The following is a 56,446-nucleotide window of genomic DNA, read 5'->3' as shown; positions in this document are numbered from 1 at the left end:
TCCGATCACCTGCACATACTCGAATTTTTCCGCTTGCTTCCATGGGGGCGTCCACAGAAGCGGGAAAGCAAGGGGCCATCGCGTGCCGGGGGCATCGTATCGGCGGCGCGGCCTCGAAACGGCATCTATCGCTGCGGATAGGCGAGCGGCGGACGCCAATCCCTCATATCGGCCGTATCGCTGACCTTCCACGGCGTGCCGCGGCTGGTCAGGAACAGCCGCTCCATCTCGGGCCGCGTGAAGGGCCGTGACCCAAGCCTGCCGAACACCGCGATCTGGCCGCCGGTCTCGTCGACCGCACGGTCGCGGTCGAGGCCCTTGGAGAGGGCGAGGGCGGGGGAGGGGGTCTTCGCCCAGGCAATCAGTTCAGGCATCGGCGCGGGCGAGAAGCCGTAGAAATTGGGCTGGCTCGCCGGCGAGGTGAGCTGGAGGACCTTCAGCCCGTTCCGCCCGTCGGCGACATAGGCGAACAGCGATGCGTTGGTGCTGCCGACGATCACGTCCTGCGCGTCGTTGAGCTGCCCGTCGAAATCGACCTTCTTGTAGATCGCCGGCCGGGTCGGGTTGGTGACGTTGGCGATCACCAGCCCGTCGGCGCCCGCCGCGATATAGGCATAGGTGCGTGCCAGATAGATACGCCGCGCGTCGGCCAGCGCGATCGTGCCCGAGGGGACCGGCACCGGATCGAGCAGCCTGGTGACATCGAACAGCTTCACGCCCTCGGCATCGGTCACCCAGAGATAGCGGAACTGGAGTGCGCTGGCCCGGGCATCCTTCAAGGGGCGGACGGCGGCGAGGCGGGGATGAAGCGGATCGGCGAGATCGACCACGACCAGCCCCCTATCAGCGGTGATGTATGCGACCGACCCCGCCAGCGCGATGTGCCGCGCGCCCTTGAGCACGCCGCCCTCGTTCCACGTCACCGCGCGCGTCAGGAAGTTGTTGCGGAACTCACCGTCGGCCATCGTCTCGACATTGACGAGGATCAGCCCCTCGACCGCATCGGTGACGGCGGCATAGCTGTAGATCGGCAGGAAGGGCTGCTCCTGGTTCATCGCCCGCATCGCGGCGGTGTTGCGCAGCGGGTTGATCGGCTGGTCGGTCGGCAATGCCATGCAGGTCGCATTGGGCGAGGCGACATGCGCATTCTGGCCGAGCTTCGAGAAGGGCGCAGAGACGATCTTCTCGGAGAAACCCTTGTTGGCGATCGAGGCGACATCATAGACGCGGAAACCGCCGCGTCCCTCCGCGACGTACATATATTCGCCGCGCAGCTGCAGGCAGCCGACCTTGTCGGTCGTGCCCTGGACGACGTTGCGGAACTCCTCCCTCGGATGGGTCTCGCCGGAGAGGCGCTTGTCGAAGGTCTTGCCGCGGATCCAGTTCTTCAGCTCGCGCTTGTTCTGCTCGACATGCATCCGCCAGTAATCGGGATAGGCGTAGCGCTGGAGATAGGAGCCGATCACTGCCTGGGGCTCGTCCCACTCAGTCACGCGCACCGCCTCGAAGCCGTGGTCGAGGCCGGTCCAGGCATTGAGCCCGACAAAGTTCACATAGTTTGTGCCGAGCAGCATCAGCTGCGCCATGATCGCGTTGTTGTCGTCCTTCGCCGAGAGATGGCAGTCAGTGCAGGTCTTGGTTTCGGTCGTGCGCACCGTGTGCGGGAAATGCGGGGCGAACGCCTGGCTCGAAAAGCCGATCGCGCTGATCGGCGGCTGCTGGATATAGATCCGCTCGCGGTTGACGTTGGTCGAGGAGAGCACCAGCGCCGAGCTGCTGCGCACCGGCGTGATCACATTGCCCTTGGTCGTCATCCCCCGGCCGAGCTGGAACATGTCGTCGCGCGCGACCTGCGGGTTGTAGGTCGCGAAGTTGCGCGTCTCCTCACCCTTGAAATGGTGCGTGCTGCTCTTCCAATTGGCCTCGATCGGCAAATGGCAGCCGCCGCAGCTCGTCGTCCAGCTCAGATGGCAGGTATAGCAGGTCATCGTGTCTTCGCCGTGGGCACGGTCGCTGGCCGGCACGCCGGGGCCGAAGGAGAAGCTGCCGTCCTCGGCGCCTGACCGGCTCATCAGCTTTGCCCGCGCCGCCTTTACGTTGAACACGGGGCTGGCCGGGTCGACGCTGTCCTTGACGAGGTGGATCTCCCAGCTGAGATTGGGGTCGACGATCGAACGCTGGATCAGCTTCCTGGGCCCGAGCGGCTTGCCGATCCATTCGAAGCGGCGCTGACCGTCGGGGTTGCGCAGGATCTCCAGATCATTGCCCTGCGGCCGCGCCGCGGGACCCGAGGTGCGCAGGGTCGGATAGGCATCGACCGTGCCGTGGCAATCCTTGCAGCCGATCTCGACTGCATTGGCGACCTCGCCATAGATCAGGCCATTGCCATGGCTGTCCTGCGCGAAATGGCAGTCGGCGCACTGCATGCCTTTCTCGGCATGGATGTCCATGAGATGGACTGCCTTGCCCGGGTTCACGCCCGGCGGCACGAACTTGCCCTCGCCGGCCTTGCGCCATTTCTGGGGATCGTCGGGCCAGACGATCTTGCCCTCGGCGTCCAGCAGATTGCCCTCGCGGTCGCGCTTGAAGACCCCGCGGAAATTCCAGCCATGGCCGTGATAATCGGCGAACTGGGTGTCCCTCAGGCCCGGGTTGAGATCATAGACGTTGCGCAGGAAATCCGGATCGCTCCAGTTGCCGCGCGGCGCGGCGCCTTCCGGATTATGCTCGTTCGCGGCGCGGACTTCGGCGGCGGTCGGGTATTTCTGCTGCTTCGGCCACATCGACGGCGCGTCGGCCTCATAATCCCACATCGTGTAGCCGAGATACGAGTTCAGGAAGATGTTTGGCTGGTGCATGTGGCAGCTCATGCACTGCGCCGTCGGGATCGCCCGGGTGAAGGCGTGGTGGAGCGGGTGGCCGCTATCGGGCTGGACGAGGCCGCCATGCGGGCTGGTCTTGGCGGCGATGGTCGGATCGACCGTGACGCTCTGGCCGTCCCGGCCGAACTGCGCATAGATCAGGCTGTGCCGTGGTTCGCGGTCATTGGCGTAGATCACATGGCAGCCGGTACAGCCCGATCCGCGATAGTCGCCGGGCTGGTCGTTGGTGCCCATGAACCACATCAGCGGATCGTTGAGCCGGGTCTTGTGGATGTTGAGGATCGGGATCGCGACCCGCAGGCCGGTGCCGGGGCCGCGGTTCGACTGCTTGAGATCGGGCCTGCCGGGCTCTTCGAGCTTCTGGATCGACCCGCTCGGGTTGGGCAGGCCGACCTCGGCGAATTGCGTGCTGATAATCCGCCCGCCGCGCTCGAACACGCGGAAGATGTCGGCCGGCGGCGTCACCTGCCAGGTCGGCAGCGGATAGAGCGCCGCAAGCGCGCCCCGCTTCTCCTGCTCTTTCGTCACTGTCCCCGGCGGCGAGCCCGGCGACACGATCTTCGCGGCCTCGCCCTTGGCCGTATAGGCCTCGCCGAAGACATAGCTTTTATACGGGACGATGCCGTTATTGTACGCGGCACCGCCGAACAGCATCGCGCCCGAGGCCATGATCGATCGCTCGGCCGCCTCGATGATCTCGATATGGCAGGCGCCGCACGAATGGCGCACCACGCGATAATCGCCCGGGTTGACGAAGCGGATATAATCCGGCGCCTCGTCATTGAGCAGCGTGTAGCTTTGCTTCGGGTTGGCCGAGTCCGGATAGTGCCAGCGATGCGGATAGCGCGGCAGCACATGCGCCCGCTCGCGCGCGGCGACATAAGCGGGATCGGCGTAGCCGAGCGCGGGATTGCCGCGCACTGTCGCGTCGCCGCCATGGCAGTCGACGCAGCCGAGTTGCACCGCCGGGCTGGCATGCATCGAGGGCTCGTCGGTGCGGGTGTGGCAGGAATAGCATCCGTCCGATTTGGCCGCGACCTGCTCGGCGGTCTGGCTCATCGGCGCGGCGAGCATCGGCGCATAGTGACGCGCGACCGGCTTTTCCGCGTCGCTCGCCCGCAATATCGCCGCCGGCACCAGAAGGGCGAGGGCGATCGGCAGCAGCAGGGCGGCGAAGCGGCGCATCAGTAGCTGACGATCACATTGGCGAGGATCGAATAATAATGCCGGTCCTGTGATTTGTTGGCAAACAGATCCCGGAAACCATTGCCAGGCAACAACATTGCTCCCGACAGCCGCACCACGATATTCTGCGTCGCCTTGGGCCGCCAGATCGCTGCGGCGGACAGGTCCCAGCCGATATTCTTCGGGATGCTGCCCTCGTTGCGGAGTGTCTCGAGCACGGTTGTGTCGGCGAACCAGAGATGGTTGGCGTTGACTGACACGCGCTTGGTTGGCGTGACGTCGAAATCCCCGCCGACGCCGATCAGTGCGGTGCCGGGGTTGTTGAAGTTGGACTGGCCCTCATCCTTGGAGGAGCGCAGGTCGTTGAGAATGCCGTTGCGCCCGCTGATCGCGATCGCCCGTCCGCCGCCGGCAAAGGGGATCGACTGGCGGATCCAGTAGCTTGTGTCGGCGCCGGCGAAGATCGGGTTTTCGAGGATTGCGTCGAACCCGGTCTCGACATCGTCGTACGGATGCTTGTCGCCGCTCGCGTACAGGCCCGAGAGGCGGAAGCGCATCCAGTCATGATCATAGCTGAGCTCAGCGGCCCCGAAATATGCCCTGATCTGCGCCGGGCGGCTGGTGAAGAAGCTGTTCCGGTCCTGCCCCAGCGCGCCGTAAAGCGAGGCGGTCAGGTTGAGCCGCCCGATATGCCCGTCTGCATTATAGCCGAGATAGACGACGTCATAGTCGCGCCCGCGCAGGTCGCCGAGCAACGCCGGGCGGACCGGGAAGCCGTTATCGTCGATCTGGATACGGTGGCTCTCGCGGTTGCGGTTATAGACCGCGGTGAGCTGGCTGGTGAAGCCGGGGATCAGGAAATCCTGGCGATAGGCATTGGCCACGAAGACGAGATCGTCGCGCGGCCGCTGGGTGACGTCATTCAGTCCCGAATTGGTGTCCTTCTCGAGCCGCCAGAACGCCGCGAGGTTGAACTGGAAGCGATTGTCGTCGCGGTTGCCGAAGAAGCGGATGCCGAGCTGCTGGTCGTTGAACAGGAAGCCGCGGAAATCGCTCTGGAAGGGCTGGATGCCGATGCGGATCGATTCAAAGTCATAGCGGTCGGAGCTATTGCGCAGATGATAATCGACAAAGGCTTCCTGCACGCCGAGGAAATGGTCGGCACGGTGGCTTGGATCGCTGGGTTTGACTGAGAGAACGCGCTTTTCGGGTACGTTGACGTAGCTGACATTGAGCGCGAGGCTCAGCTTGTACTCGATCTCGGGCGGCTTGAACGCAGTCGAGCCCTTGAACAGCGAGGCGCTGGCGATGAAGGTCTGCGAGAAGACATAGCTCGCATCCTTGCCGAACACGTCGAGGCTCTGCGGCCGCTCGGTGGTCTGCACGCCCACGGGGATGGGGAAGGTACGCGGCTCGAACACCGTATCGCTGACCGCGCTCGCCGCGAAGAACCAGTCGTCGCCATGGATCGGCAGCCAGGGGACCTTGGCACGGTTGATGGGGCGGTCACCCTTCAGCGTGTTCTGGTGATAGGGGTCGAGCCACTTCTCCTTCACCAGCCCGAGCGACTCGATCAGCCGCCAGCGATCGGGAACGGGTATCTGATCGGTCGGGAAGGCCTCGGGCGGCGGCGGCCGGACCGCGCCGATATTGTTCTGGGTGACCGGTTCGGGAAGCTCGTGACTGAAGCCGGGACGGCGGCGGCCTTCGATATTCTCGACCGGGGTTTGCTCTTCCTTGCGCGGCGGCTCCGGTTTGGCGGGGGCCTGGGATTGGGGCAGGGGGGCAGGCGACGTGGTCGCGACCTGGCCGACCGCGCTCGCCAGCAGGAACAGGGGAGAGAGAAGGGGGCTCACGACCCCGAACCCCCAGCGTCACCCCGGACTTGTTCCGGGGTCCATCGTGCCGGAGACGCAACGCCTGAGGTGCTTGCGGCGCGATGGATGCCAGAACAAGTCCGGCATGACCAGCTTGATGGGTGGACCACAGCCCTAAAGCCCCGCACACACATTCTGGTCGCTCGTATCGAGGAACGGCGCGAACGGGCAGTTGATGAAGCGCAGCCGCACCTGCTTATCGCCGAGATCGACGACGATCTGGTCCGCGCGCATCGCGAGCGGGGCATTGCCCACCCCGCCGATGCGGACCCCGCCATTGTTCAGGCCGAGGAAGCTGATCATGTCGTCCTGGTCGATGCCGTCGCCCGAGACACCGATCCCGCCGACCAGCACAGCGCCGCGATAGACCGGGACCGAGCCCGGGAAGATCTGGATGCCGTTCTGCAACCGGTTCTGCCCCGCCGCGGCATCAGGGATGAAGGTGCAGCGCGGCGGCGTGTCGGTGCCGCTTGCCCCGGTGACGAAGGCGAGATGCTGGCCGAGATTGGAGAGGACAAGCGCCGATTGCAGCCCGGTCGAGAAGGGATTGAACTGAGCGATCGGCCTCGAAAAGGGCCCGTTGGGGCGGCCGACCTCGCCATCGGGGAAATAGGGCCGCGAGAGATTGCCCCCCGAGCGATCGGCAAAGGCGAAGGCACCCGTCAGCGCCGTCGGATCATGCAGGAAGGTGCGGGCGGCGGGCACGAAGCTGCGGACATCGGCGCTGGGGTCGCCGGTGAGCTGGGCGGCTGCGTGGCTGCTCGAGAAGAAAGCGGCGGTGCGCGCCTTTTGCAGCGAGACGTCAGTGCCGAAGATCGGTGCGTCGGGCGAGCGCACGATGCCCAGCACGGCGCCGCGCGTATCGACCATCGAGATGCTGACCTGCGCCCGGCTGTCGAGCGGCTGGCGGATCTGCGCCCGGGCGCGGCTCATTACCCGGAAGGCCTCTTCGAGGATCGCAGTGACCTCGGCGGCGGTGAGGGGCTGGGTGATGTCGGCGCCGTCAGTGCCGGCGCGGATCGGGAAGCGGTCGGTGCCCGATCCGTTGGTCAGGACAAAGGCATCACGGTTGGAGAATTCGGCAGCTGTCGAGGGGCGGATGCCCGAGGCTTCGCTGCCATAAGCAGTGCCGGCGAGGATTGCCGCCGGGCTGAAATAGCCGCGCACCGTGACGAGGCTGCCCAGCGCCGGATCAGTCGCCGCATAGCTTGGCGTGCCGGTGGCGAGCAGTCCCGCATAGGTCGCATCCGAATAGCGAAGCTGGGTGCCGTCGACATAGATATGGTCGGCGCGGATAGCGGTCGAGGCTTCGAACCCGACGGTGCCGGCCAGCGCGATCGCTTCCTCGGGATCATTGTCGGTGTCGAGGACATTGGGATCGAAGCCATAGACGCCGTCCGCCATCACCCCGATGCCGCCGACCACGACGCCATTCTTGTAGAGTGGAAAGCCGCCCGGATCGGCGGCAAGGCCCAGCGGCGAGCGTTTCGGGCCGATCAGCGCGGTCGCCCCGCTGCCGACATAGCGCGACGAGAGGTCGGAACAGGGGAGCTGGCTGAACTGCACCCCGAACAACGGCCCGCTTTCGAGCCCGGCGGTCGACGGGGCCGGCGGGAAATGCGGCTGGACGATCATGCTCGCGGTGCGGGTCGAGAAGGCGTTGCCGCCGCTGGAGAGGTAAGCGCCCGTCACCGCCTTGGCGATGGCTCCTGCCTCGGCCGGGATGGTGAGGTTCTGCGCATCGATATTGACGCCATTGGGGGCGGGTGACGTCGTGGCGGTCGCCGCGGCGCCGTTCATCCGGAACACCGCCAGCACATTGCCGACCCGGTCGACCACCGCGATCACCGCCGGGAGATGCCGGGCGGTCGCCTCGGCGGCGGCGCGGGCGATGACGGTCTGGACATCGGCGACGCTGAGCGCCTCGGCTGCAGGGACTGAATAGAGCGTCGTCGGGGCCGGGGCGGGCGCCGGGGTAGGGGCAGGCGTGCTGCCGCCCGAGCTGCCTCCGCCGCTACAGGCCGAGAGAATCAGTGCGCTCCCCGCGAGCAGGCCGGTGATGCGACGGCGCGTGCTCATTGCCCCCTCCTCATCTAAGCGCTCTGATGCTGCGCACCGCGTCGCCGAGCGAAGCCCGGAAATCGGCGGGACGATAGCCGTTCGGCTCCTTCACCGCGGCGTAGGCACGGTTGATATCGGCGCGGATGCCGGCGGCGGCGCCGACCGTGATCCGCTTTTCCTTCACGAGCGCGTTGAGCAAGGTGTCGATCGCCATCACGCCCTGCACCGAGCCCTCATAGTCAGTGAAGCGCGGCGCGAGTGTCGGGCCGGCGATGCTGTCGACCATCGCAAAGGCAGTGTCGCCATTGCCATCGGTCGCCGAGAGAGCCGAGGCCAGCGCCGTCGCAGTCGAAGCAAGACGTCCGCCCGCGGCGACGGCGGCGCCCCGATCCCGCGCCAGCGCAGCGTGAAAGGCGCGGCTGTCGCTGTCGAGCCGCCCGGCCATGCCGGGCGCTGCCACCCGCGCGGCGGCGGCGAGCAGGATCATGTTCTCGTCGTTGAAGGGCGGCATCCCCGCCGGAATCGGCCGGCCGGGATTGCTCTCCCAGGTCCGGGTACGGTCCTCGGCGTCGTAGATGCGGCGATGGCAGCTATGGCAATCGAAGAAGGTGAATTCGGGGAAGGCGCCTTCGGTGCCCTTCGGCGTGGCGTAGAGCGTGAGGGCGCGGTTGACGGCCATTGCCTGGCCGACCGCCCACATCCGTACGCTGTCGGTGCGGCCCTTGCGCTGGATGTAATCGGCATCTTCGTCATGATGCTGTTGCAGCGTCGAGAACAGGTCGAGCTCGAAGGAGATGCGCGGATGGCCGGCGGCCATCATGCGGTGGGTGACGAACTGGCCGGGCTTGTTGCTGCCGAAATGGCAATCGAGGCAGACAGCGGCGCGTGTCGCGGGGCGATCGAGTGGCGTCATGCCGCGCGCCACATTGGCGGCATGGCTGGCGCCGACGGTGTAGTGCGAGGAAATCCAGCCCGAGGCAGGGCCGTGGCAAGCCTCGCAGCCGACGCCGTCGCGAGCGAGGAAGCGGACACCGGTCCGGCCGTCGGTCGGCGTGGTGTGGCAGCCAAGACAGGCGGGCGCGCTGGTCGGGTCGCCCAGGCCAAGAGTCGCCGTGATCTGCTTCGCGCGGGCGTAGGAAAGGACGGTGAAGGCGCGGCTGTGCGCGCCGCCGGGCGTGGAGGGCTCCTGCCAGCGCATCAGCTCGTCCTGGCGGACAACGGCGCCATCAGCCTCCATCCGGCCGTGGCAGGTCGTGCCGGCGCAGCTCGCGACGCCTTCGAACCCACCCGGCGCGCGCGGCGCCGGGTCAGCCCGGAGCGCCGCGGGGCCGGCGAGCAGGGTGACGGCGAGCAGCGACAGTGCGGCCATGCCCGCAGCAATCGTGCGGGCCGTGGATCCTTCGCTTTGGCCCCCAGCTGCCATGCAGCCTAATCCCCTTTTCGGTAGCCGGATTGTGCCCGAAACGTTCCTGTTCGAATAGTATCAAAGCTGTCCGCGTATAGGACAGAAGCGCAGCCTACCGCCTGCGGATCACGAGATTGCGAATCTCCGTCATGTCCTCCATCGCAAAGCGAATTCCTTCGCGGCCGAGGCCTGAATCCTTGACGCCGCCATAGGGCATATTGTCGACCCGATAGCTCGGCACATCGTTGATCACCACGCCGCCGACCTCGAGCCTGTCCCAGGCGTCGAACATCTTGAACAGATCGCGGGTGAAGATGCCGGCCTGAAGGCCAAACTTGCTGTCATTCACTTCCTCGAGGGCAGCATTGAAGTCACTGAACTTGCTCAGCAATGCGACTGGGCCGAATGCCTCTTCGCGATACACCGCCGAGGAGCGGTCGACCTGGTCGAGCAGGGTTGCCTCGAGCATCGCGCCGTCGCGCTTGCCGCCGCAAAGCAGGGTCGCGCCGCCGGAGACCGCCTGCTGGATCCAGCCATCCAGCCGCCGTGCCTCTCCTTCGGAGATCATCGGGCCGATGAAGGTGTTACGATCCTTCGGGTCGCCGGCAACCAGGGTCTTCGTCCGCGCGACGAGCATGTCGCGGAAGCGGTCATAAACGGATTCATGGATGATGATGCGCTGCACGCCGATGCAGCTCTGGCCTGACTGGTAGAAGGCGCCGAAGATGATCCGCTCAAGCGCATCGTCGAGATCGGCGTCATGGTCGACGATCACCGCTGCATTGCCGCCGAGCTCGAGCACGACCTTCTTCTTGCCGGCCTTTGCCTTCAGGTCCCAGCCGACGCCGGGCGAGCCGGTGAAGCTCAGCAGCTTGAGCCGGTCATCCTCGGTGAACAGGTCAGCGCCCTCGCGGTGGGCGGGGAGGATCGAGAAAGCGCCCTCGGGCAGGTCGGTCTCTGCCAGCACCTCGCCGATGATGATCGCGCCGAGCGGCGTGCGGCTGGCGGGCTTCATCACGAACGGGCAGCCCACCGCGAGCGCGGGCGCGATCTTGTGGGCGGCGAGATTGAGCGGGAAGTTGAAGGGCGAGATGAACGAGCAGGGGCCGATCGGCACCCGCTTCCAGATGCCCTGATAGCCCTTCGCACGCGGCGCGATGTCGAGCGGCTGGACTTCGCCGGTCATCCGCACCGATTCCTCGGCGGCGATGCGGAAGGTGTCGATGAGGCGCCCGACCTCGCCCTCGCTGTCCTTGATCGGCTTGCCGGCCTCGACGCAGAGCGCATAGGCGAGCTCGTCGAACCGTGCCTTGAAGCGATCGACACAGTGCTGGAGCACTGCCTGGCGCTCATAGCTCGCCATCCGTGCCATCGGCTCGGCGGCACGCACCGCCCCGGCGATGCCTTTGTCGATCGTCGCCGCATCGGCCTGGGCGACGCGGAAGGCGATTGCCCCGGTGAACTTGTCGGTGACTTCCAAATCTGTGTTAGGTTGCTCCGCCTTGTTATTGAGATACAGCGGGTAAATGTCTTTCAGCAGGGTCATTGCAAATCCCGTTCGGGCTGGTCGTTTCCAGCCCCTTTCTTTCGACAGAAGCGCTTGCTCGGCAAGTCAGGTCAGGCCTGGAGTTGGGCGCTCAATTCCCTGATCTCATGGTTCAGGATGCGGTCGTTGTCGCTATAATCGACCGGGCAATCGATCAGATGGACGCCCGGCGATTCAAGCGTGTGCTTCAGCAATTCGGGCAGATGCGCGGCGCTCTCCACCCGGTGGCCGAAGGCGCCGTAGCTTTCCGCATATTTGACGAAGTCCGGGTTGCCGTAGGTCAGCCCGAAATCCTTGAAGCCCATATTGGCCTGCTTCCAGCGGATCATGCCGTAGCTGCCGTCATTGAGGATCAGCACGGTGAGGTTGAGCTTGAGGCGGACCGCTGTCTCCATCTCCTGGCTGTTCATCATGAAGCCGCCATCGCCGCAGATCGCCATTACCTTGCGGCCGGGATAGACCATCGCAGACGCCATCGCCGAAGGGAGGCCCGCACCCATCGTCGCCAGCGCATTGTCGAGCAGCACGGTGTTCTGCTGGCGCGCGGGATAGTTGCGGGCGAACCAGATCTTGTAGACGCCATTGTCGAGCGCGATGATGCCGTCGCTCGGCATCGCCGCCCGGACCTCGCGGACGAGGTTCGGCGGGAAGATCGGGAAGCGCTGGTCGCCATCGAGCGAAGCAGTGTGGGCAACCTCGGCCGCGCGGGCCGCGTGCATCGCGTCGAACGACCAGCCGGCCGAGGGGACGATATCCTCCTTCATCTGCCAGATGGCGTTGGCGATATCGCCGATCACCTCGATCTGGGGGAAATAGACCGGATCGACCTCGGCCGAGCGGCTCGACACATGGATGACGTCGTCGCCGCCGGGCCGCATGAAGAAGGGCGGCTTCTCGATGACGTCATGGCCGACATTGACGATCAGGTCGGCCGCCTCGATCGCGCGGTGGACGAAGTCGCCGGCGGAGAGCGCGGCGCAGCCGAGGAATTTCGGATGCTTCTCGTCGATCACGCCCTTGCCGAGCTGAGTCGTGACGAAGGGAATGCCCGTCTTTTCAACGAACTGTAGCAGCATCCTGCCGGTTAGTTTGCGGTTCGCGCCGGCGCCGATCACCAGCAAGGGTGATTTGGCGTGTTCGAGCCGCCTGACCGCGGCACGGACCGCCTTGGGCTCTGCCGAGGGGCGGCGGCACAGGCTTGCCTTGATCGGCAGGCTGTCGGTCTGCTCTTCGGCGACATCCTCGGGGAATTCGAGATGGGTCGCGCCGGGCTTCTCCTCCTCGGCGAGGCGGAAGCTCTCGCGGACCCGGCTCGGGATATTGTCGGCGCTGGCGAGCTGATGGGTATATTTGGTGAGCGGCCCCATCATCGCGACGACGTCGAGGATCTGGAAGCGGCCCTGCTTGGATTTCTTGATCGGTTTCTGGCCGGTCACCATCAGGATCGGCATGCCGCCAAGCGTTGCATAGGCGGCGGCCGTCACCAGATTGGTCGCGCCCGGGCCGAGGGTGGAGAGGCAGACGCCGGTCTTGCCGGTGTGGCGCCCATAGGTCGCCGCCATGAACCCCGCGCCCTGTTCGTGCCGGGTCAGGATCAGCTTGATCGAGGAGCGCGACAGGCTGTCGAGGAAATCGAGATTTTCCTCGCCCGGAACGCCGAAAACATATTCGACGCCTTCCTGCTCGAGGCATTTGATGAAGACGTCCGAGGCTTTCATCGCTCGTTTCCCCTGCCGGTTGGACACCAAACAAAAAGCGACCTGCCCTCAGCCGACTCTCGTGGACGACTTGGCGCCGCGAAATAGTGTATTCTGCCCGCAATAGAAAGCCGCGACTCGAAGCGGCAGGTCGCACCAGTCTGCGTTGCAACGGCATCTGGAGAGGACCGAAAATGGCGATGACCGACCATGTCGACCTGTCGACATTCATGGAGGGCGTGAAGAAACGCAACCCTGGGCAGACCGAGTTTATTCAAGCTGTCCAGGAGGTTGCCCAGGACATTTACGAGTTCATCGCAGACAAGGAAGAATATCACCATTACCAGATCCTGCGGCGCATCGCCGAGCCTGACCGGATCATCTCGTTCCGCGTCTGCTGGGAGGACGACAGCCACAATATCCGCGTGCAGCGCGGCTGGCGGGTGCAGAACAACAATGCGATCGGCCCCTATAAGGGCGGCATCCGCTTCCACCCCTCGGTCACCGAGAGCGTGCTCAAGTTCCTCGCCTTCGAGCAGACCTTCAAGAATGCGCTGACCGGCCTGCCGATGGGTGGCGGCAAGGGCGGATCCAACTTCAACCCGAAGGGCAAGAGCGATCACGAGGTGATGCGCTTCTGCCAGAGCTTCATGACTGAGCTCTACCGCCATGTCGGCGCCGACGTCGACGTGCCGGCGGGGGATATCGGCGTGGGCGGGCGCGAGATCGGCTATATGTTCGGCCAGTACAAGCGCATCACCAACCAGTTCACCGGCGTGTTGACCGGCAAGGGCCTCGAATATGGCGGGTCGCTGATCCGCACCGAGGCGACCGGCTATGGCGCGGTCTATTTCCTCCAGTCCATGCTCAAGACGCGCGGCACCGACCTCGAGGGCAAGACCGCGGTGATCTCGGGATCGGGCAATGTCGCGACTCATGCTGCCGAGAAAGTGACTCAGCTCGGCGGCAAGGTGCTGACCCTGTCGGACAGCGAGGGCTTCATTCATGATCCCGACGGCATCGACCAGGAGAAGATCGACTGGGTGAAGGCGCACAAGACCAAGCGGCGCGGGCGAATCTCGGATTATGCCAGGGAATTCAACGGTGCGACCTTCCATGCCGGCATGACGCCATGGGGCGTCCATTGCGACGTCGCCTTGCCCTGCGCGACGCAGAACGAACTGCTCGGCATGGACGCGCGGGCGCTGATCGCGGGCGGGTGCATCGCGGTGGCGGAAGGCGCCAATATGCCGACCAATCTCGAGGGCGTGCACGTCTTCAAGGAGGCCAGGATCCTGTTCGCGCCGGGCAAGGCGGCCAATGCCGGCGGCGTCGCTGTCTCGGGGCTCGAGATGAGCCAGAACAGCGAGCGGCGCGCCTGGAAGGAGGCGGAACTGCAGCAACTGCTGCTCGACATCATGGAAGGCATCCATGATCGCTGCGTGGCCTATGGCCGGGCCGATGACGGCTATATCGACTATGTGAAGGGCGCGAACATCGCCGGCTTCAAGAAGGTGGCTGATGCGATGCTTGCGTTCGGCGTCGTGTAGGGCAGGCGCGCCCGGCGATCGTTTCGGCATGCGGCCGGATCGCGCGGCTGCGGTGAGCCGCCGAATGTCGAAGATCAGCGCGCGCCGCACCGCGCAATTTGGCTGGCGCTGCGTCCCCCCTGTCGTCTAGGCGGCATCATGGGTGAAATCGAACGCCGCGTCCCTTCAGGACTGATCGAGCAATGGGCTTATCATCTCCGCCGCCAGCGCGCCCGGGCGATGGACACGATCTGGCTGATCGAACAGGGCTTCAGCGTGCATGACGGCCGCGACGGGGTGCCGACAGTCGATGCCAGCGAGCGGATCTGCCGCGAGCAGCGCGTCATCGTCGAGGAGGTGACGGCACTGCTCGATCAATATGACGCCATCAACCTGCGCCTGCCGACGACCCCGATGGCGGACGAGGCGCCCTGATCCTGGCGCGAGGCCCATTCTTCCGGGGCGTCGATTAGCCCTCTCAGACTCGATTTCGCTGATAAAGCCACGGAATGTAGTTTATCGTACCGGGGATTTGACGGGTTCTGGAGATCGGATCCGATGCCGCCGGACCGCGATGTCAATTTCCCGGTCGCGATCGTGGCGACCGTCACGCTCGGCCTCCTGTCCCTGGTCGCGATCAGGATGATATGGCTTGGGATCTATGCAGCGTTCTCGATCGAGTGACGCGACCGCCTGCGCTGAAGATCCGACGAACGGCGCCGCCATCGATCGTGGGAAAAGCATGAATTTCAAGGAGATGGAGGCCCGACCGAGAATCGAACTCGGGTGCAAGGATTTGCAGTCCTCTGCGTAACCACTCCGCCATCGGGCCGAAGGCGGCGCAGATGCGTGGTTTTTGGCGTCGGGTCAACCGGGCGCACGCAGTTTTCTGCGCCGCTGCGCGCCGCCGCGTCCACCTGCCCTATAGGCAAGGATCGATCTGCTCGCGATGATCGGCGCCTGGCCAGGCTGTTGCACCCATTTTCGGGGATTTCGGCAAGCGCGCCTTGACCGACTCCGGCCGGAGCCGACAAGATATCCGGGCCGGCGGGGGAAGTCCGGCTGGTTCGGGCGATGGTCACAACGGGGCGGGGGGAAGATGCGGCAGAAAGGCAGGATAATGCTGCTGGTCGGCCTATTGCTGGCAGTCGACGCGCTGACCGTCCTCGACTGGGTATAATTCCGGCGGGCAGTTCGCGAAGGCCGGCGCTTCGGCCTTCAGGTCGCCGGCTGGGTTTCCTGCGCGGTGCCGCCGTCATCGGCCAGGCGCCAATATTGATCCTCCTTGACCATTTTGCGGCCGCATCCACGGCAGACGCTTTCCCGCCTGCCGTTGACGAAACGGGCGCGTCGGCCCGAACGGACATGATGACCCTTCGCGCAGCGCAGAAGTTGCAAGATGTTCATCTGCCGACTCGGACCTCATATTCCTTTGGACAGAAATTGCTGCATAGCACAATTCTCATGACATTTGGCTGACAAACTGATGAAGAGAGCCGGGAATCAGCCGAACCCAGATCAAGGTGACGGGGGCGCGGGCACAGCGAAGATGCGGCGTTGCCTCGCCGGGATAAAATTGCCATGCGCGTCGCTTGGCGCGGGCGGGCCTGCGCGATACAAGCGCAAACGCAACAAGTGTATTGCACCACTAAAACAGTTGTGCGACAGGGTGACCTATGGAACTGACGGCAATCGATTCAAACCGCTTCGAGGCGATGCGTCACGCGATGGTGGCGAGCCAGCTGCGCACCAACGCAGTGAGCGACGCGCGCGTTGTGGCGGCGATGGCGCGGGTGCCGCGCGAGACTTTCCTGCCGGCCGATGTGCGCGGCATCGCCTATCGCGACACGGCGGTGCCGCTCGGCCGTGGACGTTTCCAGAATGTGCCGATCGCGACAGGGCGGTTGCTGACCGAGGCCTGGCTGCTGCCGACCGACCGCGTGCTGCTGATCGGCGCGGCCGGCGGCTATACCGCGGCGGTGCTTGCCGGGCTGGTCGCGGCGGTGGTCGCTGTCGAAAGCGATCCGGGGCTTGCGGCGATGGCGCGTGAGGCGCTCGTCGGCTACCCGAACGTCACGCTTGTCGAGGGCCCGCTCGAGGCCGGGCATGCAGCGGGCGCTCCCTATGACGTCCTGATGATCGACGGCGCGGTCGAGCATGTGCCCGAGGCGCTGGTCGAGCAGATTCGCGCCGGCGGCCGTGCGGTGGCCGGAATCGCCGATCGCGGGATCACCAGGCTCACCTCGGGCCGCAAGACCGCGGGCGGATTCGCCCTGCTCGATTTCGCCGATATCGATTGCGTTCCACTGCCGGGGTTCGCCCGGCCCAGAACCTTTACTTTCTGAAAGATGCCGCGACCTATGCTCCGTACCTATTTGCTTGTCGGCGTGGCGGTGGTGTCGGTTGCGGCGCCCGTTTCGGCTGAAACGCTGCGCGAAGCGCTGGTCAAGGCGTACCACACCAACCCGACCCTGGCCGCCCAGCGCGCCAATGTCCGCGCGAATGACGAGGAAGTGCCGATCGCGCGTTCGGCCGGGCTGCCCGGCGTGAATCTGACGAGCAGCTATACCGAGAATGTGGTGAAATCGGCGAACAGCTTCGTCTCGCCCGATCGGCAGGCGACCGGCTCGACAACGCTGTCGATTCCGATCTTCAGCGGCGGCGCGGTCAGGAATTCGGTGCGGGCGGCGGAAACGCGCGTCGATGCCGGCGACCTCACCCTGCGCGGCACTGAGTCGGATCTCTTCACCAATGTGGTCGGCGCCTATATGGACGTGATCCGCGACGAGGCGATCGTGTCGCTCAACGAACAGAATGTGCATGTCCTCGACGTCAACCTGCAGGCGTCGAAGGACCGGTTCCAGGTCGGCGACCTGACCCGCACTGACGTCGCCCAGTCCGATGCGCGACTCGCGGTGGCACGCAGCCAGCTGCAATCGGCGCAATCGCGGCTGATCTCGAGCCGCGAAAGCTATATCCGGCTGGTCGGCACCCCGCCGGGCGATCTCGAGGTGCCGCCGCCGCTGCCCAATCTCCCCGGTGACCCCGACAGTGCGGTGACGGTCGCGCTGAAGAACAACCCGACTCTGCTCGCCGCCGCGAAATCCCGCGATGCGAGTGCCTTTGACGTGAATGTCGCGCGCGCCGGGCGGTTGCCCAGGCTGAGCGTCAATGTCGGCGGCAATTATTATAATTATCTCGGGTCGCTCGGGTCGGGCACGGGCGTGGCGGTGGGTCAGTCCGGTACCTCGGCCACGGTCGGCCTCGGACTGACCATGCCGCTGTTCCAAGGCGGCCTGCCCGCGGCGCGGATCCGCCAGGCGCAGGACCGGCGCGCCCAGGCGATCGAACAGGTGACCGAGACCGAGCGCACCGTGATCGCGCAGGCGCGTTCGGCCTATGCGGTGTGGAAATCCTCGCTCGAGGTGATCGCCTCGTCCGAAGTGGCGGTCAACGCCAACAAGCTCTCGCTCGAGGGCGTCCGCGCCGAGAACAGCGTTGGCAACCGGACCATCCTCGACATCCTGAACGCCGAGCAGGAGCTGCTGAACTCGCAGGTCACGCTGGTGACGGCGCAGCGCGACGCCTATGTCGCCGGCTTCGCGCTGCTCGCGGCGATGGGCCATGCCGAGGCGCGTGACCTTGGGCTCGATGGCGGGCCCCTCTACGATCCGACCACCAACTACAAGCGCGTCCGGAACAAGATCTGGGACTATGGCTCGGATCCCGATCCGGTGGCGACGGCGACGAGCACCGTTGGTACGCCCGCCCAGGGGTCGGTCGTCACCCGGCCGCTCGATCCGATCCTTGATGCCCCGGTAGAACCCGCAGTTGACACGAGCGCTCCTAATCCCTCAGGTGGAGTCAGATAGAGGCTGCTGACGAGCGGCGTTTGGGTACGGGGTCCTTTTAATGGGCGATATCAGCGCTGAACCCTCGATGGAGGACATCCTCTCCTCGATCAAACGCATCATTGCCGAAGAGGGCGAGACGGCGACCGCCGCCAGCCGCGCCAGGCGGGCGGGGCGTCCGGTGATCACCCGGCCCGAGCGCGACTCGTTCGGACATGATGAAATCCTTGAGCTGAGCGATCCGGTGCCGGCGATGGACGAGGAAGCGCCTGCTCCCGTCGACCGGTCACCCGTCGATCATGCGACCCCCGATCGGGAGAGCGCCACCATGCCGTCTGTGGCCCCGGTTGCCGATCCGGTCCCTTCGCCGCGGGCTGCACCTGCCGATCCGATCGTCTCGCCCCGCGCCGCAGAGGCGAGCCGCGGCGCGCTCGACGCGCTGTCGCGGCTGATCGTGAAGCCGGAAGTCGCCGGCAGCGACACACTCGAGGCGCTGGTCCGCGAGATGCTCCGGCCGATGCTGCGCGAGTGGCTCGACGCCAATCTGCCGGCAATGGTCGAGGCGATGGTGTCGCAGGAAATCGCCCGGATTACCGGCTCGCGCTGAGCCGATTGCCTGTCGCGCCGGCTTCTGCCAGACCCGCGCGCATGAAGATCATCCTATCAGCGAGCCTTCTCGCGCTCATCGCTGCCGCCGCGCCCGCCGGCGCCCGCCAACTCACCATCGACGACGTGACCATGCTCTCCCGGGTCGGCGCGCCGGATGTCTCGAAGGACGGCCATTGGCTCGTCTGGCAGCAGCGCGAAACTGATCTCGCGACCGATGGGGGGCGGTTCGATCTGTGGAAGCTCGACCTGACCCGGAAGGGCGCGGTGCCCGAGAAACTGGTCGCCGAGGCTGACGTCAACGAGACGGCGCCGCAATTCTCGGCTGATGGCAGGACAGTCTATTTCCAGTCCGACAAGGGCGGCGACGACGAAGTCTGGTCAGTGGCGATCGCCGGCGGTGCGGCGAAGCAGCTCACCAGCTTCAAGGGCGGCATGGGCGGCTTCAAGGTCGCGCCCACCGGCGACAGACTGCTCGTCTTCGCTGATCGCGGCATCGGCGCGCCGAGCCTCGAGCCGCCAATGGTCAAGAAGGAAGCGAACGCGGGCAATGGCCGCGCGTACGATCAGATGTTCATTCGCCACTGGGCGAGCTGGTATGATTACAAGCGCTCGCAGATCTTCGTCCTGCCGCTGACCGCCGACGGGGCCCCTGGCAATGGTGTCGCGATCGAGCGCGGGCTGGTCGGCGACAGCCCGTCCAAGCCGTTCGGCGGGGCTGAGGAAATTTCGTGGAGCCCCGACGGCAAGACGATCTATTTCGCGCTGCGCCAGTCACCGGTGTCGGGGGTGAAATCGGATTTGCCGATGGAGCCGCTGTCGGTGAACCTCGATATTTTCGCCGCCCCCGCTGACGGATCATCGGCCCCGGTCAATTTGACCGAAGCCAATCACGGCATGGACAATCTCCCGGCTGCCTCGCCCGACGGCAAGTCGCTCGCCTGGTTCGCGATGAAGCGGCCCGGCTACGAGGCTGACCGGCAGGTGCTGATGGTCCGCGATCTCGCGACTGGCACTGTTCGCGCGCTGACCGAGAGCTGGGATCGCTCGGTCGGGTCGATCGCCTGGTCGCGCGACAGCAAGGCGATCATCGTCACGGCGGAAGACACGCAGGAGAACCCGATCTGGTCGATCGACGCCGCCAGCGGCAAGATCACCCGGCTGACCCAGGCGGGCAATGTCACCGCCGTGGTGCCGACTGCCAAAGGGCTGGTCTTCTCGATGAACAGCCTGACCGCGCCCGACGATTTCTACATGCTTGTCGGCAAGAAGACGGTTCGGCTGACCTCGGTCAATGCGGCCAAGCTCGCCGGGATCGACATGCCCGAGGTGACCCGGTTCAGCTTCGCCGGCGCCAATGGCGACACGGTCTGGGGCTATGCGGTCAAGCCCGCCGGTCTCGCGGCGGGCGCGAAGGCGCCGATCGCCTTCATGGTCCATGGCGGGCCGCAGGGTTCGAGCAACAACAGCTGGTCCTATCGCTGGAACCCGGCTGTGTTTGCCGGTGCCGGTTACGGCCTGGTCGCGGTCGATTTCCACGGCTCGACCGGATACGGCCAGGGCTTCACTGACGCGATCCGCAGCAACTGGGGCGGCTGGCCGCTCGAGGACCTTCAAAAGGGGCTTAAGGCAGCAACCGACAAGTTCGCCTGGCTCGACGCTGGCAACGCCTGCGCGCTCGGCGCTTCGTACGGCGGCTATATGATGAACTGGATCGAGGGAAACTGGCCCGATCGTTTCAAGTGCATCGTCCAGCATGACGGCGTCTTCGACGCGCGCGCCATGGCCTATGAGACCGAGGAGCTCTGGTTCGACGAATGGGAGCATGGCGGGCATCCCTATTACGAGGCGCCCGACGCGTTCGAGAAATGGAATCCGGTCAATTTCGTGACCAAATGGCAGACGCCGCAACTCGTCATCACCAGCGAGGGCGATTACCGCATTCCCTATACCCAAGGCGTGGCCGCCTTCACCGCGCTGCAGCGGCGCGGCATTCCCTCGCGGTTGGTGGTGTTCCCGGGCGGCAGCCACTGGGTGCTGAAGCCGAAGGAGAGCCGCCAATGGTATGGCGAGGTGCTCGGCTGGATGGGGAAATGGACGGGCAAGGCGCAGTGAGGGCTTTCTTCGATCGTATCTAGTGCATAGATTGGGAATGAGGAGTTCTCGATGACCGATGTCAGGAAAACACGTCCCAGCGACCTTCCGACGAAACGGGTAACCGCGTCGGACGGATCGGTCATCCAGATGAAGGTCGTGCAGGCGGAGAGCCCGACTCTCGGTTTGGATTTGCTGGCCGCCTTCCGCTCGAATGTGCGTCGGATCAGAGAAGAGCGACGAGACCGGCAACGTGCCGCTCAAAACCCCTCGTAAGCCTGATCGTCCCGTTCTCTGGATCGTTGCCGGGCCGAATGGTAGCGGCAAGAGTTCCTTCTACAATCGTACCGATATCGAAGGGTGGGGTGGCTCGGTCTGGATTATCAATCCGGACCTGTTGACCCAGCAGATCGTCGAACGAGAGGCTCTGCCGCTTGATCAGGCGAATCTAGCCGCTGTGCAACGCATTCAGCAATGGCTCGAAGCGTCGATCGAAACCTATCAGACAATCGGCGTAGAGACTGTCTTATCGTCGCCGAAGTATCGCGATCTGGTGCTCAAGGCCCAGTCCAGGGGTTTTCGCGTCAAGATGATCTACGTGTTACTTCGATCAGCTGAACTGCAGATCGAGCGAGTCAGGATAAGGGTGTCCGAGGGCGGTCATGACGTTCCTGCCGACAAGATCGTTGATCGGCGCCGACGGTCCTTCGCTGAGCTGGGGTGGTTCGCGGCGCACGTCGACGACTGCTATCTCTTCGATAATTCCACCGGCGATCCGGCGCTCCTTGCGGCCAGAACGTCTCGCGGACCTCTGTGGCAGTTCGCCGCTTTTCCAAAGGATCTTGCGCACATGCTCGCGATGTCGAAAATCGATATTCGACCGGCAGCGCAATAGGGTCTGGCAATAGACGTCCATGCCACCGCGCGAACGGCCAGGCGGTATTGCCTATGCTGCCATTGGGGACGACCCGGACATAGAGATCCTTGCCGGGCTCGACATCGACCGTGACATCGAGGCTGGCGCCGACGGTGCGCCTCGATAAGTCGAATCGTGTTTAAATCACTAGGATGCGTTTCGTTCCAGGAAGGCAAACGGAACGCCGGCGGCCGGTGGTGCCGGCGCTCCGATCCGCCATCAGTCCCAGCGATAATGATGGTGATGATGGTGATGGTGATGGTGATGGTGATGGTGATAGACGGGGCGGAAGACCCAGCCCCAGCCATCCCAGTAATAGCCATTGTCATAATACCACCGGCGAGAATGGTGATGATGATGGTGGTGGTGATGGTGATGGTGATGGTGATGGTGATGATGGTGGTGATACCGCTCGCCGCCCCAATATTGGGCCGGTATCAGCCGCGCGGCATTGCTTCTCGCCGCCGCATCGTCGGCATTCAGCCGCTCCATCGCGTTGGGAACCGGCTCGAACAGGTCGGCATAGCTGGCGGCCGGCGGTATCGTGTCGGCCGCGGCGGGTGTCGCCGCAACGGCGCTTGCAGCGGCGATCGCCGCTGCCGCGACGCCGGCAAGCATTTTGGTCTTACGCTTCATAACCTCCTCCAAATACAACTGGGTGGTCGGCGCGCCTCCGGCCCGAATCCGGGGCCGGCGGCGCTGTCTGGAGAGTAGGTCGGTGAAGATGCCGCCGCACTGAACGCGCCGTGCATCCGCGGTTCAGCTAGATTGCCGGCAATCTAGCTTTGCCCGTATCACGCTTCTGCCGGGCGCGCGCGGCGCGGGCCATGTTGCGATAGGTGCCGTCGAACACGGTATTCGTCGACGAGAGCCAGCGCGTCCCCTCGGCGAGCGCGTCGCGACTCGCGGCGAGACGGCGAGCGCGCATCTCGCGCTGGGCTGCCTCCTCGCTGCTCATCGGCTGAAGCTGCAGGTCGGGATCGGCCGGCAGCACGATGATGCTCATAAAGGCTTCGCCCTTGCGAAAGACATGAGTCACGCCGGGAGGCGGGGCCTTGAAGATGCAGAAGAACGTCATCGGCCACCAATCGGAGCGGATCAGTGCGGGCACGGCCAGCGGCGTGCTGTTGGTGGCATCAGTGAAATAGCGCGGATGGGGTTCGGTGCGGATCGCCCATCCGGCCGGCGCTTCCAGGTCGAGCGAGAGCTGGTAGGAATAATAATCCTCGCCGAATGTCCGGAACGGCGGCCACATCATGTCCGGCTCGGGCGGTTCGCCCCAGTCGGCGTCGAGCCTGACGCGGCCATCGATGTTCGAGACGCGCAGCTCCACCTCGAAGGGATAGAGAAGCTCGATCCCGTAGCGGGCGCTCTCCGAAAAGGGGATGCAGTGCCAGGGCTGCTCATGGCTGCCGTCGACACGCCCCTCCTTGTCGCCCGCCCAGCCGGGGACGTCGATTCGGATCTGTCGCGGAGCCGGTCGATCGCCGTGCTGGCGAAATGTGACGATGGGCATTCAGGTGCTCCTTCCTTGCGGTCGAAACGTCGATAGCCCGACAAGGCTCCTTGCCGAACCGATCGGGCGGTGTGGCGCACTGAAGATGAACCAGGCTTTTCCGAAACAGGACGGAGCTCGTTGTCGAACCCGCCGCGCGTGCGCCGGTCACGAAAGAAGAAGAGGCGCGAAGGCAGAATAACCCGCGCCCGCGGGGTGGCCTTTCACGCCCCACCAAGGCTAAAGCCGCCCCATCATGACTGAGCTTCCCAAAACCTTCGACCCCGCCGAACTCGAATCGCGCTGGTATGCGCATTGGGAGTCGAACGGCCTGTTCCATCCCGATCGCCCCGGCGCTGAGCCATGGACGATCGTCAACCCGCCGCCCAACGTGACGGGGAACCTCCATATTGGCCACGCGCTCGACAACACGCTGCAGGACATCCTCGTCCGCCATGCGCGGTTGCAGGGCAAGGATGCGCTCTGGGTGGTCGGCACCGACCATGCCGGGATCGCGACTCAGATGGTGGTCGAGCGCAACATGGCGCTGCACCAGCAGAAGCGCACTGACTTCACCCGCGAGCAGTTCGTCGAGAAGGTTTGGGAGTGGAAGGCCGAGAGCGGCGGGATCATCACCCAGCAGCTCCGCCGGCTCGGCTGTTCGATGGACTGGGCACATGAGCGCTTCACCATGGACGAGGGCTTCAGCAAGGCTGTGCTGAAAGTGTTCGTCGATCTGTTCGACGAAGGCCTGATCTATCGCGACAAAAGGCTGGTGAACTGGGATCCGGGCCTCGGGACCGCGATTTCCGATCTCGAGGTGGAAACGCGCGAGATCAACGGCCAGTTCTGGCATTTGCGCTATCCGCTCGAGGACGGGTCCGGCTTCATCTCGGTCGCGACGACGCGGCCCGAGACGATGCTCGCCGATATGGCAGTCGCGGTGAACCCGGCGGACGAGCGCTACACGGCGCTGATCGGCAAGCATGTGAAGCTGCCGATCACCGGGCGGCTGATTCCGATCGTCGCTGACGAGCATGCCGATCCCGAGCTCGGCTCGGGCGCGGTGAAGATCACCCCGGGGCATGACTTCAACGATTTCGAAGTCGGCAAGCGCGCCGGCTTCGCGGCGGGCGACATGCTCAACATGCTCGATGCGAAGGCGCAGGTCGTCCAGACGTCGGACGGGTTGATCCCGGCTGATCTGATCGGGCTGACGACGGGCGAGGCGCGCAAGCGGGTGGTGGCGTTGCTCGACGAGGCAGGGCTGCTCGAGCGTGTCGAGGATCGGGTGATCCAGACGCCTTATGGCGACCGATCCGGCGTGGTGATCGAGCCGTGGCTGACCGACCAATGGTATGTCGATGCGGCGACGCTTGCGAAGCCCGCGATCGAGGCGGTGAAATCGGGCGCGATCAGGATCGTGCCCAGGACCTGGGAGAAGACCTTCTTCAACTGGATGGAGAACATTCAGCCCTGGTGCGTGAGCCGGCAGCTGTGGTGGGGGCACCGGATTCCGGCATGGTTCGCTGAGGATGGCCGTATCTTCGTCGCGATGGACGAGGCCGGCGCTCAGGCGCAGGCAGGTGAGGGGGTTGCGCTCCGCCAGGACAATGACGTGCTCGATACCTGGTTCTCCTCCGCGCTCTGGCCCTTCGCGACGATGGGCTGGCCCGAGGAATCCCCCTCCCGCTTGCGGGAGGGGCTAGGGGAGGGCGTGTCCTCAAACGCGCCGTCCGATGATATGACAGGCCCTCCCCCTACCCCTCCCGCAAGCGGGAGGGGGGAAGTGAAACTCCACGGCCGCTATCCAAACGACGTCCTCATCTCAGGCTTCGACATCCTGTTCTTCTGGGACGCCCGCATGATGATGCAGGGCATCCACTTCATGAAGGATGTCCCCTTCCGCACCCTCTATCTGCACGGCCTGGTCCGCGCGGCCGACGGGCAGAAGATGTCCAAGTCCAAGGGCAACACGGTCGATCCGCTCGGCCTGATCGACCAGTATGGCGCCGACGCGCTGCGCTTCTTCATGGCGGCGATGGAGAGCCAGGGCCGCGACATCAAGATGGATGAGAAGCGGGTCGAGGGCTATCGCAACTTCGCGACCAAGCTGTGGAACGCCGCGCGCTTCTGCCAGTCGAACGGGATCGGGGCGAGCACCACGCTCGAGGCGCCCGAGGCGGCGCTGGCGGTCAATCGCTGGATCATCGCCGAGACGATCCAGACGGTGCAGGCGGTCGATCTCGCGCTGGCCGATTACCGGTTCGATGGCGCGGCCAACGCCGTCTATCAGTTCGTCTGGAGCCGCTTCTGCGACTGGTATCTGGAACTGATCAAGCCACTGCTCGGGACCGCGGAAGGACCGGCGACGGGCGCGGAGGCGGACGAAACCCGCATGGTCGCGGGCTGGGTGCTCGACCAGATGCTGGTCCTGCTCCACCCGTTCATGCCCTTCATCACCGAGGAACTCTGGTCGAAGATGGGCCCGCGCGAGAGCGAGCTGATCGTCGCCAAATGGCCGATGGCCGATGCGCGGGCGATTGATCCCGAGGCGAGCAAGGAAATCGACTGGCTCATTCGGCTGGTCAGCGAAGTGCGGGCAGTTCGCAACGAGCTGAACGTTTCGCCCGGCACCAAGGTTAGGCTGCTGCACCGGGATGCGCCACCCGAGACCCAAAATCGGATCAATCGCAACACCCATGCACTGATGCGGCTCGCCCGGCTCGGCAGCATTGAATTCGAGACAGTTCCCCAGAAAGGTGCAGCGCAGGTCGTTGTCGACGAAACAACCTTCGTCCTTCCGTTGGAAGGGGTGATCGACCTCGACGCCGAGCGTGCCCGGCTCTCCAAGGCAATCGCGGCGGCGGAGAAGGAGCGGGACGGCCTTGCCGGCCGGCTTGGCAATCCGAGCTTTGTCGAGCGGGCCAAGCCCGAGGCAGTCGAGAAAGCACGGGCTGACCATGCCGACAAGGCGGCTGAGGCTGAGCGGTTGAGCGCGGCACTGGGGCGGCTGGGTTGAGATATCTCGGGCGACGTGTCGCCTTTGATCCGTCCGGCGACTTGCTCTTTCGACGAGTGATTTTTGTACTTCCCCGGCGGAGGCCGGGGCCCAGTTGGGAAGTCCTTGCAATGGCGCGAATCGGCCGTTTTCTTCTGTCTCCCAACTGGGCCCCGGCCTTCGCCGGGGAAGAAGTCATCATGTGCCGGGCGGCCCCGGCCGGCGCCGGGGTGACGCGATAATGGCGTCCCGGCCAACCCGCCCGGGCCAGCGCGACCTTACCACCGGGCCGATCGCTTCGACCCTGCTCGCCTTCGCCTTGCCGACGCTCGGCTCGAATATCCTCCAGTCGCTGAACGGCTCGATCAACGCGATCTGGGTCGGGCGCTTCCTCGGAGAAAGCGCGCTCGCCGCGACGTCCAACGCCAACATCATCATGTTCCTGATGTTCTCGGCGGTGTTCGGCTTCGGCATGGCCGCGACCGTCCTGATCGGCCAGTCGGTCGGGCGGCGCGATATCAACGGCGCGCGGCGCGCCTTCGGGTCGACGATCGGCCTGGTGGTCGGCGGCGCGGTGGTGATCTCGATTCTCGGCTGGCTGTTCACGCCGCAGATCCTTCGCCTGCTCGCCACGCCGGGCGAGGCGCAGAACATGGCGCGCGACTATCTGCGCGTGATCTTCCTCGGCCTGCCTTTCTCGATGCTCGGCGTGCTGATCCAGATGAGCCTGCGCGGCACCGGCGATTCGCTGACTCCCTTGTGGTTCATGCTGCTCAGCGTGCTGATCGACAGCAGCTTCAACCCGCTGCTGATAGATGGCATCGGCCCGTTCCCGCGCATGGGGATCGCCGGTTCGGCGACCGCGACCCTGCTTGCCGGCTTCATCTCGTCGGCCGGGCTGCTCGTCTATGTCTATTGGCGTGATCTGCCGATCCGGCTGCGCGGTCATGAGCTGCGCTACATGATTCCGGAGATGGCGCTGGTGAAGACCATCGTCGCCAAGGGCTTGCCGATGGGCGCCCAGATGCTGGTGATGTCCACCGCCGGCCTTACCATGGTCGGGCTGGTCAACCGGCTCGGCGTCGATACCGCTGCCGCTTATGCCGTCTCGCAGCAGCTCTGGACCTATATCCAGATGCCGGCGATGGCGATCGGCGTCGCGGTCAGCAGCATGGCGGCGCAGAATATCGGCGCCGGTAAATGGGATCGGGTGAATGCGATCACGCGCGCCGGGATCCTCTACAACACCGCCATCACGCTCGTCGTGATCGTCGCGATCATCCTGTTCGACCGGCAGGTAATGGCGCTGTTCGTCGGCAGCGCCAGCCCAGCGATCCCGATCGCGCGTCATATCCAGCTCATCGCGAGCTGGACCTTCCTGATGTTCGGCGCGACGATGGTGCTGTTCTCGACCGTGCGCGCCAATGGCGCGACGATCGCGCCGCTGATCATCCTGGCGATCGCCTTCTATCCGGTGCGGATCGGCTTCGCACTCATCGGGCCGCGGTTCATGGGGCAGGATGCCTTGTGGTACTCGTTCCCGCTTGGCTCGCTCGTTTCGCTTGCGCTCGCGACCTTGTATTTTCGCAGCAGCCACTGGCGCGAGCAGCTGCTGGTCGTGCCGCCCGACCCGGAGGAGGCCGGGGAGCATGCTCATGGCACTTCCGAACCGGCCGGACGGCTGCACCCGACCGGCTGACAAAATTGCCCTGATGCGATCAGATCGGGGTTCGCCCCGACTACATAAAATACCATCTAATATATTGATAAATATGGAAATTATTCCGTACAATCTCGTCCCAGGAAAGGGTGGTCGCTCCCCGCAACCTAAAATGTCAGCAACCCTCATGACATTTTCAATGCGGGTCTGATCAGTCTTGCGGCGATTCAACCGTGCGGCGCCCCGGCGTATCGGGTATCCGCAATCCCGGGTGGAAAGTCGCCCTGGCTCGGGCTTGCGTGTGCGAGCAGGAGAGGTCAAAAGCCGCGCATGTCAGCCCAATATCCCGCCCTGCGCCTCCGCCGCACCCGCGCTTCAGCGTGGAGCCGCCGCATGTACGCCGAAACCGTGCTCACGCCCGCCGATCTGATCTGGCCGCTGTTCATCTCCGAAGGGCAGGGCATCGAGGAACCGATTGCGAGCCTGCCCGGCGTGTCGCGCTGGTCGGTCGACGGCATCGTCGCGCGGGCGAAGGAAGCGCGCGATCTCGGCATTCCATGCCTTGCGCTGTTCCCCAACACGCCGCCGCGTCTGCGCACCGCGGAGGGCGGCGAGGCACTCAATCCCGACAATCTGATGTGCCGCGCGATCCGCGCGCTCAAGGATGCGGTGCCCGAAGTCGGCGTGCTGACTGATGTGGCGCTCGATCCCTATACGGCGCACGGCCATGACGGACTGCTCGACGAAAGCGGCTATGTCCTCAATGATCGGACGGCCGAGGTGCTGGTCGGCCAGGCGCTCAACCAGGCGGCGGCGGGCGCCGACATCATCGCGCCTAGCGACATGATGGATGGCCGGGTCGGGCTGATCCGCGAGGCGCTCGAGGACGAAGGCCGGGTCAACGTCCAGATCATGGCGTATTCGGCGAAATATGCGAGCGGCTTCTATGGTCCGTTCCGCGACGCGGTCGGCAGCCGCGGCCTGCTCAAGGGCGACAAGAAAACCTATCAGATGGATTCGGCCAATGCCGAGGAGGCGCTGCGCGAAGTCGCGCTCGATCTGGCGGAAGGCGCGGACAGCGTGATGGTCAAGCCGGGCCTGCCCTATCTCGACATCATCATGCGGGTGAAGAGCGAGTTCCAGGTGCCGGTCTTCGCGTACCAGGTATCGGGCGAATATGCGATGATCGAGGCGGCAGTCGCGGCCGGCGCCGCCGAGCGCGACGCGGTGGTGCTCGAGACGCTGATGGCGTTCAAGCGCGCCGGCTGTTCGGGCGTGCTGACCTATCACGCGGCGCATGCCGCGCGGCTGCTGAACGCGTGATCGAGACCGAGCGCCTGATCCTGCGCCCCTGGGAAGACCGCGACCGCGGAGTCCTGCGCGCGCAGTGCGACGATCCCGAAGTGATGCGCTTCCTCCTCCCGGTCGAGGACGATGCCGCGTTCGAGGCGATGCTCGCGCGGCTGTCCGGCTGGCATAAGGATCATGGTTACACTTTCTGGGTAATGGAGCGACGTGCCGACGGGGCGGTGCTGGGCATTTGCGGGTTGAAGCCGGGGGCGGCCGATACCCCCATCGCGAACCGGCTCGAGATCGGCTGGCGGCTCGGCAGCGCGCATTGGGGGCAGGGCTATGCCCGCGAGGCGGCGCAGGCGAGTCTCGACTGGGCCTGGGTCAATTGCGACGACGACGAGGTCGTCGCGATCACGGTTCAGGCCAATGGGGGGAGTTGGGGGCTGATGGAACGACTGGGCATGACACGCGACAGGAATGGTGACTTCGATCACCCGCTGGTTGCCGAGGGCAATCCGCTGCGGCGCCACATCCTCTATCGTATCGCCCGGCCCGCTTGATGGCGACTTTCGCCGTGCCGGCGCGCTTCGGCCGTGCCTTGTTCGTCGTCACGATTCTCGCCGGATCCTTCCTCCTCTTCCTCGTTCAGCCGATGGTCGCCCGCATGGCGCTCCCCCGCCTTGGCGGTGCGCCGGCGGTGTGGAACTCGGCGATGCTGGTCTATCAGGCGCTGCTGCTCGGCGGCTATGCCTATGCGCATTGGCTGGGCAAGGTGACGGTGCGGCTGCAGGCCGCGATCCACCTCGCCGTCCTGCTGATCGCGGGCCTGTGGCTGCCGATCGGTTTGATGGCGACTCAATTGCCCGCCAACGCGCAGCCAGCCATCTGGGTGCCCTGGCTGCTCGGCGCCTCGATCGGACCCTTGTTCTTCGCGATCTCGGCCCAGGCGCCGTTGCTGCAACGCTGGTTCAGCGTCGCGAGCAAGGGACGGGACCCTTATGCGCTCTACGCAGCTTCCAATTTCGGCAGCTTTGCCGGGCTGATCGCCTATCCGCTGCTCGTCGAGCCGGGGCTCGCGATCCACGGTCAGAGTCGCCTCTGGACCTTCGGCTATATCCTGGTCGCCCTGCTCGTCGCGGTATGCGCGATGACCTTGCCGAAAATGAGGATGGCGATCGTTGCGGGGCCTGTCGCGGACAGCCCGCGGCCGTCCTGGTCGCGCGTTGGTCTGTGGGTATTGCTTGCCCTGGTGCCCTCGGGCCTGATGCTTGCAACCTCGACCTATATCACCACCGACGTGGTTGCGATGCCCTTGCTCTGGGTGTTGCCGCTCGGCCTCTATCTGCTGAGCTTCACGATCGCCTTCGCCGCCAACCGGGCGCCGGCCGATATGCTCACCCGGATCGCGCCGATCGTCATCCTGCTGGTTGGCGGGGTGCTGGTCGGTGGCAATCAGGGCAAGCCCTATCTCAATGCCGGGCTCGCGCTGCTGCTGCTGTTCATGGCGGCGGTCGCGCTCCACACCGCGATGTACCGGCTGCGCCCCGAGCCCGACCGGCTGACCGGCTTCTATCTCGCCATGTCGGTCGGCGGCGCGCTTGGCGGCGTGTTTGCGGCCCTGATCGCGCCGCTCGTGTTCGACTGGACCTGGGAATATCCCATCCTGATCCTCGCCGCCGGCGCGCTGATACCGCAGAATTTCCTGATCGAGCCGATCTCCCGCCTGTGGGCCGGCACGCCGCAGAGAGCCCGTATCATCACTCTCGGTGTCGCGGTGGTGATGGCTGTGCTGATTCTCGCCGTGCTCAACCGGCCGTCGGAAAGCGTCGACAGCGCCGGGCCGCTCCAGGCATTGGTGTTCATTGTCGTCGTGGTGATCGGGGTGCTGGTGATCGGCGCCCGGACAGCCTTTGTGGTCGCCCTGGCCGGCGCACTTGTCGCGTTTGGCGGCTATCGCTCGATCGAATTATCGCTGAAGCCGGGGGCCCGGGCGAGAAGTTATTTCGGCATCTATACCGTCTTCGACACGGTGCTGGACAAATCGACCGTGCGACAGATCAAACACGGCACCACCGTTCACGGCACCGAGCTGCTCGGTACCACCGCGCGCGAACGCACGCCGACCGCTTATTATGTGCCCGGCTCCGGTGTCGGTCAGGCAATGCAGGCGGCGCCGGCGCTGTTCGGCGATCATGCCCGGATCGGCGTGGTCGGGCTGGGGGCGGGGACGCTCGCCTGTTATGCGCAGCCCGGCCAGCAATGGCGTTTCTACGAGATCGATCCAGCCGTGGTCCGCATCGCGCGCGACACCGGTCAGTTCCATTTCCTCGGCGATTGCCTGCCGGGCGCGACAATCGAGATCGGCGATGCGCGGTTGAACCTTGCGGTCGAGCCGACCGCCTCGCTCGATCTGCTCACGCTCGACGCCTTCTCCTCGGACGCAGTGCCGATGCACCTGATGACGCGCGAGGCGTTCGGTACCTATGGCCGCGTGCTCGCGCCGCACGGCCTGTTGATGGTCCATATCTCGAACAAATTCCTCGATCTCGAGCCGGTCGTCTCGGCGGCGGCGAGAGCGGGCGGGTGGTATTCGGCGAAGCTGGTCTATTTCCCCGGCGCCGAGGTGGCGGCGCCGCGCGCCGTCTCCTTCTGGGTGGCATTGTCGCGCGACCCGGCTGTGCTGGCGACGCTGAAGGCGCGTGACTCGAGCTGGCAACCAATGGCACCTTATCCCGGCTTCACGCCCTGGACTGACGATTATTCGACGATCCTGCCGCTGGTAAAGGCGTTCCGGTAGAATTCAGGCTTCGGGAAGCGTTGCCTGGATGGCCGCGATTCGCGCTGATTGCGCGGCAAGCTGCGCCTCGGCTGCGGTCCGGAGCGTCTCGATCCCCGGATATTCGGGCAACTGTGCAGTGGCGCGTTCGATCGCCATTTCCTCGACGTCAGTCAGCGTCGCCGAGGTCGTGGCACGATAGCCGTCGAGCTCGGCGAGTGCAGTCTCGGCCGTGATCCACAGTTCGCTGCCGGCAGGCTGGCCCTTCGCGGCCTGCGCGGCCTGCTCGGCGCGATCGGCGGCGGGTGCGAAACCGCTGGCGGCTTCAGCGAGCGTCGTCCGCATCGCGGCGAGCTTCGCGTCGGTCGGTGCGTCAGGTGCCGGCGCGACGACCGGCGCCGGTACCGGCTCGGCGTCGCTGCGCGATTCGATCGGGCGGGGCAGCAAGGAAGGATAGCGCGACGCGCTCTGCTCGGCGCAGCCGGTGAGCAGGGCGGCGCAGGCAAGGGGGAGGAGGCGTTTCATCGCCTGCCGCTCTATGCGGTGCAGATCGCGCACGCAACGCACTTGCGTCCGCGCAAAGACGCCTCTATGGCCTCGCTTCCCACGCACCCGTAGCTCAGCTGGATAGAGCATCAGACTACGAATCTGAGGGTCGGGCGTTCGAATCGCTCCGGGTGCGCCACTTTTCCAGATGACTGAACCGGGTTCGACCGGAACGACGCTGATGTCGCCTTCGCGCGCAGGACGCACTGCCGTTCGCACCTGTGGGCAAGTTATTTCGCAGCGCCTATTGACCCTCATGCGCCGCGCGGGCAGCAACCGGCGATGCTGATTCCTGAGAAGCTTGCCTATTTCTTGTACCGTCGACTTGCCGCCGCAGGTTTGGTGCGTTGCCGTCTTGCGAAGGACGATCAGACCATCTGGCTCAGCGACAAATACCAGGTCGCCAGCTTCCAGGACGTGTTCCTCGACCCGAATTATTGGCGAGCATTCCAGATTTTCGATGCCGATCCCGAACTGGTGGTGGATTGCGGCGCGCATTGCGGCCATTTCGCGATTCTCGTCGACATGTGCTTCCGCGCCAAATTCGGCCAATCGACTGCGGAATATATTCTGATCGAGCCGAATGAAGCGCTTCATCCCGCGATTCACGCCAATCTGGTCAACGCCAGGATGCGCGACCGGGCGAGGATCCTGACCGGTCTTGTCGGCAGGAAACAGGGCCGGGCGACTCTCACGACCAATCCGAAAAACTATCTGGTCTCTCAGATCGGCGATGAATCCGGGCCGGGCAAGGCAATTCAATATGTTGACCTTGCCGAACTCACCGGAGACCGGCCGATCGACTTGCTCAAGCTCGACATCGAGGGATCGGAATTCGAGTTCATCGAGGCGAACCCCGATGTCCTGGCAAGGACCCGCACGGCGGTGGTCGAGATCCATCATGAGGTCGGAACGCTCGAGGATTTCTCTCGCATGGTCGCTTCAAGCGGATTGAAGCAGGATGGCCCGGTCATTGGCGGCCGAGACAATGTCATGACCTGGTTCACCCGGGAGTCGGCGCCGGCGGACAAGCGAGAAACGGTCGCGGCATAGCTGGTTGCTGAGCGCAAGATCAGGCGCGTATCGGTTGGGCGATGCGCTGCGAGCGCCGATTTTGTCCAGCTTCCTTTCTTGCGATCCGGTCGGCCGGGGCGGTCAGCACGATTGCGCGAGACGGCACACAGGAAAATGCCTAGTTCGACGGCGCGCAGCCGAATCATATAGGATGCGGCCATGTATTTTCGGACGGGAATTTCGCCGGTGCGTTCCATCTATGGCCTTCCTTTGATTGCCTTGCTCCTGCCGTCTCCCGCCCTCGCTCAAAACGCCGGCGCTGCCGGGGGCCAGCATACCGACGATATCGTCGTCATCGGCAGCGGCCTGCCCCCGCCGACGGGGGCGCCTGCCTATGGATCGGTGACTATCGGCCGCGATCGGCTGACCGCAGATGCGTCGGGGCGGGTCGAGGATGTATTGACCGATGTCGCAGGCCTCCAACAGTTCCGCCGCTCGGACAGCCGCTCGGCCAACCCGTCGGCGCAGGGAGTCACGCTTCGCGCGCTCGGCGGCAACGCGTCGAGCCGGGCGCTGGTGCTGCTCGACGGGGTACCGATCGCCGACCCGTTCTTTGGCTATATCCCGTTCAACGCGCTGGTCGCCGACCGGTTGTCGGGCGTGCGGATCACCCGTGGCGGCGGCGCTGGGGCGTTCGGCGCCGGGGCGGTTGCGGGAACGATCGAGCTCGCCAGCGCAACCCGGGCCGATCTGCCGCCACTCGCGGCGAGCGCCGATTATGGCAGCTTCAACTCGGAAGTCGTGTCGGGCAGCTATTCCCCCAACCTTGGCGGCGGCTTCGTCTCGGCATCGGGGCGTTGGGAGCGGAGCGACGGCTATTACACCACGCCGGCCTCGCAGAGCACGCGCGCTGATGCGCGGGCTCGGTTCCGGGATTGGTCGGGGGGCATTCGTGCCGTGGCGCCGATCGACGCCGAAACCGAGATCCAGGCGCGGGGCCTGATCTTTCGCGACAACCGCACCTTGCGCTTCCAGGGCGCCGACAGCAGCTCCGAAGGGGAGGATGCGAGCATTCGCCTGATCCATCGCGGCGATTGGGCGGTCGATGCGCTTGCCTATGTCCAGGCGCGCAACTTCACCAACAAGGTGATCAGCTCGACCAGCTTCAAGCTGACGCTCGACCAGCGTAACACGCCCTCGACGGGCATCGGCGGCAAGATCGAGCTTCGCCCGCCGGTCGGCGGCGGGCATGTCCTGCGCGTCGGTATCGACGCGCGCTATGCGGATGGCGAGCTGTTCGAGGATGCCTATACGGCCGGCGCAATCAGCACGCGACGCAATGCCGGGGGCGATACCAGCACAATCGGAGCTTTCGTCGAAGATGACTGGACGCTAGGCAAGCTGGTGCTCACCGGTGGCGTGCGCGGCGATCGCTGGACAATCACCAGCGGCTTCTTCCGCGAGGTGGCAGGGCCGGGATCGACCAACGCGGTGGTTGGGTCGGTCGCCAGCGACAAGCATTATGGCGATCGTGATGGCTTTGAAGGCACCGGCCGCGTCGGCGCGCTGTTCCATGCGAGCAATGCAGTCGCCCTTCGCGCGGCGGGCTATACCGGCTTCCGTCTGCCGACGCTCAACGAGCTGTACCGGCCCTTCGTCGTCTTTCCCGTCACCACCCAGGCCAATGCGAATCTCGGGCTGGAGAAGCTCAAGGGCATTGAGGGCGGGGTTGACCTGACCCCGATGCGTGGCGTTTCGATCGGTATCACCGGCTTCTACAACCAGCTCGACTATGCGATCGCCAATGTGACGATCGACGCGAAGACGCGCCAGCGCCAGAATGTCGATGCGATCGTCGCCAAGGGCGTTGAGGTGATCGCCGAGGCCCGCCACGGCGCGATGTCACTGAACGGCTCCTACGCGTTCAGCGATTCGCACGTGCGCGCTTCCGGCCTGCAGGCGGGGCTGAACGGCTTCATTCCCGCCCAAAGCCCGCGCCATTCGGCGAGCGCGACATTGGCGTGGGAGCCCAGGGCCGGGTCGGCGCTTTCAACGACATTGCGCTATATCGGCAAGCAATATGAGGATGATCTGCAGACTGACGTGCTGCCCGATGCGTGGACGGTCGATGCGGTCGCGCGGATGCCGATCGGGCGGCATTTCGCAATCATCGCGCGCGCTGAGAACCTGTTCGACGCGACGATCATCACCCGCAATCAGGCAGGATCGATGGACCTTGGCACGCCGCGCACCTTGTGGATCGGCGTGCGCGTCAAAGGGTAGCTAGGCAGTCGGCGGGGCGGCGGGGAGGATCACGGTGATCCGCAACCCGCCGATCGGCGAGCGGCTGGCCTCGATCCGGCCGTGATGCGCCTCGACGATCGCCTGGGCGGTTGCGAGGCCGAGGCCCGAAGTCATCACCGATTGGCCCGGCTCGGTCGAGCTGCGGTAGAAAGGTTCGAACAATTGCTGTGCCAGCTCGGTATCGACCCCCGGCGCGCTGTCGTCGATGATGAGCCTCCAGGCGTTGCGGTTGCCCTCGAGCCCGAGGATGATCCTGCCGCCGGCCGGTGTGTAGCGAAGGCTGTTTTCGATCAGCGCGGTGAAGAGCTGCTCGATCCGCGCGCCGTCCCATTTCACCGGCACCGTTGCCTGGGGCAGATTGCCTGGTTCGAGCGTCACGCCTAGCGCCTGGGCGCGCTTGCCGCTTGACCAGATCGCATTGTGGATCAGGGCGCGCGGATCGACCGTTGCGAAACGGACCGGCAGCCGTCCGAGATCCGCCAGCGCGACGGCATGGAGATCCTCGGCCATCTCGCCCAGACGGCGGACGCCCTCGACGACTTCCTCGAAGCTTTCTGGGTCGGCCGGCGGCGAGTTGGCGCTGATCCAGTCGAGCTTCTCGGCAAGCGCACGGACTGGCTTGCGGAGCTCCTCGGAGACCGAGACGAGCCAAGTCCGCCGCGCTGTCTCGAGCCGGTCGAACGAGCGGGCGATGCGACCGAGATTGCGCATCGTCGTGCGCGTCTCGGCGGGCCCGGTTTCAGTGACGTCGGCATCATAATCACCCTGTGCGATCGCGCGGCTGGCGCGGAACAAGGCGAGCTGCGGGCCGGTCCAGCGGCTCGCGATGAAATAACCGGCGATGAACAGGATCAGGAAGATCAGGCTCATCACCACGATGATGCCGATGATCTGGTCGCGGGCGAAGGCGTAGCTTGCCGCATTCGTTGCCGGCGCGCGGACGATCTTCGCAATCGCCGCGACCGTTCCATTGACGGTGACCTGCCGTTCGGCGCGCACGCCTTCGGCATCGGGGGCGGCGCCGGCGATCAGTGCGCCAGCCGGGCTGTAGAGTGCGACGCGACCGACAAGCGGCGGCGTACCGTCACCGGCCGCCTGCGCGTCCTTATAGGCCTGCTCGGTGAGGCGGAGTGCCTGGGCCGGCGTCGTGCCGCTGCGGATTTCGGTGGCGGTCAGCGCAGTGAAGGCGGTGAGTGCCTGGCGGTCCTGGCCGTCGAGATAGGCTTCGTTGCCACGGTCGAGATTCCAGACCAGCACAGCTCCCGGCAACACAGCCGCGAGCAACGCCTGACCCGCCAGCAGCAGGAACAGCCCGGCAAACAACCGCACCCCGATTTTCTCCCCCGTTCCGGCGTGAATCACGCCCGAACCATTCGGGTAGCGTGAATACGGAGGTGAAACAATCAGGTTCCCAAGCCGTTAACCACGTCCCGGGACGCTAGTGCCTCGGCTGTCGCGGCAAGCACCACTTCCGCATATTCCGGGCGGCAAATCAGCAGGTCCGGAAGCAGCGGATCGCGGCAATTATAGACGAGCGGACTGCCGTCTATCCGTGAGGCGTGGAACCCAGCTGCGAGGGCGACCGCGACCGGCGCGCAATTGTCCCATTCATATTGGCCGCCGGCATGGAGATAGATTTCCGCGCGGCCCTCGACCACCGCCATTGCCTTGGCGCCGGCCGAGCCCATCGGCATGAGATCCGCACCGATCGCCTCGGCCACGGCACGCACGATCGGGTGCGGGCGAGTCCGGCTGATCACCAGGCGCGGCCTGGCGGGGAGCGGGGGCAGGGTGCGGGGCGCGTCGTCGGTGACGAAAATCTGGCGAGTCGCGGGGAGGGCAACCGCGCCGGCGACGGGAATGCCGTCTACCGCCAGCCCGATATGCACCGCCCAATCGTCGAGCCGCTCGCCGAACTCGCGGGTGCCGTCGAGCGGATCGACCACCCAGACCCGACTCGCAGCGCATCGCTCGGGATTGTCGGCTGCCTCTTCGGACAGGATGAAGTCGTTCGGTCGCGCCGCGTGGAGGCGATCGAGGATGAGTGCATTGGCCTCGGCATCGCCGCGCCGGCCCAGATCCGCTTCGGCGCAATTGCCCGCCACGCACAAATTCCGCAGCAGGGCAGCTGCCTCGAGCGCAATCGAGCGGGCGACTTCAGCGTCTGTGGTCATCATGTCCTGCAGATGGGGATCCAATCTGCGTTGGCGATCAATTTATCCTGTCGAGCGCCATAGCGCCTATCCGCGTTCCAGTGAATCGAGGATGCGGGCACCGGCCATGAAGACAGCGACCGGGCAGACCGAGAACAATATCCATCCGCCATAGCCGGGATATTGCTGGAGGTAATGGACGCCCCGCTCGACCGCGCCCGTTCCGAGCCCGTAGATCACGAGGAACGCCTCGAACTTGGACTTGATGACGAACAGTCGGGAAAGTTTCGTCCACATGCCCGTATCTTAAGCAAATGCCGGGCCAGTGGCGGATTTGCGCGATTCCGGGTTTAACGCGAATGGTTAATTGTAAATTAATTCGACAATATCGAGGGCCTCGAGCAGCGCTTCCCGCGCCCGTTCGATCATGCCGACCAGCGCTGGATCGGCAATCGCGGCCGGGGCGATTGCCTCGGGCCAGAACTGCTCGACCACATTGGCGATCAGGTCGAGCCGGGCATTGTCGACCAGGAAGCGCGGGTCGATCGCGGCGGGATCGGCGACGACGCGCAGGCGCAGACAGGCAGGGCCGCCGCCATTGGCCATTGACTGGCGGACATCGACGACTTCGAGCCGGCGGATCGGGCCGTTGCCGGCAACCATTTCCTGCAGCCAGCTCCAGACCGCAGGATTCTCGCGTGCCTCTTCGGGGAGGATGAGGGCCATGCCGCCATCCGGCAGCGTTACGAGCTGGGCATTGAACAGATAGGAGGCAACCGCATCGGCGAGGCTGACCCGCGCGGCGGGGACTTCGACGATCTCGACCTCGGGCAGGCGGTCGCGCAGATCGGCGTAGAAGCGCCCCTTGTCGGCGAATGCCTGTTCGTGCGCGAACAGCACACGCTCATTGGCGACGGCGACGACGTCGTTGTGGAAGGCGCCCGCGGCGATCGCCGCTTCGGATTGCTCGACGAACAGCGCATAGCCGGCATCGAGCCGGTGGCGACGCGCGACGGCGAGGCTCGCCTCGCGGTGCTGGCGCGCCGGGAAGGGCCCGCCCGACACGCCATAGACGAAGACCTCGACGCCGGGCTGGTCGTGGGCGGCACACAGACGCATATGGTTGGCCGCGCCTTCATCGCCGAACGGGGGCGGCACCGGACCGTGAACCGCGAAGCTCGGATCGGCAAAGGCAAGGTTGAGCTGGGCCAGCGTGCCGGGCCATTCGTGGCTGCGATGCGGCATTGTGACGAGATTGGCGACCGTCAGGTGGCACCGGCCATCGGCGGTATCGGGCGCCGGCGATACAGTCGCTGCGTTCGCCGCCCACATCGCCGAGGCCGAGAGCGCCTGGGCCTGGAGATGGTCGGTCGCCTCTGCATAGCTGGTCGCGAGGCTCTCGAGCCAGGCGTGATCGGGGCGGGCGAGGGGCAGGAGGACGCCCTGGGTCAATCCGAGCGCAAGGTTGGCGCGCATCTTGGCGATGCCCTCGAGCGCGGCGCGGCGCGGGGCTGCGACCCTGCCGGCATTGCGGGTCGCGGCGAGGTTGCCGGGGCTCAGGCCGGCATAATTGTGGCTCGGGCCGATCAGGCCGTCGAAGTTGATTTCCACCAGCATCGCTAGAGCCGCCCGACGATGTTGACGGTGTCGCCGACCCTGAGGTCGAGCGCGGTGGCGCAGACCGAGTCGATCTCGACCTGGTCGCCCTCGGCACGGGCCTTGGCATAGGCGCAGCGGAAATCGGCCAGCCGGCCGGCCGCGACCAGCATCGGCTCGCCGCGATCGGCGTCAGTGCCGACGACTTCGGCCGAGACGGCCTCGCGGATGGTGCGGACCTGGTCGGTCCGCGCGGTCATGGTCGGGCCACCGTCGAAGATGTCGATGTAATTCTCGAAGGCGAAGCCCTCATTCTCGAGCATCCGCATCGCAGCGCGGCCCGAGGGATGGGGCAGGCCGATCGCGGCGCGCGCGGTCTCGCTCAGCATCGCGATATAGATCGGGTGCTTGGGGAAGAGATCGGCGATGAACTGGTGGCCGCGGACCGCGTTGAACTGGTCGGCGTCCTGGAAATTCATGCCGAAGAATCGCCCGGCAAGACCATCCCAGAAGGGCGAGCCGCCGGCCTCGTCGATGATGCCGCGCAGCTCGGCAAGGATGCGATCGGCGAATCGGGCGCGGTGCTTGGCGATGAACAGATAGCGGCTGCGGGCGAGCAGCATGCCCAAGCCCCCGGCGCGCTCGCCGGGATGGAGGAACAGCCCGCCGACTTCGCTGCAGCCTTCGAGATCAGTCGCGAGCGTGAGCATATCGGCGCGGAAAGTCCGGTCGAGCTCCTGGCTGTGCTGAGTCAGCGTGCCGATCCGGTAGCTGTAAAAGGGGTAGCGCTGGCCGACCTGGGTGAAGATCTGGCAGGTGCCGCGCACCTCGCCGGTCGCGGTATTTTCAAGGACGAGCACGAACAATTCGTCGGCGATGCCGTCATCTGCGCGGGCGAAGGCGGCATGGCTGCGATCGAGCTTCGCCTTGAGCGCAGCACGGTCGGGCGGCAGATTGGTGAAACCGCCGCCGGTCAGCTTGGCCATCTCGTAGAGCGGCTGCAGGTCCTCGTCGCGTGCGGCACGGATACGAAAGCTCACAATCCCCCCTTTTCGGCGATGCGCAGCACCGTCAATGCCGAGAGCGCGGCGCGTTCGGCCAGGCTGTCGACGATCAGAAATTCGTCGGGCGAGTGAATCGCGCCGCCGCGCGCGCCCATCGTATCGACCACCGGCACACCGCAGGCGGCGATGTTGTTGCCATCGCACACGCCGCCAGTGGCACGCCAGCCGATCATGAGGCCGAGATCGGTGCCGGCGTGCTTGACGAGGTCGAACAGCTTTGCGGCGCCGAGGTCGATCGGCTTGGGCGGACGGTTGAAACTGCCATGGACGTCGATCTTCACATCATGCTCGGTGGCGACGATCGCCACCGCCGCGTCGATCCCCGCCCTGGCACGCACGATGTCGTCCTGCGAGGCGGGGCGGAAATTGACCCGAAGGACGGCGAGATCGGGAACGACATTGTTTGGGCCGCCGCCCTCGATCTTCGCCGGGTTCACCGCGAGGCCGGGCCCGCCCGCCTTGCTCAGCCGAAGCGCGAGATCGGCGGCGGCGACGATCGCGTTGCGGCCTTCCTCGGGATTGCGCCCGGCATGGGCGCTGCGGCCGCGCACGACGATCGAGAAATTGCCGGTGCCGCCGCGTGCGCCGGCCAGCGTACCGTCGGGGAGCGCCGGCTCATAGGTGAGCGCGGCGACCTTGCCGCGCGCGGCCTGGGCAAGAAGGCCGGCCGAGGAGAGGGAGCCGGTTTCCTCGTCCGAATTGATCACCACCTCATAACCGATCCGGGACGCGAGCGGCGACGCCTCGACCGATGTGAGCGCCGCGAGCATCAGCGCGAGGCCGCTCTTCATGTCGGCGACGCCTGGGCCGTTCAGCGTGCCGTCGTCGCGGAAGGTGAGCGACTGGAAGGGATGATCGGCTGGATAGACGGTGTCCATATGGCCGGTGAACAGCATCTGAGTGTGTGCGTTCGGCCGGACCCTGAGGTGCAGGTGCCGGCCGTGCTGGAGATTGGCTGTCGCGCCGTCGGCGCCGACACTGGTTACCGGAGCCGGATCGACCAGCGCGATATCGCCGGGCAGGGCGGCGAAGGCATCGGTGAGCCTGGCGGCCATTGTCGCGACACCGGCGAGGTTGCGCGTGCCGCTGTTGATCGCCGCCCATTGCTCGACCTGGGCAAGCATTGGGGCGTCGGCGAGTCGCGCGATTGAGTCCTGTTCCACAGCGGAGAGTCCGGTCATGGCCGCTGTGGTAGCTGCATTCCGGGAGATCGGGAACCCGGGTGCGTATTCGTTCTCGACGCGCGGCGGGGATAATTCCGCCCTGCTAAAATGGACAAGATTCCATGTCATCGTGATGAGGGCGCTCGATTGGGCTGCAGTGAATCGGTTAGCTTTGCGCTTGCCATTCCTGCCGGAACGACCGAACGTTTCGCCGGGGAGAGACAATGATGAAACCAGGGTTTTTTCTGGCGGCGGCACTGCTCGGCACCGCCGCCGTTCCGGCAGTTGCCCAGGAGGCAAATGCTCCCGGATTGGGTGAAGTCGTTGTCACCTCCAACCGACTCAACGCACGCTATGCGCAACAGGACCGCCCTGTGGTCGGGCTTCGCCGGCAAGCCGATTCAGCGGTGCTGCAGCTCGCGATCGCATCGGACTCGCGCGATGAGGCGACGCGCAAGCGCGAAATCCACACCATCATGCTCGCAGCGCTCGATCGCGCGGCTGCCGCTGGAGTCGAGCTTGTGACGGGCAGTTTTGAACTCGTGCCGGTCACCAAGGCGAACTACCAGGATCTGCCCCTGGCATCGGCGGGACGCGTGGATACGAGCCAGGCGAACCTCATGGTCAAGGTCAAGCTTGCCGGATCGGTCACCGCCGCTGAACAGCGCCTCGATGCCTTCATCAAGGCGGTGCCGCGTACCGGTCGTGGGACGATCGACAAGACCGGGGCGTTGGCGCTCACGATCGTCAACCCCGATCAGTATCGCGACGCGATCGTGACCTTGGTGGCTGACAATGCCCGCCACTATGCCGCGATGTTCGGCCCTGACTATGCAGTCCAGGTCAGCGGCGTCGACGGGCAGGTTTTCTGGTCGCAGGTGAGCGGGACTGACGTGTTTCTCTACGTGCCCTATCGTTACACGATCGTTCCCAAATAACTCCAATCGGGAAAAGAACGATGAAAGCCTTTGTCTTGGCGGGTCTCGGCTGCCTCGCTTTTGTTGCCAGCCCGTTGCTTGCGCAGGATGATGGCGTCGGCGGTGAAATCGTCGTCACCGGTATGCGAAACAGCCTTTCAGGGCCAGCCGTTGCGATCCAGAAGCCTCCGGTCATCGGATTGAAGCGAATGGCGGATTCGGCGGTGCGGACCATAGAAATCGTCTCGGACTCGCGCGAGGAGGGGATGCGCAAGCGCGAGGTCCAGGCAATGCTGCTCGACGCGATCGACCGCGCGAAACGCGATGGGTTCAGCCTCGTCACTGGTCAGTTCGAGCTGATCGAGGTTACGCGCGCCAACTGGCAGGACCAGTTTCCAGCCCTGGCAGGCAAAGCCAATTCGACTGTCGAAGACGATGACGATGACGACGATAACAAATCACCGCCGGCGTTCGAGGATGACGGGCGCACCGCGACCGTTCACTTGAGGGTGAAGACAAAGCTGGACGGCTCGATTGGCAACGCCCAGCAAAAGATCAACGGTTTCGTCAAATCCATCCCGGCTACCGGTCGCTCGCAGATCGCGCAGAAGGGCGAGCTGGCGCTTACGATCATTAACCCCGAGCAATATCGCGACGAAATCTATCGCCGTATCGCCGCCGGTTCCCAACACGCCGTCACCTTTTACGGATCGGACTATGGGCTGGAAGTCACCGGGCTGGATGAAAGCATCGCCTGGAAGCAGGTAAGCAATACGGAGGTGTTCCTGTATATTCCGTACCGCTTTTCGGTCAGGAAGTGAGCGGCGATTTGCGTCGGAAGTTTCCCATCACCGCGCTTCTGTCGGCAACGCTGCTGTCAGCGACAGTGGGTGCCTCCCCGCTCGCGGCCGAGCGGAGAAACCCCTTTGCCTATACGATGAAAATGACCCCGGAGGAGGGGCAGATCGATCCGGCGATCGAGAAGCATTATACTGTCGAGTTCGACAGGTGCCAGAAAGCCGCTGTCATTACTCGAGAAAATGCGGCCTGTTTCGACGCCGAATTCACGCGGCAGGATACTGCCTTGAATCGGATCTGGAAGGAAACGAACAGACGCTTGAAGGCGGCGGCCCACGGACCCCTTTTAGCGGCGCAGCGGAAGTGGATCAGCGAGCGCGATCCTTTCTGCAGGTCGATCGCGGACGGTTTCAAAGGGGGAACAATCGCGCCGGTCGTCTACTCAAATTGCCGGGTAGAGCAGACCATTCGACGGACGATATGGCTGGAAGGGCTTCATTGAGCCAGCCAATGCTTTCCAGCAGGTCGGGTTGTTCCGCATTGCGGTCACGGCCTCAGCGGAACTGGATCGGCCGCACATCGGAAGGCACCGTGATCCGCGGTTCGGGCGAGCGGGTCGGCAGGACTGCGTGGAAGACGTGCGAGGGGACCAGGGTAAGCCATCCCGGCTCGGGGATGATCGTCCGCTTTCCCCAGACTGCCTGATGCCCCGCGAAATGGCTGGCGCAGCCGCCGACGCTCAGGGCGCCCCGGCCATCGCCGGCGCCGGCCGATTCCGGCACGGCGACATGGTAGACGCAGGAGAGATAGCCGATCGGGTGGATATGCTCGGCCTGGCCGGCGCCCCCTCTCAGCACCACGCTGCCGCTGCTCAGTGCAGCTTTTTGCGGGATGACCGGCAACGCCGCGTCGAGGCCGCGTTCAGGGATACGGGCGATATAGTCTTCGACTGCCTCGCGGACGAAGACCATCAGTGCCGTCCGTGCGGGGTCGGGCCGGGGCGGCATCAGATAATCGACATGGCGATCGGTCGCACTGCTTTCCGGTATCGCCGCGAGGATCTCGTCAGCGAGTGTTCGGTTGAACGCCTCGATTCCGCCAAAATGGGCGGGTGGTTCGAAGGGGATGCGGATGATGCACCGGTCGAGATCGACCAGGTCAAGCGCCTCGCGCTTTCGGCCGAGCAGGCTGAACGCCGCAGCGCGATAGCCACGAGCGGCCGCTGTCCGCGCATGGCGCGGTTCGAGCGACTCGCAAAAGGCGAGCAGCGCGCCACCGTCTCCGCTGCGCCCATAAGAGGGGAGGATTGAGCGGAGTGCGGGGAATCCCGGGTCCTCGGCTTGCAGCGCGCGCTTTAATTCGGCCTGCCCCTCGGCGGTGCGGCCCAACCGCAGCAGCGCACGGCCGCGCTGGAGGCTCCAGGCGGGGCTGTCATCATCGGGAACGCGGCTGTCGCAGGTCTGCAGGGCGGCTTCGGGGCGCCCCGCGCGCATCTGGCATGTGGCGATCTGCACAATGTGGTTGATATGCGGATCCATCGCCATCGCAGCGCTGAAATCGGTGATCGCCTCGTCGGGGCGGCCGAGGCGCATCAGCATGCCGGCACGAAATGTTCTGAGCGCCGGGATGAGGGGCCGCGCTTCAATCGCGGCCGAGATCGATCGCAGGGCCTCGGGCGTCGGCATATCGGAGGGTGGATCGGAAGCCACCCATTGCATTGTCCGTCCCCTGATTCGCTGCGCCGATCCTAGAAGCTATAGACCAAAGATGCCCGGCTCGTCGTGTCGGTACCGACGCGGCCGACCGGCGGCATGCTTTCATATTGCACGGCATAAGACAGTTTCGCCGCGAGCGGGCCGACCAGCCTGGCGTTGAGCGCGGTGGTGCTGCTGACGGTGCTGTTGAAATGCTGGAAATAGCCCGAGGCGACCTGACTGAGGGAGATCGCGCGGGAGAGCTTCCAGTCGAAATCGAACGAGCCGCGCGCGGCGATGCTGCTCTCTGTCGCGCCATCAGTGAAATCGGTGTCGCGATATGCCGGGCCGAGCTCGAGATTGAGCGTCAAATCAGGCTGCTTGATGGCGCTGTAGCCGGCGCCGAGCGAGGCCGAATAGCGGCTGTCATAGCCGAGGAACCGGTCGCTCTCATATTGCGCGGCGCCATAGACATAACCGCGGGGCGAGAATTTGAAATTGGGTTCGTAGGACGCGAGATAATGCTCGCGGCTGACCAGGCCTGCGCTCTCCTGATAATCGGCGGCAAGGTGGAGCTTGTGGCGCCAGCGGATCGTTTCGCGGGAGAGATCAAGGGCCGCACTCATGCCGACATCGTGCGTGTTGCCGGTGGTGATGTAGCCGCCGAGTTCGGCCTTGCCGCGCCACAGATCGAACGGACCGGCATCCCGGAGCCTGGCCTCGCGTTTCGCAGCCTGATCATGATGCCAGCCATCGACCAGCGCGGCGATCTCCTTCGACGATCCGGGCGCCGCGGCTCGGGCATATTTGGCGACGGTCGCGATCTCGGATTCGTTGCCGGAGGCAATCGCCGCGTCGAGCATTGCCTTGACCGGGGGCGGGATCGGCACCGGGTCCGAGGTGGCGAGGAGCAGGGGCGCGGCGAGCAGGGCGAGGGGCGCGAGCATGCGGGACGACTAGCGCGCGAGCTGTGTTACCGCAATCATTTGGGGGATTCTTTTCCTCCCCGCTTGCGACGAGGAGAAGGTTATCCGAGATGCTCGGCAAAGGCGGCGAGCACCTGTTCGTAGAGCGCCTTCTTGAACGGCACGATCAGGCGCGGCAGCTCGGCGGGGTCGATCCAGCGCCAGGACCGGAATTCCGGGTGGGCGGTGACGAGATCGATGTCGCTGTCCTCGCCGAGGAAGCGGTAGAGGAACCAGCGCTGGCGCTGGCCGCGCCATTTGCCTTTCCACACCTTCCCGACCAGCTCGGGCGGGAGGTCGTAGAACAGCTCGTCGGGGGCGACGGCGATCAGCGCGACCTTGTCGGGCGCGATACCGGTTTCCTCGCCGAGTTCGCGGATCGCTGCCTTTTCGGCGTCTTCGCCGTCGTCAATGCCGCCCTGGGGCATTTGCCAGGCCTCGACAGTGGTGTCGAAGCGCTGGCCGACGAACACCATGCCATGGCGATTGAGGAGCATGACGCCGGCGCAGGGGCGGTAGGGGAGGGTGGTCGGGTCAATCATGGCTTCTCCTTTTCCTCCGCCTTCCGTGAGATGGAGCAAGCTTACGCCGCCTGCGCCATGACCCGGTCGCCTTCAGCCTCTGCGATAACGCTTTTCAGCGCGGCGAGGGCGCCCGCCACATCGCCCTGGGACGAGGGGATCGCCTGGCGGATCGTCACGAAGCCGTGGATATTGCCCTTTGCCTCACGAAAGACCACCGGCACGCCGGCCTCGGCCAGCGCGGCGGCATAAGCGCGGCCCTGGTCGCGGATCGGGTCGAGGCTGGCGGTCATCACCACCGCGGGCGGCATCCCGGCGAGATCGCCGACCAGCGGCGAGGTGCGGATATGCGATGCCTCGGCCTGATAGGAGGTGTTGAACCACTCCATGCTGTCGCGGGTAAGCAGATAGCCTTCGGCGAAGGCGCTGTAGGACGGATATTCCCTCGTCATGTCGGTCGCCGGATAGATCGGGAACTGGGCGACCACCGGCACCGCAGCGGGCGCGTCGCGGAGCGCCATCGCCGTCACGATCGCGAGATTGCCGCCGGCGCTGTCGCCGCAGACGATGAGGCTCGTCACCGTGCGGCCGAGCGCGGCGGGGCTGCCCGCGACCCAGCGCGCCGCCGCCTCGCAATCGTCGGGCGCGGCGGGCCATGGATTTTCGGGCGCAAGCCGATAATCGACCGAGACGACCGGCACGTCGAGCTCGCGCGCGATCTCGGCGCAGAAGCTCGCATGAGTCTCGATATCGCCGATCACGAAGCCGCCGCCATGATAGAAAAGCATCGCCGGGCCGGGCTCGCGGCGCGCCCTCGCATCGAACAGCCGGGCGGGGATATCCCCGGCGGAACCGGGGATCGCCAGGTCAGTGATGGTCGCCAGCGTGCCGATCGGCAGATCGGCGACGTCCTTCATCGCCGCATAGACGGTGCGGGCGGCGGGGGCCTCGAGCTCGTGCATCTTCGGGCCGGGCATGCTGTTCAGGAAAGCGAGAAAGCCGCTGACATCGGGGCGGACGAAGGGTTCGGTCACGTCATTCTCCCATTTTTCCGGTGCTTGCGCGGCCGGTATCGAGCCTCCCTAGGCAGGATGGCTGCTGTCGTCCATAATCCGGCGCCGAGCGGGAGGGTGGAAAAAAGCAATGGAGAAGCAGAACGGGCGCAGGACGGCCAACAGCCTCGTGCTCGACGACTCGTTCCGCCAGGCGATCGCGGAGCGGCTGCTCGACGGCGCCGATCCCGACTTTCTCGCGCACCAGCTGGCAACGATCGCCGGCATGCCGCTCGCGCTGATCCAGGCCGAGATCGGCCGCGCGTCCAAAAGCCCCTATCTGCTCGCGGCGCGCAAGCTGCAGGACCGGCTCGGCAAATGGGAATGGGTGTTGCAGAACCGCGCTCGGCTCGCCGCGAACGACCCGGCGGGCCTCGACATTCCGGTGCTCGACAAGCCCGATGCCGATATCTTCTACCGCGACCATTATCGCGCGCACCGGCCGGCGGTGTTGCGCGGGCTGATCGACGACTGGCCGGCGCGCGAGCGCTGGACGCTCGACCATGTCGCCGGCACGCTCGGCGACCGGCCGGTGCGGGTCCAATGGGACCGCGAGCGTGACCGCGATTATGAGCGCAATGCCGACGCGCACGGAACGTTTCAGCCCTTCTCCGAGCTTGCCCGGCGGCTCCGCTCGGACGAGCCGAGCAACGACTTCTACATCACCGCCAACAACAGCGACGCTAACCGCGCCGCCTTCGCGCCCTTGTTCGCCGATGTGGGGGAAATCCCCGGCATCCTCGAGCCCGGCGGGGCGAAGCACGGCTTTGTCTGGATCGGGCCCAAGGGCACGGTGACGCCGTGGCACCATGACCTGACCAATAATCTCCTGCTCCAGATCCGGGGCCGCAAGCGGGTGCGGATGGTGGCGAGCCACGATACGCCGCTGATGCGCAATCATCGCCATTGCTTCAGCGCCTGGGGCAGCGACGACCTGCTCCCCGGCCCGGCGCGGGACGACAAGCCGGCAGTCCTCGAATGCACGATCGGTCCGGGCGATGCCATGTTCCTGCCGATCGGCTGGTGGCACCATGTCGACGGACTCGACCAGACGATCGGCATGTCCTTCACCCGCTTTGCATGGGACAATGATTTCTACAGCAGCTATCGCAGCTATGGCCCGTTATGAGCAGGGGCGCCGCGAGGGGGCGAAAAGAAGGATTTGCACGCGCCCCCGATCGAACTAGCTTGGCCCGCAAGCGCCCGGGGCATAAAGGGCGGGCTTAGATATCCTTAGGAAGTGCTTGATGGCATCCGCCGTTCACGAATTGACCCCCGCCGAGGCATCGGCCCATCCATCCGCAGAATCGATCGTTGTCCGCTTCGCCGGCGATTCAGGCGACGGCATGCAGCTGACCGGCGGTCAGTTCACGCTCTCGACGGCGCTGGCCGGCAACGACCTCGCGACCTTCCCCGATTTCCCGGCCGAGATCCGCGCGCCGCAAGGGACCCTGTTCGGCGTCTCCGCCTTCCAGATCAATTTCGGCTCGACCGCGATCGAGACCGCGGGTGACGTGCCCGATGTCCTGGTTGCGATGAACCCGGCTGCGCTCAAGACCAATGTCGAGGCGCTGAAGCCGGGCGGGCTGATCATCGCCGACGAGGGCGAGTTCGGCGAGCGCAATCTCGCCAAGGCGAAATATGCGGCCAACCCGCTGCATGACGGCAGCCTGGCGAAATGGCAGCTGCTGGCGTTCAACATTTCGCAGCTCACCCTTGATGCCGTGAAGCCGTTCGGGCTCGGCAACAAGGAGGCGCTCCGCTGCAAGAACATGTGGACGCTAGGGCTCGCGCTCTGGATGTTCGATCGTGATCGCCAGCCGATCATCGACTGGCTGAAGGCGAAATTCGCCAAGGCGCCGGTATTGGCCGAAGCGAATATCGCAGCGCTCAACGCAGGCCATGCCTATGGCGAGACCGCTGAGCTGGCCGGGCCGATGAAGCAGCATCATGTCGCGGCCGCGCCTGCCGAGCCCGGCCTGTACCGCACGGTGACGGGCGCCGAGTCGATCTCGCTCGGGCTGGTCGCGGGCGTGCAGCTTGCGGGCGTGAAGATGTTCTTCGGCGGCTATCCGATCACGCCGGCGTCGGCGATCCTCCATCACCTGTCGCGGCTGAAGGAGTTCGGGATCACCACCTTCCAGGCCGAGGACGAAATCGCCGCGATCGCCTCGGCGATCGGCGCATCCTATGCGGGGCAGCTTGGCGTCACCTCGTCGTCGGGCCCGGGCATTGCGCTCAAGGGCGAGGCGATGGGGCTTGCGATCATGACCGAGCTGCCGCTCGTCATCGTCAACTCGCAGCGCGGCGGGCCCTCGACCGGGCTGCCGACCAAGACCGAGCAGTCAGATCTCTACCAGGCGGTCTATGGTCGCAACGGCGATGCGCCGATGCCGGTGATCGCGGCGCGCTCGCCCGCCGACGCGTTCGACTGCGCGATCGAGGCAGTGCGGATCGCGGTGCAGTACATGACGCCGGTGATGCTCCTGACCGACGGCTATATCGCCAATGCCGCCGAGCCCTGGCTGGTGCCGAACATGGACGATTATGCGCCCTTCCCGGTCAAGTATCTGGAAACCGTGCCCGAAGGCGGCTTCCTGCCTTATGCCCGTGACGAGAAGCGCGCGCGGCCCTGGGTCAAGCCGGGCACGCCGGGGCTGCTTCACCGTATCGGCGGGATCGAGAAGCAGCTCGGCACCGGCAATATCGATTATGGCGCCGCCAACCATCAGGCGATGACCGAGATGCGCCGCGACAAGGTGCTCGGCATCGACGTGCCCGACCAGGAGGTCGCGATGGGCGAAGCGAACGGCAAGCTCGCCATTGTCGGCTGGGGCTCGACCTTCGGGCCGATCCACCAGGCAGTGCGGCGTGCGCGTGGTCGTGGCCTTGATGTCAGCCATATCCATATCCGACATATCTGGCCGATGCCGGGAAATTTGGGCGCATTGCTCAAGGGTTACGAGAAGATCATCGTACCGGAAATGAACACCGGCCAGCTCAAGACGGTGCTGCGCGACCAGTTTCTGGTCGACGCAAAGCCGCTCAACAAGATTTCCGGTCAGCCCTTCATGATCGCCGAGATCGAAGCGGCGATCGAGGAGGCGCTCGCATGAACGACATGACCCCCATCGCGAAGACTCTCCCCAAGGATTGGGAGACCGACCAGGAGGTGCGCTGGTGCCCGGGCTGCGGCGATTACGCGATCCTGAAGGCAGTGCAGCGCACCATGCCCGAGATCGGCGCGCGGCCCGAGAACACGGTGTTCGTCAGCGGCATCGGTTGCTCGTCGCGCTTTCCCTATTACATGGAAACCTATGGCTTCCACACCATCCATGGCCGCGCGCCGGCGGTGGCGACCGGGGTGAAGCTCGCCAATCCCGATCTCGATGTGTGGATCATCACCGGTGACGGCGATGCGCTCTCGATCGGCGGCAACCACACCATGCACCTGATCCGCCGCAACCTCGATTGCCAGGTACTGCTGTTCAACAACGAGATCTACGGCCTGACCAAGGGGCAATATTCGCCGACCAGCCATGTCGGCACGCGCAGCCCCTCGACTCCGTTCGGCTCGCTCGACCGGCCGCTGACGCCATGTGCCTTCGTGCTCGGCTCGGGCGCGCGCTTCGTGGCGCGGGCGATCGACGTTAACAAGAACCTGCCGGCGGTCCTGAAGGCAGCCTACGCCCACAAGGGTACCGGCTTCGTCGAGATCTTCCAGAACTGCATCGTCTATAATGACGATGTGTTCGCGCCCTTCACCGAGAAGGCGAACGCGCCCGGCAGCCAGCTCTGGGTCGAGCAGGGCAAGCCCTTGCTGTTTGCGGGCGGCACCAAGGGGCTGAGCCTCGATACCGAGCGGCTGGTGTTGAAGGTCGTCGATGTGGTGGATGGCGACTGGGCGGCGGCGAAAGTGATCGTCCATGACCAGACCAACCGCGCCGTCGCGCACATGCTCGTCGAAATGCCGTTCGGGCCGTTCCCGATGGCGCTCGGCGTGCTCTACGACGATCCGGCGCCGACCTTCGAGGCCGCCGTCGTTGCGCAGAACGCCCAGGCGAGCGCTGGCAAGAAGCCCGATCTGCAGAAATTGCTGTCGCAGGGCCAGACGTGGCAGGTCCAGAAGCAGCCCCACGTCATCTGAGCGAAGGGTTCGGCAATGACGTTCGTCGTCACGGATGCCTGCATCCGGTGCAAGTTCATGGACTGTGTCGAGGTTTGCCCGGTCGAATGTTTTCGCGAAGGCGAGAACATGCTGGTGATCGACCCCAACGAATGCATCGATTGCAATCTATGCCTGCCCGAATGCCCCGCCGACGCAATCCTGCCGGACATCGAAAGCGCCGCGACACCATGGATTGAGCTCAACAGGACCTATGCGGCGATCTGGCCGGCCGTGTCGAGCAATGCCGGCCAGAGGCCGCCTGACGCCGAGGCGTTCAAGGGGGTGGCCGGCAAGTACGAGCAATATTTCTCTCCCCGGCCCGGCCAGGGCGATTGAGCAGCGCCCGACGGCGCAGCTTGCCATGCTCCTCCAGCAAAATGGCAGGGTAGCATGACGACGATCCTCTGGCTTCGCCGCGACCTGCGCCTGACGGACCAGGCTGCCTTGATTGCCGCGGCGCAGGAGGGCCCGGTAATCCCGGTCTATATTCTCGACGACGAAACACCCAAGCATCGAAGCATGGGCGCGGCCTCGCGCTGGTGGCTGCATCACAGCCTTGCCGCGCTCGATTCGAGCCTGCGCGACCAGGGCTCACGCCTGATCCTGAGGCGCGGCAAATCGGAGGCGGTGCTGACGGCGCTCGCTCGGGAAACGGGCGCCATCCGCGTTCATTGCCTGCGCCATTATGAACCCTGGTGGCGCAATGCCGAGCGCGCGGTGGGGCAGGCGCTCGACCTGGTTTGCCACGACGGGAATTATCTCGCGCCACCCGGATCGGTTATCACCGGCGCGGGCCAACCCTACAGGATCTACACACCCTTCTGGCGCGCCTTGCAGGAGCGGATGCCGCCGCCCACGCCGCTTCCCGCCCCCCAAGGCATTGCGGCCCCGAAAATATGGCCTGAAAGCGATTCGCTCGCAGAATGGAAGCTGCTGCCTGAGAAGCCCGACTGGGCGGAAGGTTTCAGGGAGGAATGGAGACCTGGCGAGGCCGGCGCCCGGGAGCGGCTCGAGGATTTCCTCCCGCGGGTCGCTGCCTACGCCATCGCCCGCAACCTGCCGTCGGACGAGGGCAGCTCGCGCCTGTCGCCGCATCTGCATTTCGGCGAGATCTCGCCCGCCACGATCTGGCACCGCGTTGCCGGGGCGGAGGGCGACCCGACGGCCTTCCTCAAGGAGATCGCGTGGCGCGATTATGCGCAGAATGTCATCCTGCAATTCCCCGATTATGGCACGCGAAACGGCCGCACCGCGCTCGATGGTCTCCGGTGGCGCACCGGCACGGCCGCGGATGCCGATCTTCGCGCCTGGCAGCAGGGCCGCACCGGCTACCCGATCGTCGATGCCGGGATGCGGCAGCTCTGGACGACCGGCTGGATGCACAACCGGGTACGCATGATCACGGCGAGCTTTCTGGTGAAGCATCTGCTGATCGACTGGCGCCTTGGCGAAGCCTGGTTCTGGGACTGCCTGGTCGACGCCGATTACGCGAGCAACAGCGTCAACTGGCAATGGACCGCCGGCACCGGGGTGGATTCGAACATGTTCGTCCGGATCATGGCGCCCCTCTCCCAATCGGAGAAGTTCGCGGCGGGCGGCTATATCCGCGCATGGGTGCCGGAGCTGGCTCATTTGCCCGACGCCGCAATCCATGATCCCGAAGCAGCAGGGTGCCGGCCGGATAACTATCCGGCGAAGATCATCGGCCACCGCGAAGGTCGCGCGCGTGCGCTGGAGGCGCTGAAGAAGGTGCAATGATCTTGCGAGGAATCGCTTTTCCGCTGCCCTTGCGCGGTGCATGAGAGCGGAGCCATGAACGCATCAGCGCCGAACAGAGGGCGTCGCGTCGGGACGCGAGCCATCGCCCCCGGGGGCGACCGGATTCTTGCCCCCTTCGCCGGGCTCTTCCATCGCCTGCTGGACCGGATCGATCTTGGTCTCGAAGCCGGATCGATCGAGGTGGCGTTGCCTGACGGCACCGCGCGCATCCTGGGCGGGCGCGCCGCCGGCCCGATTGCGATCGTCGAGATTCGCAGCTGGCGGGCGCTGCTCCGGCTCGCCATGGGCGGCTCGGCCGGCTGGTATATCGCCTGGTCGCTCGGCGAATGGCGCAGCCCTGACCCCGTGCCGTTGTTCGACCTGTTCATGCGCAACCGCGTGTCGCTCGGCACCGCGGCGCGATCGACGGGGATCGTGCGGCTGATACGGCGGGCGTGGCATGCGCTTCGCCGCAACCATCGCGAGGGCGCGCGGCGCAATATCGAATATCATTATGACCTGGGCAATGATTTCTACGCTTTGTGGCTCGACCCCGGCATGACCTATTCGAGCGCGCTGTTCGAGGAGCCGATCTCGCCGGCGCAATCGCTCGAAAGCGCGCAGGCGGCCAAGCTCGAGGCGATGCTGGCGCGCACCGCGACCAAAGCGGGCGATTCGATCCTGGAAATCGGTTGCGGCTGGGGTTCCTTCGCCGAGGTTGCGGCGCGCGGTGGGAGGACAGTGCACGGCATCACCCTGTCGAGCGAGCAGAAAAGGGCGGTCGAGGAGCGGATGGCACGTGCCGGGCTGGCCGGCGTTACCGTCTCGCTGACTGATTATCGCGACGTGACCGGACACTATGATGCGATCGTGAGCATCGAGATGGTCGAGGCGGTCGGGCAGGAATATTGGCCCGCCTATCTCACCACGATCGCGCGGACGCTGAAGCCGGGCGGACGCGCCGCGATCCAGCTCATCTCGATCGACGACGCGATCTTCGAGGCCTATGCGCATAACGTCGATTTCATCCAGCGTTTCGTGTTCCCCGGCGGATTGCTGATTTCCGAAAGCCGGTTCCGGGCGATCGCCGAGGCGAACGGTCTCAGCTGGAATGATCCGATCCGTTTCGGCCTCCATTATGCCGAGACGCTGAAGCGCTGGCGCGAAAATTTCGACGCGGTGGTGGCGGCTGGGCAATTGCCGGCTGAATTCGATCGCCATTTTGTGGACTTGTGGCGCTATTATCTCATGTATTGCGAGGGCGGCTTCCGCGGCGGCGGTATCGATGTCGTCCAGGTCACCCTCCGCAAAGGCGCGGCGGGGGAGGGTAATTAGTCCTGAGCAGGGCTAGAATTCCCGAATGACTCGACGAAAAGAGCGGGGGCGGCCGCCTCATCCCGATGTCCTCACCCCGGCCGAATGGCGCGTGGTCGAGGCAGTGCGGCACGGCATGAGCAACAGCGAGATTGCCCGGCGCCGCGGCATCAGCCTCGACGCGGTCAAATATCATGTCGCGAATATCCTCCCGAAGCTCGGCCTCGCGAAGCGCGCCGAGTTGCGCGGGTGGAGCGGCGTTCGGCGCGACAGCAACCTCTTCGCCACGGGGACCAGCATGGACACGGAAGTGAAGCTCGGCGCGATTGGCCAGATTGCGCGCAGTGTGAAGGACATCGCGGCGGCGCGCGCCTGGTATGGCGAGGTGCTCGGGCTCGAGCATCTCTATTCCTTCGGCAATCTCGCCTTTTACGATTGCGGCGGGGTGCGGCTGTTTCTCTCCGAAGGCGAGAAGGAGGTGGCCGAGTCGCTGCTCTATTTCCGGGTCGAGGACGTTCGAGGTGCGCATGCGGTCCTGGAGGCGCGGGGTGTGGTCTTCACCAACGCGCCGCACATGATCCACCGCCATGACGACGGGACGGAGGAATGGATGGCCTTCTTCGCTGACAATGAAGGCCGGCCGCTGGCGATCATGGCGCAGGTCGCCGGCTGATCGCCGCTACTCGATCCGCTCGAAATGCCCCGTCTCGAAATCCCCGCTGACAAGGGCGGCAATGCGATCCGCCACGACTGACGGATCCTTCACCGAAGCCGGATTCTCGCCCGGATAGGCGCGCTCGCGCATCTTCGTCCGGGTCGCGCCGGGGTCGATGATCGCAGTGCGGATGCTGCTGATGTGCTGCATCTCGTCGCCATAGGCAGCGAGCAGCGTTTCGAAGGCTGCCTTGGAGGCGCCGTACAGGCCCCAATAGGCCCGCGGAGTGCGGCCGACGCTCGAGGTGATGCCGATCACCCGGGCGCGCTTGGATTTGCGGAGCATCGGGTCGAAGGCAGTGATCAATGCCGCCTGGGCGCTGACGTTGAGGGTGAGCACCGCCGCCAGCTCCTTCGGGTCGATCGCGGGGACGGCGGCGAGGCTGCCGAGCGTGGCCGCATTGAGCACCAAGATGTCGAGCACCGGCCAGCGTTCGGCGATCGCAGCACCGAGGCGGGCGATGCTGTCGGTCTCGGTCAGGTCGAGCGGGGCGATCGTCGCGCTGCCGCCGGCTTCGAAGATCGCTGTCTCGACAGCCTCGAGGTCCTTGCCGGTACGGGCGGTGAGCACGACATGCGCGCCGGCTGCGGCGAGCGCCTTGGCGGTGGCCGCGCCGATCCCGCGGCTGGCGCCGGTGACGAGGGCAATCTGGCTGGCGAGGGGTTTGTCCGACATTCTCTTCTTTCTTCGTCACCTCGGACTTGTTCCGGGGTCCATCGATCCGCGAAGAACCGACGCCGCGGCGCTTGCCGCAACATGGATGCCGGAACAAGTCCCACTGCTGTCCGGGATTTTATCTGTAGGGGTTGGTGCACGGCAGACAAATCCTG

46 protein-coding genes and 2 tRNA genes are annotated in these 56,446 nt (G+C 65.2%); 26 read left to right on the top strand and 22 right to left on the bottom strand.

What is annotated here, in order from left to right; all coding sequences use genetic code 11:
- Positions 1–125 precede the first annotated feature (125 nt).
- The 6 genes from ABD050_RS21185 to ABD050_RS21160 form a co-directional block, all read right to left on the bottom strand.
- The gene (locus tag ABD050_RS21185) at positions 126–4,067 is read right to left on the bottom strand and encodes a hypothetical protein (RefSeq protein ID WP_343891502.1); all 3,942 of its coding nucleotides are present in this window, start codon (positions 4,065–4,067) and stop codon (positions 126–128) included.
- Positions 4,067–5,848 (bottom strand): hypothetical protein, encoded by a 1,782-nt coding sequence (locus tag ABD050_RS21180; protein WP_425542501.1) that lies wholly within the window; start codon positions 5,846–5,848, stop codon positions 4,067–4,069. The genes ABD050_RS21185 and ABD050_RS21180 overlap by 1 nt, the downstream gene beginning before the upstream one ends.
- A 210-nt stretch (positions 5,849–6,058) precedes the next feature.
- Positions 6,059–8,023 (bottom strand): heme-binding protein, encoded by a 1,965-nt coding sequence (locus tag ABD050_RS21175; protein WP_343891500.1) that lies wholly within the window; start codon positions 8,021–8,023, stop codon positions 6,059–6,061.
- Between the two features lie 10 nt (positions 8,024–8,033).
- Positions 8,034–9,374 (bottom strand): multiheme c-type cytochrome, encoded by a 1,341-nt coding sequence (locus ABD050_RS21170; RefSeq protein ID WP_343891499.1) that lies wholly within the window; start codon positions 9,372–9,374, stop codon positions 8,034–8,036.
- A 148-nt stretch (positions 9,375–9,522) separates the two neighbouring features.
- Complete coding sequence (locus ABD050_RS21165) at positions 9,523–10,956, bottom strand: aldehyde dehydrogenase family protein (protein ID WP_343891498.1); 1,434 nt, start codon at positions 10,954–10,956, stop codon at positions 9,523–9,525.
- Between the two features lie 71 nt (positions 10,957–11,027).
- A complete protein-coding gene (locus tag ABD050_RS21160) occupies positions 11,028–12,674 on the bottom strand; it encodes an acetolactate synthase large subunit (RefSeq protein WP_343891497.1) in 1,647 nt (548 codons plus the stop codon).
- A gap of 173 nt (positions 12,675–12,847) precedes the next feature.
- Here ABD050_RS21160 and gdhA point away from each other — a divergent pair, with 173 nt between their 5' ends.
- The 3 genes from gdhA to ABD050_RS21145 all read left to right on the top strand — a co-directional run bounded on the left by gdhA (position 12,848) and on the right by ABD050_RS21145 (position 14,866).
- Positions 12,848–14,203, top strand: a complete 1,356-nt coding sequence (gdhA, locus tag ABD050_RS21155; RefSeq protein WP_343891496.1) for an NADP-specific glutamate dehydrogenase — start codon at positions 12,848–12,850, stop codon at positions 14,201–14,203.
- A 138-nt stretch (positions 14,204–14,341) separates the two neighbouring features.
- Positions 14,342–14,617, top strand: a complete 276-nt coding sequence (locus ABD050_RS21150; RefSeq protein ID WP_343891495.1) for a hypothetical protein — start codon at positions 14,342–14,344, stop codon at positions 14,615–14,617.
- A 123-nt stretch (positions 14,618–14,740) separates the two neighbouring features.
- Positions 14,741–14,866 (top strand): hypothetical protein, encoded by a 126-nt coding sequence (locus ABD050_RS21145; protein WP_343891494.1) that lies wholly within the window; start codon positions 14,741–14,743, stop codon positions 14,864–14,866.
- 74 nt (positions 14,867–14,940) lie between these two features.
- Here the strand turns inward: ABD050_RS21145 and ABD050_RS21140 are convergent.
- Positions 14,941–15,014 (bottom strand) — tRNA-Cys (locus ABD050_RS21140).
- A gap of 386 nt (positions 15,015–15,400) precedes the next feature.
- Positions 15,401–15,589, bottom strand: a complete 189-nt coding sequence (locus tag ABD050_RS21135; RefSeq protein WP_343891493.1) for a hypothetical protein — start codon at positions 15,587–15,589, stop codon at positions 15,401–15,403.
- A gap of 269 nt (positions 15,590–15,858) precedes the next feature.
- On the opposite strand from ABD050_RS21135, the gene ABD050_RS21130 reads away from it, so the two are divergent.
- From ABD050_RS21130 to ABD050_RS21110, 5 genes are all read left to right on the top strand, one after another.
- Complete coding sequence (locus tag ABD050_RS21130) at positions 15,859–16,527, top strand: protein-L-isoaspartate O-methyltransferase family protein (RefSeq protein ID WP_343891492.1); 669 nt, start codon at positions 15,859–15,861, stop codon at positions 16,525–16,527.
- A gap of 15 nt (positions 16,528–16,542) precedes the next feature.
- Entirely contained in the window at positions 16,543–18,054 is a 1,512-nt protein-coding gene (locus ABD050_RS21125; RefSeq protein ID WP_343891491.1) for a TolC family outer membrane protein, read from the top strand.
- A 40-nt stretch (positions 18,055–18,094) separates the two neighbouring features.
- Complete coding sequence (locus ABD050_RS21120) at positions 18,095–18,640, top strand: DUF2497 domain-containing protein (protein WP_343891490.1); 546 nt, start codon at positions 18,095–18,097, stop codon at positions 18,638–18,640.
- Between the two features lie 41 nt (positions 18,641–18,681).
- Complete coding sequence (locus tag ABD050_RS21115) at positions 18,682–20,754, top strand: S9 family peptidase (protein WP_343891489.1); 2,073 nt, start codon at positions 18,682–18,684, stop codon at positions 20,752–20,754.
- 193 nt (positions 20,755–20,947) lie between these two features.
- On the top strand, positions 20,948–21,628 hold the full coding sequence (locus ABD050_RS21110; protein WP_343891488.1) for an ATPase: 681 nt from the start codon (positions 20,948–20,950) through the stop codon (positions 21,626–21,628).
- A 240-nt stretch (positions 21,629–21,868) separates the two neighbouring features.
- Here ABD050_RS21110 and ABD050_RS21105 read toward each other — a convergent pair whose 3' ends face one another.
- A complete protein-coding gene (locus ABD050_RS21105; RefSeq protein WP_343891487.1) occupies positions 21,869–22,285 on the bottom strand; it encodes a hypothetical protein in 417 nt (138 codons plus the stop codon).
- A gap of 127 nt (positions 22,286–22,412) precedes the next feature.
- Positions 22,413–23,165, bottom strand: a complete 753-nt coding sequence (locus ABD050_RS21100; RefSeq protein WP_343891486.1) for a DUF6065 family protein — start codon at positions 23,163–23,165, stop codon at positions 22,413–22,415.
- A gap of 235 nt (positions 23,166–23,400) precedes the next feature.
- Between ABD050_RS21100 and ABD050_RS21095 the strand changes: the two genes are divergently transcribed.
- The 5 genes from ABD050_RS21095 (at position 23,401) to ABD050_RS21075 (ending at position 31,895) form a co-directional block, all read left to right on the top strand.
- On the top strand, positions 23,401–26,166 hold the full coding sequence (locus tag ABD050_RS21095; protein ID WP_343891485.1) for a valine--tRNA ligase: 2,766 nt from the start codon (positions 23,401–23,403) through the stop codon (positions 26,164–26,166).
- Between the two features lie 220 nt (positions 26,167–26,386).
- The gene (locus ABD050_RS21090; protein ID WP_343891484.1) at positions 26,387–27,844 is read left to right on the top strand and encodes an MATE family efflux transporter; all 1,458 of its coding nucleotides are present in this window, start codon (positions 26,387–26,389) and stop codon (positions 27,842–27,844) included.
- Between the two features lie 291 nt (positions 27,845–28,135).
- Positions 28,136–29,128 carry a porphobilinogen synthase gene (gene hemB / locus ABD050_RS21085; protein WP_343891483.1) on the top strand — a complete coding sequence of 331 codons (993 nt, stop codon included), beginning with the start codon at positions 28,136–28,138 and terminating at the stop codon, positions 29,126–29,128.
- Entirely contained in the window at positions 29,125–29,658 is a 534-nt protein-coding gene (locus tag ABD050_RS21080; protein ID WP_343891482.1) for a GNAT family N-acetyltransferase, read from the top strand. Before hemB ends, ABD050_RS21080 begins: the two co-directional genes overlap by 4 nt.
- The gene (locus tag ABD050_RS21075; RefSeq protein ID WP_343891481.1) at positions 29,658–31,895 is read left to right on the top strand and encodes a spermidine synthase; all 2,238 of its coding nucleotides are present in this window, start codon (positions 29,658–29,660) and stop codon (positions 31,893–31,895) included. Before ABD050_RS21080 ends, ABD050_RS21075 begins: the two co-directional genes overlap by 1 nt.
- Positions 31,896–31,898: 3 nt before the next feature.
- On the opposite strand, the gene ABD050_RS21070 is transcribed toward ABD050_RS21075, so the two are convergent.
- Positions 31,899–32,399: a hypothetical protein gene (locus ABD050_RS21070; RefSeq protein ID WP_343891480.1), complete on the bottom strand. Its 501-nt coding sequence runs from the start codon at positions 32,397–32,399 to the stop codon at positions 31,899–31,901.
- An 83-nt stretch (positions 32,400–32,482) separates the two neighbouring features.
- Between ABD050_RS21070 and ABD050_RS21065 the strand changes: the two genes are divergently transcribed.
- The 3 genes from ABD050_RS21065 (at position 32,483) to ABD050_RS21055 (ending at position 35,717) form a co-directional block, all read left to right on the top strand.
- Positions 32,483–32,559, top strand: a tRNA-Arg gene (locus ABD050_RS21065).
- Positions 32,560–32,702: 143 nt separating this feature from the next.
- The gene (locus ABD050_RS21060; RefSeq protein WP_343891479.1) at positions 32,703–33,473 is read left to right on the top strand and encodes an FkbM family methyltransferase; all 771 of its coding nucleotides are present in this window, start codon (positions 32,703–32,705) and stop codon (positions 33,471–33,473) included.
- 180 nt (positions 33,474–33,653) lie between these two features.
- The gene (locus ABD050_RS21055) at positions 33,654–35,717 is read left to right on the top strand and encodes a TonB-dependent receptor plug domain-containing protein (protein WP_425542500.1); all 2,064 of its coding nucleotides are present in this window, start codon (positions 33,654–33,656) and stop codon (positions 35,715–35,717) included.
- Here ABD050_RS21055 and ABD050_RS21050 read toward each other — a convergent pair whose 3' ends face one another.
- The 6 genes from ABD050_RS21050 to ABD050_RS21025 all read right to left on the bottom strand — a co-directional run bounded on the left by ABD050_RS21050 (position 35,718) and on the right by ABD050_RS21025 (position 41,732).
- Entirely contained in the window at positions 35,718–37,067 is a 1,350-nt protein-coding gene (locus ABD050_RS21050) for an ATP-binding protein (RefSeq protein ID WP_343891478.1), read from the bottom strand.
- Between the two features lie 74 nt (positions 37,068–37,141).
- Positions 37,142–37,915 (bottom strand): 3'(2'),5'-bisphosphate nucleotidase CysQ, encoded by a 774-nt coding sequence (locus tag ABD050_RS21045; protein WP_425542499.1) that lies wholly within the window; start codon positions 37,913–37,915, stop codon positions 37,142–37,144.
- 63 nt (positions 37,916–37,978) lie between these two features.
- Positions 37,979–38,188: a hypothetical protein gene (locus ABD050_RS21040; RefSeq protein ID WP_343891477.1), complete on the bottom strand. Its 210-nt coding sequence runs from the start codon at positions 38,186–38,188 to the stop codon at positions 37,979–37,981.
- 66 nt (positions 38,189–38,254) lie between these two features.
- Positions 38,255–39,508, bottom strand: coding sequence for an N-succinylarginine dihydrolase (locus tag ABD050_RS21035; protein ID WP_343891476.1), 1,254 nt, complete (start codon positions 39,506–39,508; stop codon positions 38,255–38,257).
- A gap of 2 nt (positions 39,509–39,510) precedes the next feature.
- Positions 39,511–40,527 (bottom strand): arginine N-succinyltransferase, encoded by a 1,017-nt coding sequence (locus ABD050_RS21030; RefSeq protein WP_343891475.1) that lies wholly within the window; start codon positions 40,525–40,527, stop codon positions 39,511–39,513.
- Positions 40,524–41,732, bottom strand: a complete 1,209-nt coding sequence (locus ABD050_RS21025; protein WP_343891474.1) for a hydrolase — start codon at positions 41,730–41,732, stop codon at positions 40,524–40,526. Before ABD050_RS21025 ends, ABD050_RS21030 begins: the two co-directional genes overlap by 4 nt.
- A 209-nt stretch (positions 41,733–41,941) precedes the next feature.
- Here ABD050_RS21025 and ABD050_RS21020 point away from each other — a divergent pair, with 209 nt between their 5' ends.
- From ABD050_RS21020 to ABD050_RS21010, 3 genes are read left to right on the top strand one after another with little or no spacing between them, the layout of a single operon-like run.
- Positions 41,942–42,652, top strand: a complete 711-nt coding sequence (locus tag ABD050_RS21020) for a TonB-dependent receptor (protein ID WP_343891473.1) — start codon at positions 41,942–41,944, stop codon at positions 42,650–42,652.
- A 20-nt stretch (positions 42,653–42,672) separates the two neighbouring features.
- Positions 42,673–43,452, top strand: coding sequence for a hypothetical protein (locus ABD050_RS21015; RefSeq protein WP_343891472.1), 780 nt, complete (start codon positions 42,673–42,675; stop codon positions 43,450–43,452).
- Positions 43,449–43,931, top strand: a complete 483-nt coding sequence (locus ABD050_RS21010; RefSeq protein WP_343891471.1) for a lysozyme inhibitor LprI family protein — start codon at positions 43,449–43,451, stop codon at positions 43,929–43,931. Before ABD050_RS21015 ends, ABD050_RS21010 begins: the two co-directional genes overlap by 4 nt.
- A gap of 52 nt (positions 43,932–43,983) precedes the next feature.
- Here the strand turns inward: ABD050_RS21010 and ABD050_RS21005 are convergent, their stop codons facing one another.
- From ABD050_RS21005 to ABD050_RS20990, 4 genes are all read right to left on the bottom strand, one after another.
- Positions 43,984–45,114 carry a putative 2OG-Fe(II) oxygenase gene (locus ABD050_RS21005; protein ID WP_343891470.1) on the bottom strand — a complete coding sequence of 377 codons (1,131 nt, stop codon included), beginning with the start codon at positions 45,112–45,114 and terminating at the stop codon, positions 43,984–43,986.
- A 62-nt stretch (positions 45,115–45,176) separates the two neighbouring features.
- A complete protein-coding gene (locus tag ABD050_RS21000; RefSeq protein ID WP_343891469.1) occupies positions 45,177–46,070 on the bottom strand; it encodes a DUF481 domain-containing protein in 894 nt (297 codons plus the stop codon).
- Positions 46,071–46,150: 80 nt separating this feature from the next.
- Positions 46,151–46,630 (bottom strand): RNA pyrophosphohydrolase, encoded by a 480-nt coding sequence (locus ABD050_RS20995; RefSeq protein WP_343891468.1) that lies wholly within the window; start codon positions 46,628–46,630, stop codon positions 46,151–46,153.
- Positions 46,631–46,671: 41 nt separating this feature from the next.
- The gene (locus ABD050_RS20990; protein ID WP_343891467.1) at positions 46,672–47,643 is read right to left on the bottom strand and encodes an alpha/beta hydrolase; all 972 of its coding nucleotides are present in this window, start codon (positions 47,641–47,643) and stop codon (positions 46,672–46,674) included.
- A 109-nt stretch (positions 47,644–47,752) separates the two neighbouring features.
- Here ABD050_RS20990 and ABD050_RS20985 point away from each other — a divergent pair, with 109 nt between their 5' ends.
- The 7 genes from ABD050_RS20985 (at position 47,753) to ABD050_RS20955 (ending at position 55,574) form a co-directional block, all read left to right on the top strand.
- Positions 47,753–48,790 carry a cupin-like domain-containing protein gene (locus ABD050_RS20985; protein ID WP_343891466.1) on the top strand — a complete coding sequence of 346 codons (1,038 nt, stop codon included), beginning with the start codon at positions 47,753–47,755 and terminating at the stop codon, positions 48,788–48,790.
- A gap of 118 nt (positions 48,791–48,908) precedes the next feature.
- Entirely contained in the window at positions 48,909–50,777 is a 1,869-nt protein-coding gene (locus ABD050_RS20980) for a 2-oxoacid:acceptor oxidoreductase subunit alpha (protein WP_343891465.1), read from the top strand.
- Positions 50,774–51,808: a 2-oxoacid:ferredoxin oxidoreductase subunit beta gene (locus tag ABD050_RS20975; RefSeq protein ID WP_343891464.1), complete on the top strand. Its 1,035-nt coding sequence runs from the start codon at positions 50,774–50,776 to the stop codon at positions 51,806–51,808. The genes ABD050_RS20980 and ABD050_RS20975 overlap by 4 nt, the downstream gene beginning before the upstream one ends.
- A 15-nt stretch (positions 51,809–51,823) precedes the next feature.
- Entirely contained in the window at positions 51,824–52,165 is a 342-nt protein-coding gene (gene fdxA, locus ABD050_RS20970) for a ferredoxin FdxA (RefSeq protein ID WP_343891463.1), read from the top strand.
- A gap of 54 nt (positions 52,166–52,219) precedes the next feature.
- Positions 52,220–53,587 carry a cryptochrome/photolyase family protein gene (locus ABD050_RS20965; RefSeq protein WP_343891461.1) on the top strand — a complete coding sequence of 456 codons (1,368 nt, stop codon included), beginning with the start codon at positions 52,220–52,222 and terminating at the stop codon, positions 53,585–53,587.
- Positions 53,588–53,641: 54 nt separating this feature from the next.
- Positions 53,642–54,922 carry a class I SAM-dependent methyltransferase gene (locus ABD050_RS20960; RefSeq protein ID WP_343891460.1) on the top strand — a complete coding sequence of 427 codons (1,281 nt, stop codon included), beginning with the start codon at positions 53,642–53,644 and terminating at the stop codon, positions 54,920–54,922.
- A gap of 25 nt (positions 54,923–54,947) precedes the next feature.
- Positions 54,948–55,574 (top strand): LuxR C-terminal-related transcriptional regulator, encoded by a 627-nt coding sequence (locus tag ABD050_RS20955; RefSeq protein ID WP_343891459.1) that lies wholly within the window; start codon positions 54,948–54,950, stop codon positions 55,572–55,574.
- A 6-nt stretch (positions 55,575–55,580) separates the two neighbouring features.
- Here ABD050_RS20955 and ABD050_RS20950 read toward each other — a convergent pair whose 3' ends face one another.
- Positions 55,581–56,291, bottom strand: coding sequence for an SDR family NAD(P)-dependent oxidoreductase (locus ABD050_RS20950; RefSeq protein WP_343891458.1), 711 nt, complete (start codon positions 56,289–56,291; stop codon positions 55,581–55,583).
- Positions 56,292–56,446 lie beyond the last annotated feature (155 nt).

Source organism: Sphingomonas oligophenolica (assembly GCF_039522915.1).
GTDB lineage: Bacteria > Pseudomonadota > Alphaproteobacteria > Sphingomonadales > Sphingomonadaceae > Sphingomonas > Sphingomonas oligophenolica.
Note: the sequence above shows the minus strand (reverse complement) of the source record. Positions and strands in the feature narration are given on the sequence as shown.

Bases quoted from the DNA above. Each gene is read 5' to 3' on its own strand.
- ABD050_RS21165 (WP_343891498.1), bottom strand. From the start codon at position 10,956: ATGACCCTGCTGAAAGACATTTACCCGCTGTATCTCAATAACAAGGCG.
- ABD050_RS21175 (WP_343891500.1), bottom strand. From the start codon at position 8,023: ATGAGCACGCGCCGTCGCATCACCGGCCTGCTCGCGGGGAGCGCACTG.
- ABD050_RS20985 (WP_343891466.1), top strand. From the start codon at position 47,753: ATGGAGAAGCAGAACGGGCGCAGGACGGCCAACAGCCTCGTGCTCGAC.
- gdhA (WP_343891496.1), top strand. From the start codon at position 12,848: ATGGCGATGACCGACCATGTCGACCTGTCGACATTCATGGAGGGCGTG.
- ABD050_RS21185 (WP_343891502.1), bottom strand. From the start codon at position 4,067: ATGCGCCGCTTCGCCGCCCTGCTGCTGCCGATCGCCCTCGCCCTTCTG.
- ABD050_RS20955 (WP_343891459.1), top strand. From the start codon at position 54,948: ATGACTCGACGAAAAGAGCGGGGGCGGCCGCCTCATCCCGATGTCCTC.
- ABD050_RS21170 (WP_343891499.1), bottom strand. From the start codon at position 9,374: ATGGCCGCACTGTCGCTGCTCGCCGTCACCCTGCTCGCCGGCCCCGCG.
- ABD050_RS21095 (WP_343891485.1), top strand. From the start codon at position 23,401: ATGACTGAGCTTCCCAAAACCTTCGACCCCGCCGAACTCGAATCGCGC.
- ABD050_RS21020 (WP_343891473.1), top strand. From the start codon at position 41,942: ATGAAACCAGGGTTTTTTCTGGCGGCGGCACTGCTCGGCACCGCCGCC.
- ABD050_RS21075 (WP_343891481.1), top strand. From the start codon at position 29,658: ATGGCGACTTTCGCCGTGCCGGCGCGCTTCGGCCGTGCCTTGTTCGTC.
- ABD050_RS21060 (WP_343891479.1), top strand. From the start codon at position 32,703: ATGCTGATTCCTGAGAAGCTTGCCTATTTCTTGTACCGTCGACTTGCC.
- ABD050_RS21015 (WP_343891472.1), top strand. From the start codon at position 42,673: ATGAAAGCCTTTGTCTTGGCGGGTCTCGGCTGCCTCGCTTTTGTTGCC.
- ABD050_RS21035 (WP_343891476.1), bottom strand. From the start codon at position 39,508: ATGCTGGTGGAAATCAACTTCGACGGCCTGATCGGCCCGAGCCACAAT.
- ABD050_RS21040 (WP_343891477.1), bottom strand. From the start codon at position 38,188: ATGTGGACGAAACTTTCCCGACTGTTCGTCATCAAGTCCAAGTTCGAG.
- ABD050_RS21115 (WP_343891489.1), top strand. From the start codon at position 18,682: ATGAAGATCATCCTATCAGCGAGCCTTCTCGCGCTCATCGCTGCCGCC.
- ABD050_RS20960 (WP_343891460.1), top strand. From the start codon at position 53,642: ATGAACGCATCAGCGCCGAACAGAGGGCGTCGCGTCGGGACGCGAGCC.
- ABD050_RS21105 (WP_343891487.1), bottom strand. From the start codon at position 22,285: ATGAAGCGTAAGACCAAAATGCTTGCCGGCGTCGCGGCAGCGGCGATC.
- ABD050_RS21090 (WP_343891484.1), top strand. From the start codon at position 26,387: ATGGCGTCCCGGCCAACCCGCCCGGGCCAGCGCGACCTTACCACCGGG.
- ABD050_RS21160 (WP_343891497.1), bottom strand. From the start codon at position 12,674: ATGAAAGCCTCGGACGTCTTCATCAAATGCCTCGAGCAGGAAGGCGTC.
- ABD050_RS21145 (WP_343891494.1), top strand. From the start codon at position 14,741: ATGCCGCCGGACCGCGATGTCAATTTCCCGGTCGCGATCGTGGCGACC.
- ABD050_RS20975 (WP_343891464.1), top strand. From the start codon at position 50,774: ATGAACGACATGACCCCCATCGCGAAGACTCTCCCCAAGGATTGGGAG.
- ABD050_RS20965 (WP_343891461.1), top strand. From the start codon at position 52,220: ATGACGACGATCCTCTGGCTTCGCCGCGACCTGCGCCTGACGGACCAG.
- ABD050_RS21110 (WP_343891488.1), top strand. From the start codon at position 20,948: ATGTGCGTCGGATCAGAGAAGAGCGACGAGACCGGCAACGTGCCGCTC.
- ABD050_RS21130 (WP_343891492.1), top strand. From the start codon at position 15,859: ATGGAACTGACGGCAATCGATTCAAACCGCTTCGAGGCGATGCGTCAC.
- ABD050_RS21150 (WP_343891495.1), top strand. From the start codon at position 14,342: ATGGGTGAAATCGAACGCCGCGTCCCTTCAGGACTGATCGAGCAATGG.
- ABD050_RS21025 (WP_343891474.1), bottom strand. From the start codon at position 41,732: ATGACCGGACTCTCCGCTGTGGAACAGGACTCAATCGCGCGACTCGCC.
- ABD050_RS21120 (WP_343891490.1), top strand. From the start codon at position 18,095: ATGGGCGATATCAGCGCTGAACCCTCGATGGAGGACATCCTCTCCTCG.
- ABD050_RS21100 (WP_343891486.1), bottom strand. From the start codon at position 23,165: ATGCCCATCGTCACATTTCGCCAGCACGGCGATCGACCGGCTCCGCGA.
- ABD050_RS21070 (WP_343891480.1), bottom strand. From the start codon at position 32,399: ATGAAACGCCTCCTCCCCCTTGCCTGCGCCGCCCTGCTCACCGGCTGC.
- ABD050_RS21005 (WP_343891470.1), bottom strand. From the start codon at position 45,114: ATGCCGACGCCCGAGGCCCTGCGATCGATCTCGGCCGCGATTGAAGCG.
- ABD050_RS20995 (WP_343891468.1), bottom strand. From the start codon at position 46,630: ATGATTGACCCGACCACCCTCCCCTACCGCCCCTGCGCCGGCGTCATG.
- ABD050_RS21125 (WP_343891491.1), top strand. From the start codon at position 16,543: ATGCTCCGTACCTATTTGCTTGTCGGCGTGGCGGTGGTGTCGGTTGCG.
- ABD050_RS21055 (WP_425542500.1), top strand. From the start codon at position 33,654: ATGTATTTTCGGACGGGAATTTCGCCGGTGCGTTCCATCTATGGCCTT.
- fdxA (WP_343891463.1), top strand. From the start codon at position 51,824: ATGACGTTCGTCGTCACGGATGCCTGCATCCGGTGCAAGTTCATGGAC.
- ABD050_RS21000 (WP_343891469.1), bottom strand. From the start codon at position 46,070: ATGCTCGCGCCCCTCGCCCTGCTCGCCGCGCCCCTGCTCCTCGCCACC.
- ABD050_RS20950 (WP_343891458.1), bottom strand. From the start codon at position 56,291: ATGTCGGACAAACCCCTCGCCAGCCAGATTGCCCTCGTCACCGGCGCC.
- hemB (WP_343891483.1), top strand. From the start codon at position 28,136: ATGTCAGCCCAATATCCCGCCCTGCGCCTCCGCCGCACCCGCGCTTCA.
- ABD050_RS21135 (WP_343891493.1), bottom strand. From the start codon at position 15,589: ATGAACATCTTGCAACTTCTGCGCTGCGCGAAGGGTCATCATGTCCGT.
- ABD050_RS21045 (WP_425542499.1), bottom strand. From the start codon at position 37,915: ATGATGACCACAGACGCTGAAGTCGCCCGCTCGATTGCGCTCGAGGCA.
- ABD050_RS20980 (WP_343891465.1), top strand. From the start codon at position 48,909: ATGGCATCCGCCGTTCACGAATTGACCCCCGCCGAGGCATCGGCCCAT.